The following is a 48,504-nucleotide window of genomic DNA, read 5'->3' as shown; positions in this document are numbered from 1 at the left end:
TGCTACACGCTTCTTTCAGGCTGGCCTCGCGGCTTCCCCCTTGCGTTTCACTACAGTTCTCGTCACTCATTCTGGTCACCACTTTTCAGGTGACTGGTTTTGGCCCATGCCGGGCACACTGGGAGCGAGCTTGCTCGCGATAGCGGATGGTCAGTCGACATCTGTGTTGAATGTTACGCCGCCATCGCGAGCAAGCTCGCTCCCACAGGGGATATTCAGTGTGGCTTATAACGTCAGCGCCATCTCATGCCACGCCATGCCGCCATGGTCGGACGCCGACGGTTTGACGTAGGTAAAACCGAACCCGGCGTACAACGGAATGTGCCGCTCCTTGCACATCAGGTTGATGCTGACCTTGCCCATCGCGCGCATGCGCTTGATGAACTCGCCCATCAGGCGTTTGGCCAGGCCCTGCCCCTGATAATCCGGGTGCACCACCACCGACATGATCACCACATGCGGCCCGGCCGGGTCGTGGCCGATCAGTTCCTTGAATGCTTCGTCCGACATTTCCACCTGGAATGCCGCACCGGAGTTGATGAAACCGGCGACTGCCCCGTCCACTTCAGCAACGATAAACCCCTCGGGCCAGGTGGCGATGCGGGTGGCGATCTTCTCGCGGGTTGCGGCTTCGTCACCTTCATAGGCAAGAGTTTCGATGGCAAAGCAGCGATCCAGATCGGTGGGGGTGACGTTGCGAATGACGGTGTTCATGGCAGCTCGGAATCAGCGTGGGAAAGGTTGGGGATCATAAATCAGCCGCCGTGGGACATCGAGAGACGAATCGGCTGATCCGCCTCTCGCTACAGGTGTCATGCCTTGATCGGCAGCCAGATTTCCAGCTTGCCGGTGTTGAGCCTGGGGTTGAAGTCTTCGCTGTAGCGCTCGAATTCCGGGGCAGCCAGCAACTCATGCCCGGACTGTGGCAACCACGTGCCATGGATGTACTGGAAGGTTTGCGGCAATGTGGCCAACGCTCCTTGATGTTCGAACACGACGTACTGCTGGGGCTGAATCTCGACCCAACGATAGGTGTCCGGCAAGTCGTCGAGTTTGCTGATCCGGACGCCAGCGATGTAATCGAAGCCGCCCTTGCCGTCGAAATTGCAGCAGACACCGTAGGTGACTTCGCCTATTTGGCCTGGAATCTTGCCCAGGTGCGGAGTGAGTCTCTCCCAGAGTTCGGGAATGCCTTGGGTGTTTTGTTGGGTAAATGTTCCACCAAACCCTGCAATCAGCAGGAAGTGCCCGTGTTCGAAGCGCGGTTGCGTCAGTTCGACGCGTGCTAACTCATCCATGACTCGACTCCTGACACATAAAATGGGTTCGGCTGGGAGTATAGAAGCCAAACCCGATTCGCCCAATTACAGCGCGTGCAACTGCTCGACGGCAGCGGCGCCAACGAACTCGTTGTAACCCGATAGGATCACGTAAACCGCGAAATAGCAGAAGATCGCTGCCGATGCCATGTAGGAGTACCGCAGCAGCTTGTCCCCCAGCAACTTGCCGCCATGGCTTGCGGCAAAGCACAAGCCTGCCGACCAGAGCAGCCCGGCACACAGGAAACCACCGAGAAACAGCGCCGAACTGAGCGGGCCACCGCCACCGGAACGGGCGATCAGCGTGCCGCCGACTGCTGCGAACCAGAGGATGGCGCTGGGCGACGACATGGCCAGGAAAATCCCGCGAAAGAATTCCTTGCGGTGGGAGTTGTTCCCCACCTCCGCCCTCTCGGCCAGCAGCGCCTCGTGGTGAATCGCCGAATAGACCATCTTCGCCGCGAAGTACACCAGCAGCGCCGAGCCACCGATCCACAGCACCCAGCGCACGGTTTCGTATTGCAGCAACACGGTCATGCCGGCCAGCGCCAGCACCGCGTAGATCAAGTCGCCGACGCAGGTCCCAAGGCCCAGGGCAAAGCCCTGGAAATAGCCGCGCTGCATGGCCAGGGTGATCATCGCGATGTTGGCCACGCCGATATCCAGGCACAGCGAGAGGCTCAGCAAGAAGCCGCTGGTAAATTCCATCGAACCCTATCCTTCGGAAAAAATTGTTTACATGGAGGCTGGACAGTCTGCCACAGCTGCCCGTACATTCCGCCACAGGCCACCGCAGTGGCCAGCGTCGCTCGGACGGTTCCGGGCGCTTACGTTATCCGAGGCAACAATGGCCGAACAAGGTTCGCCGCGCCGCTTTGCGCGCATCGATCGACTCCCCCCTTACGTTTTCAACATCACCGCCGAGCTGAAGATGGCCGCCCGTCGTCGTGGCGAAGACATCATCGACTTGAGCATGGGCAACCCCGACGGCGCCACGCCGCCGCACATCGTCGAGAAACTCGTGACGGTGGCCCAGCGCGAAGACACCCACGGTTACTCCACGTCCAAGGGCATTCCGCGCCTGCGCCGGGCGATTTCCAACTGGTACAAGGACCGCTACGAGGTCGACATCGACCCGGAAAGCGAAGCCATCGTCACCATTGGTTCCAAGGAAGGTCTGGCGCACCTGATGCTGGCGACCCTGGATCAGGGCGACACCGTACTGGTGCCGAACCCGAGCTACCCGATTCACATCTACGGCGCGGTGATTGCCGGCGCCCAGGTGCGCTCGGTGCCGCTGGTGCCGGGGGTGGATTTCTTCGCTGAACTGGAGCGGGCGATTCGCGGCTCGATCCCCAAGCCGAAGATGATGATTCTCGGTTTCCCGTCCAACCCCACCGCGCAGTGCGTGGAGCTGGATTTCTTCGAGCGCGTCATTGCTCTCGCCAAACAGTACGACGTGCTGGTGGTGCACGACCTGGCCTACGCCGACATCGTCTACGACGGCTGGAAAGCCCCGTCGATCATGCAGGTGCCGGGGGCCAAGGACATTGCGGTGGAGTTTTTCACCCTGTCCAAGAGCTACAACATGGCCGGCTGGCGCATTGGCTTCATGGTTGGCAACCCGGAACTGGTCAACGCCCTGGCGCGGATCAAGAGCTACCACGACTATGGCACCTTCACCCCGCTGCAAGTGGCGGCCATCGCAGCACTGGAAGGCGATCAACAATGCGTGCGCGACATCGCCGAGCAGTATCGGCAGCGACGCAACGTGCTGGTCAAGGGCCTGCATGAGCTGGGCTGGATGGTGGAAAACCCGAAAGCTTCGATGTACGTCTGGGCGAAGATCCCCGAGGCTTATGCGCACCTGGGCTCGCTGGAGTTTGCCAAGAAACTGCTGTCCGAGGCCAAGGTGTGTGTCTCGCCGGGCGTCGGGTTTGGTGAGTACGGCGATGATCACGTGCGCTTTGCCCTGATCGAAAACCAGGACCGGATTCGCCAGGCCGTACGCGGGATTCGCGGGATGTTTCGGGCGGATGGGTTGGCACCGAAAACCAGCGCCTGACCAATATCCCCTGTGGGAGCGAGCTTGCTCGCGATAGCGGTGTTTCAGTCGCCATTATTATTGACTGATACGACGCCATCGCGAGCAAGCTCGCTCCCACAGTGTTTTATGTACACCCTGGGAATCACCCACAAAAAAACCGCATCGCTGCGGTTTTTTTGTGACTGCAAAATCGCTTAGACGAACAGCGACAACAACAGGATAAAGCCCAGGCCCACCACCGACAGGATGGTTTCCATCGCGGTCCAGGTCTTGAAGGTTTCCGCCACGGTCATGTTGAAGTACTGCTTGACCAGCCAGAAACCGGCGTCGTTGACGTGGGACAGGATCAGGGAACCTGCACCGGTGGCCAGCACCAGCAGTTCGCGGTTCACGCCCGGAATCATCCCCACCACCGGCACCACGATACCGGCACCGGTAATGGTCGCCACGGTCGCCGAACCGGTCGCGATACGGATCACCGCCGCCACCAGCCAGGCCAGCAGGATCGGCGAGATCTGTGCCGCCACCGCCATGTGACCGATCACATCACCCACACCGCTGGTTACCAGCATCTGCTTGAAGCCGCCACCGGCACCGATGATCAGGATGATCGCAGCGGTCGGCGCAAGGCTCGCGTCCAGCCATTTGAGCATCTGTTGCGAACCGATGCCCTGCTTGTAGCCGAAGGTGTACAGCGACAGCAGCAACGCCAGCAGGAGAGCCGAGATCGGGTGACCGATCAGGTCCATGAAGGTGCGGAAGAAGTTGCCGTCCGGCAGCACCACATCGGCAAAGGTCTTGAGCAGCATCAGGAACACGGGCGACAGCACAGTGATCAGGGTAATGCCGAAGCTAGGCAGATCGCCTGCATTCTCATCGCGCACCAGTTGATCCACCAGTTCCTGATTCGGATGACCAGGAATGTGCTTGGCAATGAAGGTACCGAAGATCGGGCCGGCGATGATGGCGGTTGGCAGCGCAACGATCAGACCATAAAGAATGGTCTTGCCGATGTCGGCACCGAATACGCCGATCGCCAGCAACGGACCCGGGTGCGGCGGCACCAGACCGTGCACGGCGGACAGACCGGCCAGCAGCGGGATACCGATCTTGATGATCGACACGCCGGTGCGCCGGGCAACGATGAACACCAGCGGGATCAGCAGCACGAAGCCGATCTCGAAGAACAGCGGAATGCCGACCAGGAAGGCCGCGAACATCATCGCCCACTGCACCTTGTCCTTGCCGAAGGCGCGGATCAACGTCTGCGCAATCTGATCCGCACCGCCCGATTCGGCCATCATTTTGCCGAGCATGGTGCCCAGCGCCAGGATGATGCCGACAAAACCAAGCACGCCACCGAAGCCGTCCTGGAACGCCTTGATGATGGTGCCGATCGGCATGCCGGAGGTCAGCCCGAGGAAGGCTGCGGCGATGATCAGGGCGATGAAGGGGTGAAATTTGAACTTGGTGATCAGGACGATAAGGCCGATCACCGTGACCACTGCATCGAGCAGCAGGAACGTCTCGTGGGACATGCCAAACATTGGGGGTGTCTCCTGGTTGTTGTTGTTATTAAAGCGGGTTGATCAGAAGTCGTGAGGACAGCGCTGTCTTTGTAAACACAGTCATACCGCCTGTTTCAGGCCGTGCGCCTGCCACCAGGCATGAGCCTGCGCCGCCAGTTGCTCGACGCTATAGGTCGAAGCATCCAGCGCCAGGGTCAACGGCTCGCCGATGGGCGATTCGAGGGTGGCGAACTGGCTGTCGATCAGGGTCGATGGCATGAAGTGGCCTGGCCGATGGGAGACGCGGTCGGCGGCCACTTCGGGGGTCAGTTCAAGGAACACGAAGCCCAGGCCCGGCAAGGCACTGCGCAAACGTTCGCGATAGGCGTGCTTGAGCGCCGAACAGGTCAGCACCGGGCGCTGGCCCTTGGCATCGACACGGCGCAGTTCATCGCACAGGCTGTCGAGCCAGCCGGCGCGGTCTTCATCGTTCAGGGGGATCCCCGCGCTCATCTTTTCGATATTGGCGGCAGGGTGGAAAGAGTCGCCTTCAATGGCCGTGGCGCCGCTCAAATGGCACAGGGCCTCGCTGACGCACGTCTTGCCGCAACCGGCAACGCCCATGATGACCAGGGCGGTGATGGGATGATTCATGTAACACCTCAGCGCGCAGACAGCGCTACCTTTGCCAGTTATGACACCAGAGCAAAAGCAGAAGTTGCCGACGCCTTTCTTGTCATTTTATGGGTTGCAGCATGTTCGTTCCCGTTGCCAAAAAACGAGGATCAGGCGAACCCTCGCTCACGCATTTGCAGCTGCATCGAGACAGCGCTACCTTAGTACCTTGAATTTTGTTTGGCAAGCCGTCGATGAATCCAACTAAAAACGATAAAAATACTCGCACCACTGGCCGCCCTACCCTGAACGAAGTGGCCCGACTGGCCGGCGTCAGCCCGATCACCGCCTCCCGCGCCTTGCGGGGCGTCAGCACCGTGGCCACGGAACTGGTGGAAAAGGTGCAGAAAGCGGCGCTGGAACTCAACTATGTGGTCAACCCTGCCGCCCGCGCCCTGGCCTCGGCCCAGAGCCAATCGGTGGTGGTGTTGGTGCCGTCGCTGTCGAACCTTTTGTTCATCGACACCCTGGAAGCCATTCATCGGGTTTTACGCCCCAAGGGCTTCGAAGTGCTGATCGGCAACTTCCACTATTCGCGTGATGAAGAAGAAAACCTGCTGCGCAATTACATGGCCTATCAGCCGCGCGGCTTGTTGCTGACCGGTTTCGATCGCACTGAAAGTTCGCGGCGGATGATCGAAGCCAGCAACATTCCCTGCGTGTACATGATGGAACTGGACAGTGCGGCCGGGCTCAATTGCGTCGGTTTCTCGCAACTGGCCGCCGGTGAAACCGCTGCTGAACATTTGCTGTCTCGCGGTCGCAAACGCCTGGCCTACATCGGCGCGCAACTGGACCAGCGCACCTTGCTGCGTGGCGAAGGTTTCCGCAAAGCTCTGCAAAAGGCCGGCCGGTATGACCCGGACCTGGAAGTGCTGACGCCCCGCTCCTCCTCCGTCGGCCTCGGCGGCGAGCTGTTCCTGCAAATGCTGGCCAGTCATCCGGATGTCGACGCGATCTTCTTCGGCAACGACGACCTGGCCCAGGGCGCTTTGCTCGAAGCGATGCGACACGGAATCAAGATCCCCGAGCAAGTGGCGATCCTCGGCTTCAACGACCTGCCCATGTCCGAACACATGGTCCCGCGCCTGAGCAGCATCAACACCCCACGCGAAGCCATCGGCCGCCGCGCGGCGGAGCAGATGCTGACGCTGATGGCCGGCAACACCGTGGCCAAGCCGGTGCAGGACATGGGGTTTGAGTTGAAGGTGCGGGAGAGCACGTAGGCACGACACAAACCACTGTGAAGTGAGATTTTGTGGCGAGGGAGCTTGCTCCCGTTCGGCTGCGAAGCAGTCGTAATCCAGCTCACTTGGATTAACTGTATGACCGCAGTGTCTGTTTTGGGGTCGCTTCGCAACCCAACGGGGCGGTGCGGCGTTCCGACAAGCTCCCTCGCCACAGGTTCCGCGATTAATCCTGCGGATCGAGGTTATCCAGCACCCGGTTCACCGCCAGCTCGGCCAGCATGATGATCTGTGCGATCGCCAATGCCGTGTTGCGCTGGCTACCTTCCAGGAATGTCGCAAAATCATTGGTCATGACGCTCGCCGAGGCCAACGATTCGCAGGCGTGCGCCAACAGGGTTTCGTTATTGATGCCGGGTGAGATGGAGAACATTGGGCTGGGATTGCGTGGGGGGTTCGGCGTGGGTTTGAACATGGCGATGCTCCTAGAGTCATGGAGCTGCCACGATTCGCTGCTAGACGAAAACAAGGTGGCAGCCGTGCGCGGGCTAGCAGACCGGGACTCTAGAACCGGTAGACCCGAAGGTCTTCCCACGCACAGCCGCCATAACATGAACTGATCACGAATGGTCGACGTCATGCGTCTAAAGTATCCAGGCTGCTAGACCCGATCGCTGAAATTGCAGCGACGCGCAACGATAGAGTCCGGATACCAGGCGCACAAGTCGGCGGATTCTGGCGTAGTTGTAGGCAATGACGCAATCAATCGTAGGCAACGGAAACCTGTTGAAACGTCTTTCCTACAGACCGCTCCTACAATTACATACACGCCATTCGCGATGGAGTTGCTCAAATGGAACACACCCTGAAGATTCTCGGCAAAGCCTCGTCCATCAACGTCCGAAAAGTCCTGTGGACCTGCGAAGAGCTGGGCATACCCTACGAACGCGAGGACTGGGGCAGTGGCTTCGCGTCCACCCACAGCCCCGAGTTCCTGCGCTTCAACCCCAACGCACTGGTGCCGGTGATCATCGATGAAGCCGGCGTGCTGTGGGAATCCAATACCATCTGCCGCTACCTGGCCGCCAAACATCACCATCACCACAACGAACTGCTGCCCACCGAACCCGCAGCTCGCGCCCGAGTGGAACAGTGGATGGACTGGCAAGCCATCGAGCTCAATCCGTCCTGGACCTATGCGTTCATGGCACTGGTGCGCAAAGACCCGGAATTCCAGGACGCCCATCGCCTTGACGTCGGCATCCGCGGCTGGAACCAGAAGATGGGCATCCTCGAACATCAACTCACGACCACCAAGGCCTATGTCGCCGGACCGCGGTTTACCCTGGCCGACATCGTCATCGGCCTGTCCGTCAACCGCTGGCTGATGACGCCGATCGAGCGTCCGGACTACCCCGCCGTCGATGAATATTTCAAACGCCTGGCGCAACACCCCGGTTTCCTGAAGCATTGCTGCAACGGCTTGCCTTGAATGGCCGCAGGTTGCCGCCTGGATTGCCACACAGCAAAGCCACTAGTCGGCCATCCTCGAGGAAAAAACGGTTCAACGGCTTGTCGGGGGTGACCGTCCATCGAGCATGTCCAGCAGCGCCTGCACCGCCGCCGACGGCGGTTTGTTCGCCGCGACCACCAAGGCAAACTCGCGCTCGATCCGCGGCAGCACCGGCACCACACGCAAACCCTGCCGATTGCCTGGCAACGTCATCTCCGGCACCAGGCTCACGCCGATGTTTTCCCGCACCAAGGTGAACGCACTGCTCCATTCGCGGACCTCGACGCGCACATCCTGCAGTTGCAGCCCCACATCGGCAGCCAGGCTTCGCGCATTGGTCGAACAACCGCCCGTGGCCAGTACAAAAGGTTGCGTCACCAACTCTTCGAGGCCGACGCCCTCCTCATGAGTGCGCCGCGCCAGCGGATGGCCCCCGGGCAATACCGCCATCCAGGCATCGCGTCCCAAAGCACTGGCCTTGCGCTCGGGAGACGGATTGAGCACCACGCCGACATCCACCAGTCCCGCGCCAAGCAGGGTCTCCACTTCGTCATCGCTGACTTCCAGGGCGACTACCTCGATGCCGGGGTAAAGCCGGTTGAACCGACGCAGCAACGGCGGCAGAAAGGTCGCCAGTACCATGGGAAAACTGGCCAGGCGAATCGTCCCGCGCTCAACACCTTTTGCGGCCTCGACGGTGCTGCGAATGGCCTGCAGCGCGCCGAGCATGGTCCGCGCCTGCTCGATGACCGGCAGGCCGATGGCTGTCGGCAACGTCTGGCGATTTTCCCGGGTGAACAATTGAACGCCCAGGGTTTCCTCGATCAAGGCCAGGGCCTGGCTGGCCCCTGACTGGGTCATGCCGACCCGTTCGGCGGCGCGGGTGATGTTGCCGGTATCCGCCACGGCCACCACCATTCGCCAATGCATCAGGTTCATCATGGCAGTAGTTTTCCTTATGGCAGACTTCTGAAAGATTAATTTTACCGAGGGCGCCGCGCACTATGACACTGGCGTAAATCCACAACCAGAGCCCGCCCCATGAAGCTGTATTACGCCCCCCAAGCCTGCTCGCTGGCGCCGCATATCGTGCTGCACGAACTGGAACTGCCCTTCGAATTGATCCGCGTCGATAACGCCACCAAAAAAACCGCTGCTGGCGATGACTTCCTGGCCATCAACCCCAAGGGCTACGTGGCCGCCTTGCAACTGGATAACGGCGAAGTGCTGACCGAAGGCCCGGCGATCCTGCAATACCTGGCTGATCTGCATCCACATACGAAACTGGCCGCAGCCCAAGGTACATTCGAGCGGGTGCGGTTGCAGGAATGCCTGAACTTCATCTCGACGGAGATTCATGGCGGGCTCGGCTGGCTGTTCAACGCTCGATTTCCCGAAGAGGTGAAAGCGCTGATCAAGGAAAAACTGTTCAAGCGTTTGGCCGTGTTGAACCAGACACTGGAGCGGCAGGATTACTTGATGGCAGGCGGGTTCAGCGTTGCTGATGCGTATTTGTTTACGGTGTTGCGTTGGGCTCGGTGGTTCGACATTCAATTGAATAAGTGGCCGGCGTTGGCAAGGTTTCAAGCGAGGATGGATCAACGCTCGGCGGTGAAAGCGGCGTTGGCCGCCGAGTTGGCGTAAGGCTTCAAATCGCATCGCGAGCAAGCTCGCTCCCACAGGATCCTGGGGTTCCCAAATACTGCGTCCGCAGCAGTTCCTATGTGGGAGCGATCAAGCAGCACGGGATCAGTGACCGAACACGCCGACTTTCTTGGCCTTCTTGTCGGCGCGTTTTTCAATGGCGGTTTTCACTGGTTTCTTTTTCGCCGCTTTCTTTGAATCCATACCTTTGGACATGATGCGTACTCCACTCATGGGGATGTGAGATCAGGCATACACCTATCCTGGCGTGTGCGTTCTTTTATAATAGTCTGCTTTGCAAACTGACAGCCCTGGACCATGCCCGATACCCAATTCACCCTGCTCGACGACCCGTTATGGCCGTTGATGAACAAGTTCTATCGCACTCACCAATCGTCGATGAAGGCCGTGCGCGACGCGCAACTGTGGGTGGCCCGGCGTGAGCAGATCGTTGCCGTGCTGTGTTTGCGCCCGGTGTCCGGCGGGCATTGGCTGACCGGCTTGCTGGTCGATCCGGCCTGCCGCGAGCAAGGGCTTGCCGCCGGGTTGATCGCGGCCGCGGTGAAGGATTGCGAACAGCCGGTGTGGTTGTTCTGTCATCCGGATTTACGGGGGTTTTATGAGCGGCGCGGGTTTACTTTCGATCCGCCGATGCCTTACGCGATGGTTGAGCGATTGAGCCGATATGCGCGCAGCAAGCCGATGATTGCGATGGGGCTGGCGCCCTAAACCTGTAGGAGCGAGCTTGCTCGCGAAGGAGTGTCAGTCGACACCACTTATGCTGACACACCTTCGCGAGCAAGCTCGCTCCTACAAGGGTTTGCGGTGCTTTTAGTCGTCCGCGTTGGGATCCAGGTCCGGGAACATCACCTCGGTGAAGCCAAACTTGCTGAAGTCGGTAATGCGCGACGGGTACAGGCGGCCGATCAGGTGATCACACTCATGCTGCACCACCCGCGCGTGGAACCCTGAGGCAAAACGCACAATGGGCTGGCCCTTGGGGTCGACGCCTTCGTAGCGAATCTGCTGGTAACGCTGCACCGCGCCGCGCAGCCCCGGTACCGACAAACAGCCTTCGAAGCCCTCTTCCAGAATAGGGCTCAGCGGCGTGATCAACGGGTTGATCAGGATCGTCTGCGGCACGGCCTCGGCATCCGGATAACGCTCGCTGTGCTCGAAACCGAAGATCACCAGTTGCAGGTCGACGCCGATCTGCGGAGCAGCCAGGCCAACGCCCCCCACACTTTCCATGGTCTGGAACATGTCATCGATCAGTTGCCACAGCTCGGGGCTGTCGAACATCTCCGCCGGCACTGGCGGGGCAATGCGCAGCAGGCGCTCGTCGCCCATTTTCAGAATTTCACGAATCATGATCAGGTTTCATCGATGGTCGGTTTGTGTGAGTGATCGCGGCCCAGCCCCGACACGTGGTGCTTTTCCTCATGGACGGGACCATGCTCGCCAGCCACTTTTTCGCCAGGGTCCTTGCCCTCTCGCGACATGTGCTCGATCACCGCGTTCATCTCCGCGCCCAGCAGCAACACCGCCGCGGAAATGTAGAAGTACAGCAACAGCACGATGATCGCACCGATACTGCCATACATGGCGTTGTAGTTGGCGAACTCCTTGACGTACAAACCGAAGCCCAGGGAAGCGATGATCCACACCACCACCGCCAGCACCGAGCCTGGGGTAATGAAGCGGAATTCCTGTTTGACGTCGGGCATGACGTAGTAGATCAACGCCACCGCGACCATCATCAGAATCACGATCACCGGCCAGCGCGCGATGGTCCAGAGCGTGACGATGAAGTACTCAAGACCGACTTGGGCCGCGATCCACTCCATCACCTGCGGCCCGAGCACCATCAGCGCTGCGGCGATCAGCAACATGCCGGCAATGCCGACGGTGTAGATGATCGACAACGGAAAGCGCTTCCACAGCGGACGCCCTTCAACCACGTCGTAGGCAGCGTTCATCGCACTCATCATCAGCCGCACACCCGCGGAGGCGGTATACAGCGCAATCACGATACCCACCGACAGCAACCCACCCTTGGACTGCTGAAGCTGGTCGATCACCGGGTTGACCTGCTCCAGCGCCTGGGGCGGCAGCACCAGTTCCGACTGCAGGCGCAGCCATGAGAAGAAATCCGGCAAGTGCAGGAAGCCGATCAGGGCAATCAGGAACAGGATGAACGGAAACAGCGAAAACAGCATTTGATAGGCCAGCGCCGAGGCATAGGTCGACATCTCGTCGGCCATGAACTCGGTGACCGTGCGCATCATCACACGGTGCAGGGGCAAGCCTCTCATGTCCGGGAAAATCATTCGCGTCTCCATTCGCCGCATACGGATTTGGGTGGAAGTCGTGGCGACTCAGGGGCCGTTTTCTTTCATCAAGGTAGCCCAGTTGGCGACTTTGAAACAAATTCAGCGTGCAAGTTCAGGCTGACACAAAAACGGCCATCTGCAGATGGCCGCGGCTTCTTTTCATTAAAGGAAAGGCATTTCAATGCAGAAAAGTCGTTACACAAGGTTGACCGGGGGCTTTGGCAGGGAGTTTCATTTATTTTCACCACGACATTTCATCGTTCAGTGCAGGTTGCGCTTTATGTTTGCGGGCCAACCCCTGAGAATGCGCAACACATTCAGGCCATGGCGCTGAAGATCCAATCCCGTAGGAACGTTATGAAACTCGATAAAAAGCAGGCCATTGCCCGCAGAAACCAGGAACTCGGCGGTGCTGTGCTTGGCGTCAACAACTGCCACTTCGCCGAATTGAACCGTAACCGCAACATCTGGTGGTTCGACCTCCCGGTGACACGCCTTGCCATCGGTCAGTACGAGTGGATTCACCTGCTGATGCACACTCCCGACACCGACGAACTGCTGCACCTGAAAGTGCCGACGGTGTTCCTGCGCGAGAAACTCGAAGGCCTGGTGGTGCGCAATGAAGGCAAGCGCAAGGCGGCATTGAGCCTGGAACTGAGCGCCGACAAGGACTCCTTCCTGCAGGACATGCGCCCGGCGGGCACCAACGTCAACTTCGCGCCGTTTCGGCAGTAACCCTCAGAAACACAGAAATCCTGTGGCGAGGGAGCTTGCTCCCGCTGGGCTGCGAAGCGGCCCTCAATTTCATCAGGTGCACCTCGCCATCAGGTTTTGCGACTGCTGCGCAGCCGAACGGGAGCAAGCTCCCTCGCCACAAAAGCACTCTGACCACAAAGTCTGCACCAACAAAAAGCCCCGCATCTGCGGGGCTTCTTGTTTTACGCGGTGGCTTTCTTCGCGTTGATCTTCTTCAGCTCTTCATCGCGCAGTTCACGACGCAGGATCTTGCCGACGTTGGTGGTCGGCAGTGCATCGCGGAACTCCACGGAGCGCGGGACCTTGTAGCCGGTGACGTTGGCGCGCATGTGCTCCATCACCTGTTCCTTGGTCAGGGTCACGCCCGGCTTGGCGACGATGAAAATCTTGATCGCCTCGCCCGACTTCTCGTCCGGCACACCGATGGCTGCGCATTGCAACACACCCGGCAGGGTAGCCAGCACATCTTCGAGCTCGTTCGGGTACACGTTGAAACCGGACACCAGGATCATGTCTTTCTTGCGATCGACAATGCGCATGTAGCCATCGGGCTGGATCAGCGCGATGTCACCGGTTTTCAACCAGCCTTCGCTGTCGAGGATTTCATCGGTGGCTTCCTGGCGCTGCCAGTAGCCCTTCATGACTTGCGGGCCTTTCACGCACAGCTCGCCGATTTCACCCAGCGGTTGTTCGACACCGGCATCATTGATCACTTTGCACAGGGTCGACGGCACCGGAATGCCGATGGTGCCGATCTGGATGTTCTGGATCGGGTTGACCGTGGCCACCGGGCTGGTTTCGGTCATGCCGTAGCCTTCGCAGATGGCGCAACCGGTCACCGCTTTCCAGCGTTCGGCCGCGGCCAGTTGCAGGGCCATGCCGCCCGACAAGGTGACTTTCAGCGCGGAGAAATCCAGTTTGCGGAAGCCTTCGTTGTTGCACAGGGCCACGAACAGGGTGTTAAGGCCGACGAAGCCGCTGAACTTCCACTTCGACAGTTCCTTGACCATCGCCGGCAGGTCACGCGGGTTGCTGATCAGGATGTTGTGGTTGCCGATCAGCATCATCGCCATGCAATGAAAGGTGAACGCATAGATGTGGTACAGCGGCAGCGGCGTGATCAGGATCTCGCAACCTTCATTGAGGTTGGAACCCATCAGTGCCTTGCACTGCAGCATGTTCGCCACCAGGTTGCGGTGGGTCAGCATCGCGCCCTTGGCCACGCCGGTGGTGCCGCCGGTGTACTGCAGCACCGCGACATCACCGCTGGCCGGGTTGGCTTCCGTCACTGGCTGGCCCAGGCCTTTGCTCAGCACGTCGTTGAACTTGACGGCCTTGGGCAAGTGATAGGCCGGCACCATCTTCTTCACGTACTTGATGACGCTGTTGATCAGCAGACGCTTGAGCGGCGGCAGCAGGTCGGCGACTTCGGTGACGATCACGTGCTTGACGCCGGTTTTCGGCACCACGATTTGGGCCAGGTGCGCCATGTTGGCGAGGCAGACCAGGGCCTTGGCACCGGAGTCGTTGAATTGGTGTTCCATTTCCCGCGCGGTGTAGAGCGGGTTGGTGTTGACCACAATCAGCCCGGCGCGGATAGCACCGAAGACGGCAACCGGGTACTGCAACAGGTTGGGCAGCTGCACGGCGATTCGATCGCCAGGCTGCAAGTCGGTATGCTGTTGCAGGTAAGCGGCAAACGCACCGGACAATTCGTACAGCTCACCGTAGGTGAGTGTCTTGCCCAGGTTGCTGAATGCCGGCTTGTTGGCGAAGCGTTGGCAGGATTGCTTCAACACTGCCTGAATATTCGGATACTCGTCGGGATTGATGTCTGTAGCAATCCCGGCTGGGTACTTATCCTTCCAAAAGTCTTCGATCATGGAAGCCCACTCCTCAGCAACGCGAATTCAGCACCGCATTTGATGCGATTATTATTGGTGTTTGGTCATTGGTGAATCTGGCTGATAGAAGGCCGAGAAGTCACAAAGCGCGCCGAGAGTAGCAGCTTTGCCGAGGGTCGACCAGAGCCAAAAGAGGCCTCTACGGTCACATTCGTGACTCAAGACTTGCAAGCGGTCATTTTAGAGCAAAAATTCTATACATCCCCAAAAGCCCCGAAAAACGGGGGCTTTCGCGCTAAAACTACTGTAGGAGCGAGCTTGCTCGCGAAAAACGTCCGGACAACGCGATCATTCAAACAGGGCGCGTTATCGTTGACGTCCATCGCGAGCAAGCTCGCTCCTACAGGGGATCGGTCATTCACCGGTCAGGCGATATCCCGCAACTCCCGCCGCAAAATCTTGCCCACCGGCGTCATTGGTAGCGACTCACGCAGCACGATGTGCTTCGGTACTTTGTACGCCGTGAAGTTTTCCTTGCAGTAAGCCTTCAACTCTTCAAGGCTGATCCCTGTTTCACGGGCCACCACGAACAGCTTCACCGCCTCCCCCGACCGCTCGTCGGGCACACCGATGACCGCGCAGTTGGCGACTTTCGGGTGTGCCATCACCACGTCTTCGATCTCGTTCGGGTACACGTTGAAACCCGAGACAATGATCATGTCCTTCTTGCGATCGACGATACGCACGAAACCGTCCGGGTCGATCACCGCGATGTCACCGGACTTGAACCAGCCCTCGGCATCCAGCACTTCAGCCGTGGCATCGGGTTTTTGCCAGTAGCCCTTCATGATCTGCGGGCCTTTGATGCACAACTCGCCGCGTTCGCCCAAAGGTTGTTCGACGCCGTCATCGCTGATGACTTTCAGCGCGGTGCCCGGCACCGGCAGGCCCACCGTGCCGATCCGAGACTGCTCGCCATAGGGGTTGGTGCAGGCCACCGGCGAAGTTTCGGTCAGGCCGTAACCTTCGGTGATGCGGCAACCGGTCAGTTGCTCCCAACGCTCGGCGGTAGCCTTGACCAACGCAGTACCGCCGGAGTTGGTGAGTTTGAGGCTGGAGAAGTCCAGGGTCTTGAAGTCCGGATGATCCATCAGCGCGACGAACAGTGTGTTCAGACCCAACAGCGCCGAGAACCGCCAGTTCTTCAACTCCTTGATGAAGCCGGCGATGTCCCGCGGGTTGGTGATCAGCACGTTGTGGTTGCCCGTGACCATCATGCACATGCAGTTCGCCGTGAAGGCATAGATGTGGTACAGCGGCAGCGGCGCGATCATCACTTCCTGGCCTTCGCGCAACAGCGGCTGGCCGTCGCTGGCCGACTGGCTGAGACAGGCCCGTGCCTGTTGCATGTTCGCCACCAGGTTGCCGTGGGTCAGCATCGCGCCCTTGGCAAGGCCCGTGGTGCCGCCGGTGTATTGCAGCACGGCGATGTCATCGAGGCCGACCTTCAGCGGCTTGATGCCCAGGCCACGGCCCATGCGCAGCGCACTCTTGAAGGAAACGGCCTGGGGCAAGGCATAGTCCGGGACCATCTTCTTGACCTTGCTCACCACCGCGTTGACCAGCCATCCCTTGGCGGTGGGCATCAGGTCGCCCATCTTCGCTTCGATCAGGTACTGGATATCGGTGTCGGGGAGCACTTCCTGGACTTTCTGGCCGAACATGTTCAGGTACACCAGCGCCCGGGCGCCGGAATCCTTGAACTGATGACGCATTTCCCGCGCGGTGTACAGCGGGTTGGTGTTGACCACGATCAACCCGGCGCGCAAGGCACCGAACACGGCGATCGGGTAATGCAGGACGTTGGGCATCTGCACCGCGATGCGGTCACCCGGCACCAGGTCGGTGTGGGCTTGCAGATAGCCGGCGAAGGCAGCGCTCTGGCGCTCCAGTTCGGCGTAGGTCAGGGTGATGCCCATGTTGCTGAACGCCGGGCGATCCGCAAATTTCTTGCAGGAACGCTCGAACACCTCGATCACCGACTTGTAGGCTCCCGGATCGATATCCAGGGGTACGCCGGCCGGGCGTTTGTCATTCCAGAAATCAGGTTGCATTGTTCTTGTCCTCTTTACCTGAGTCTATCCGGGGCCGCTTTTCTGTCATTTTTCAAAAAAATGCAAAAAACGGGGCTTCACGGACACTAGCAGTTATGACGTAGCAGGCAAATGTGCCCACGACCGTCATTGACCGTATGAATCTTCTTGCCGTGGCGTAGGCTGATCAGACGCCCAGCCAAGGATGCGCTATAAACTGCAACGAGCTGTTTGCGACCAGGCAGCCTCATGCAAAGGAACCGCCATGATCCACGACACTTTCTGGCTGACCACGAGCGACCACAGCCGCCTCTTCGTCAACCAGTGGCTACCCGACGGCAGCCTCAAGGCAATGATTCTGCTGGCCCACGGCATGGCCGAGCACAGTGGTCGCTATGGCCCCCTGGCGCAAAAACTCTGTGAACAGGGCTATGGCGTGTGTGCGCCGGACCTGCGTGGACATGGCAAAACTGCCGAAAACGGGACACTCGGGCATTTCGCCGATGACGATGGCTGGTGCAAGGTCGTGAGCGACCTGGCCTGCCTCAACCAGCACATCGGCCAGCAGCACCCCAGCGTACCGATCGTGCTGCTCGGCCACAGCATGGGCAGTTACATCGCCCAGGCCTACCTGCTGCACCACAGTGCCAGCCTGCACGGGGCAATCCTCAGCGGCTCGAACTTCCAGCCTGTGGCGCTTTATCGCGCGGCACGGCAAATCGCCCGTCTCGAACGCCTGCGCCAGGGACCCAAAGGACGCAGTGCATTGATCGAGTGGCTGTCGTTCGGCTCGTTCAACAAAAAATTCAAACCGGCACGCACGCCGTTCGACTGGCTCAGCCGAGATCCGGCGCAGGTCGATCTGTACGTCAACGACCCGCTCTGCGGCTTTCGCTGCACCAATCAGCTGTGGATCGATTTGCTCGGCGGCTTGCAGCAAATCAGCAAAGCGTCCAATCTCGCCCAGATCGACCCGGGCCTGCCGCTGCTGGTGATTGGCGGTGAATGTGATCCGGTGAGCGAAGGCAAACGTCTCAAGGATCTGGCCGACGCACTGCGGGCGGCCGGCAGCCGGCACCTGCAACTGACCGTTTACCCCCAGGCGCGGCACGAACTGTTCAACGAAAGCAATCGCGATGAAATCATCGCCGACGTGCTGAACTGGATCGCACAGGCCTTGAGCGCTCCTCGGCCGCACCGCTCCGAATAGTTTTTTTTGTGAATTTTTTAATTCGTCACAGGAATCGAGATAGATGACCCAGGTTACCAACACCCCTTACCAAGCCCTCGAAGTCGGCCAGACCGCCAGTTTCAGCAAGACCGTCGAAGAGCGCGACATTCAGTTGTTCGCCGCAATGTCCGGCGATCACAACCCGGTGCACCTGGATGCCGACTACGCCGCCAGCACCATGTTCAAGGAGCGCATCGCCCACGGCATGTTCAGCGGCGCGTTGATCAGCGCGGCGGTCGCCTGCGAACTGCCTGGACCGGGGACCATCTACCTCGGCCAGCAAATGAGCTTTCAGAAACCGGTGAAGATCGGCGACACCCTGACCGTGCGCCTGGAAATCCTCGAAAAACTGCCGAAGTTTCGCGTACGCATTGCCACCCGCGTGTTCAACCAGCGCGATGAACTGGTGGTGGATGGCGAGGCGGAAATCCTCGCGCCACGCAAGCAACAGAGCGTGACCTTGACCACGCTGCCGGAGATCAGCATCGGCTGACTCTCTGTGGCGAGGGGGCTTGTCGCAATGCCTGTATTTTCCAGACTGACTGAATCAAGACGATCGATCGATGAATCCTGAAAAGCTCGAACTGCTGATCACCCGCGAAATGCCCTTCGGCAAGTACAAGGGTCGAATCATTGCCGATCTGCCCGGCCCTTACCTGAACTGGTTCGCCCGGGAGGGTTTCCCCCATGGCGAGTTGGGTGGCCTGCTGGCCCTGATGCAGGAAATCGATCACAACGGTTTGTCGGACTTGCTCGAGCCGCTGCGCGCCAAACACGGCAAACCGGCCCCCCGCCACTGAATTCCCTACCGAGTGCCCCATGCCCGACAACACCCGCCGCGCCCGTGATGAAGCCTTCTGGCAAACCTTTGCCGATCGCTACGATGTCGAACCCGGCCCGCTCAACCTGGAGAACGGTTACTTCGGGCGCATGTCGCGCACGGTGGTCGAGGAATACCAGCGCAACATCGAGCTGATCAACCGCAGCAATTCGGTCTATGTGCGCCAGCGCTTCGAACAGGGCGACAGCCTGAAGATCCGCGCGCAACTGGCCAGGTTGATAGGCGTACCCGCCGACAGCATCGCCCTGACCCGCAACGCGTCGGAAGGTTTGCAGTCGCTGATCCGCAACTACAACCGGCTCCAGCCCGGCGATCAGGTGCTGGTGTGCGATCTGGAATACGACACGGTCAAAGGCGCCATGCGCTGGCTGGCGCGTAATCGCGGTGTGGAAGTGATCGAGATCGAACACACTCACCCGGCAACCTTCGACAGCCTGCTCAATACCTACCGAGAAAGCTTCGCACGACACCCACGGCTGAAGCTGATGGCCCTGACCCACGTCACCCATCGCACGGGCCTGGTGATGCCGGTGCAGGCGATTGCAGCCGCGGCGAAGGAACACGGCATCGACGTCATCCTCGACGGTGCCCATGCCCTCGGTCAGTTCGAATTCGACCTGCCTGATCTGGGCATCGTTTTCGCCGGCTACAACCTGCACAAGTGGATCGGTGCACCGCTGACGCTCGGCTTTATCTACATCGCCCCCGAACACCTGGCCGATATCGATCCGGACATGGGCGAGATGCATTTCCCGGTCACTGACATCCGTGCCCGTATGCCGTACAGCACACCGAACATTCCGGCGTTGCTGACCCTGCCGCTGGTGCTCGAGGAGCATTGGGCGATGGGGGGCGCGGCGGCCAAGGGTCCTCGGCTCAACTACCTGCGCAACCTGTGGGTCCGCCCCGTGCGCGAACTACCGGGCATCGAAGTCCTGACCCCGGATGACCCGCGACTGTACTGCGGCATCACGTCCATGCGTTTCATCGCACAGACCGATCAGCAGGCGATGGTCGAGCGGCTGCTCAAGGACTACAGCCTGTTCACCGTGGTACGCACTGGCGCGGCGTGCGGCCCGTGCATCCGGATCACTCCGGGGCTGACCACCACCGCCGAGCACATGACGCGGCTGACCACGGCGCTGACGCAATTGTGCTGACCTGTAGGAGCGAGCTCGCTCGCGATGGTCGTGAACGATAACGCGGGAACCCGATAGCCAGCGGTGCCTGGAAGTTTTTCGCGAGCGAGCTCGCTCCTACAGGTATTAATTGCCGTGACTTTTCGCGGGCAAAAAAAAACGGTGCACCGACCAAGCGCACCGTAAAGCCGTAGAACACACAACGAGTGTCAGGTGAAGCGATCAGTCCAGCAGCGCCAAAGCCTCGGCAGTGCATTCCTGAATGCGGGCCCAGTCGCCGTTCTTGATCCACTCCGGATCGAGCATCCAGCTACCGCCCACGCACATGACGTTTTTCAACGCCATGTAGCTCTTGATATTGGCCGGGCCCACGCCGCCGGTCGGGCAGAATTTCACTTCGCCGAACGGGCCGCCCAAAGCCTTGATGGCCGCGACGCCGCCACTGACTTCGGCCGGGAACAGCTTGAAGCGGCGATACCCCAGGCCGTAGCCTTCCATGATGCCCGAGGCATTGCTGATGCCTGGCAACAGTGGAATCGGGCTGGCGACGCTGGCTTCCAGCAGGTCACGGGTGATGCCCGGCGTGACGATGAATTGCGAGCCGGCCGCTTCGGCCGCCGCCAGCATGTGGCGATCGAGCACGGTGCCGGCACCGGTCACCAGTTCCGGACGCTGCTCACGCAGGATCTGGATGGCCTTGAGGCCGAATTGCGAACGCAGGGTCACTTCCAGGGCCGTGAGGCCACCGGCCGCGAGGGCGTCGGCCAACGGCAGAACGTCCTGCTCGCGGGCGATGGTGATCACCGGCAGGATCCGCGCTTTCGCGCAGATGCTGTCGATCAGGGCAACTTTGTCCGCCATGGAAACGGTCGGGGATGGGTTTGTCATAGCGGCTGTTCCTTGGCTCATGGGCACCAGTAAATCTCTAACGTGGGTTGCAGAAATGCGCGCACCGGCATTTCGGTGACATCGTCACCGGCCAGCGCGAAACTCAGGGTGGACAGCTTGGACGAACCGGAAATCGACAGGATTTTATGTTTGGCCGAGGCCAGTAGCGCCCGGCTCATGGTCAGGCGCTGACGCGGCACGGTCGGCGCCAGCATCGGCCAGCAACGACGAGTGCCGTCGACTTTCAAAGCCTCGTCAAGATTCGGGCTGTTGGGGAACAGCGACGCGGTGTGGCCGTCATCGCCCATGCCGAGGATCAGCACGTCGATCGCCGGCAACTCCGACAGCAAACGGTCGGCCTGCTCGGCCGCCTGTTCCAGGTTGGCACTGGCGCTGTACAGGCTCAAAAATTGCGCCTTGGCCGCCGGGCCTTGCAGCAAGTAACGCTTGATCAGGCCGGCATTACTGTCAGCGTGCTCCACCGGCACCCAGCGCTCGTCGGCCAGGCTGATCACCACGTTCGACCAGTCCAGCGCCTGCTTGGCCAGGTGCTGGAAAAATGCCACCGGGCTGCGACCACCGGACACCACCAGGGTCGCAGAGCCCTGGGCTTCGATCGCGTCGCTCAGTTTTTTCGCCACGTTCAGCGCCAGGCCTTCAGCCAGCAGCACCGGGCTCTTGAACGCATGGGCGCTGACACCCTGCGGCAGTTTCAAATCAGATATCGCCATACCACGACCTCCCGTCCCGCGTGATCAGAGCAATGGAGCTCATCGGCCCCCAGGACCCGGCCGCGTACGGCTTGGGCGCATCACCGGATTTTTTCCACCCGGCGATCAACTGGTCACACCAATTCCACGCGGCTTCGATTTCATCTTTACGGACAAACAGGTTCTGATTGCCGCGCATCACTTCCAGCAACAACCGCTCGTAGGCATCGGGAATCCGTGCGCTGCTCCAGGTGTCGGAAAAATTCAGCTGCAATGGACCGCTGCGCAGCTGCATGCCTTTGTCCAGGCCTTGATCTTTGGTCATCACGCGCAAGGAAATGCCTTCGTCCGGCTGCAGGCGGATAATCAGCTTGTTGCTGATTTGCAGGCGCTGCTCGGGAGCGAAAATGTAGTGCGACGGTTCCTTGAAGTGGATGACGATCTGCGACAGCTTCTGCGGCATGCGCTTGCCGGTACGCAGGTAAAACGGCACGCCGGCCCAGCGCCAGTTGCGGATGTCGGCGCGCAGGGCGACAAAGGTTTCGGTATTGCTCTGGGTGTTGGAGTTAGGTTCTTCCAGGTACCCCGGCACTGCTTTGCCTTCGCTGTAGCCGGCGATGTACTGGCCACGCACCACCTGGGTGGTCAGGCCTTCCGGGCTGATCGGCGCCAGGGCCTTGAGCACCTTGACCTTCTCGTCACGGATGCTGTCGGCGGACAGGTCGGCCGGCGGGTCCATGGCGATCAGGCAGAGCAGTTGCAGCAGGTGGTTCTGGATCATGTCGCGCAGCTGACCGGCCTTGTCGAAGTAACCCCAGCGGCCCTCGATGCCGACCTGCTCGGCCACGGTGATTTCCACATGGGAAATGTAATTCTGGTTCCACTGGGTTTCGAACAGGCTGTTGGCGAAACGCAGGGCGATCAGGTTCTGGACGGTTTCCTTGCCCAGATAGTGGTCGATGCGGTAGGTACGGTTCTCCGGGAAGAACTGCGCCACGGCGTCATTGACCTTGCGCGAGGACTCCAGGTCCGAACCGATGGGTTTTTCCAGCACCACGCGGGTGTTTTCCGCCAGGCCAACCTTGGCCAGGTTCTCGCAAATCGCGCCATACACGGCGGCCGGGGTCGCAAAGTAGGCGATGACTCGCTGTGCGGTGCCGGCGACTTCGGCCAGGGTCACATAATCCTCGGAGTTGAGGAAGTCGACGTGCAGGTAGCTCAGGCGCGCCAGGAAACGCTCGAGCACGGCTTCGTCCAGCTCTTTGGCACCGACATAACGGCGCAGCTCGGAGGTGATGAATGCCAGGTGTTCCTGCTCGCTGCCAGCCTCACGGGCCAGCGCGATGATGCGCGTGTCCTCGTGCAACAGGCCTGCACCGTCGAGTTGATAAAGGGCAGGAAACAGCTTGCGTAAGGCCAGGTCGCCAAGGGCGCCGAACAAGGCAAAGGTGCACGGTTCAACCGTAATCGAGAGCATGATGTTTGTTCTTTTATCAAGTTAAGCTACAAATACCTTTTTTTAAGGCATCACTCAAGGGAAAATGTAGTAATAACCACAACATTTTCGCAAAATACAGATTGCGAGTGGTGGTCGGTCGGAGCCATCAGTAGGATAGGCCACCGTTACGGGCCTCACCAAAGGCCCTTTTTGCATTAGCCGCGCGCCTATCGGCGCAGGTGTAAAGGATACTTATATGGACCGCGTGCGAAATTTACTGGAGCAAATCCAGAATCGCCTTGAAGAGCTGAACAAGGCCGAACGCAAAGTCGCCGAGGTGATCCTGCTCAACCCGCAGCAGGCCACCCGCTTCAGCATCGCCGCCCTCGCCCAGGCTGCCTCGGTCAGCGAACCGACGGTCAACCGCTTCTGCCGTTCGTTCGGCGTCAGCGGCTACCCCGAGCTCAAGCTGCAATTGGCCCAGAGCCTGGCCAGTGGTGCCGCGTACGTCAGCCGTGCAGTGGAAGCCGACGACAATCCGGAGGCCTACACCCAGAAGATCTTCGGCAGCGCCATTGCCTCGCTGGACAGCGCCTGCCAGGCACTGGACCCGAACCTGATCAGCCGCGCCGTCGACCTGCTGATCCAGGCCCGGCAGATCCACTTCTTTGGCCTCGGCGCCTCAGCCCCGGTGGCACTGGATGCGCAGCACAAGTTCTTCCGTTTCAACCTGGCCGTCACGGCCCACGCGGATGTGCTGATGCAGCGCATGATTGCCTCGGTGGCCCATACCGGTGAATTGTTCGTGATCATTTCCTACACCGGCCGCACCCGCGAACTGGTGGAAGTGGCGCGCATCGCCCGGGAAAACGGCGCCTCGGTGCTTGGCCTGACCGCCGAGAACTCGCCACTGGCCAAGGCCAGCACCCTGAGCCTGAACATTCCGCTGCCGGAAGACACCGACATCTACATGCCGATGACGTCGCGGATCATCCAGCTGACCGTGCTGGACGTGCTCGCCACCGGCATGACCTTGCGCCGAGGCGTGGATTTCCAGCCGCATCTGCGCAAGATCAAGGAGAGCCTGAATGCCAGCCGGTATCCGGTGGGGGATGAGTTCAATTGAAACCGGCCTGAATCTGCATTGAAAGAACCGGCCTCTTCGCTGGCAAGCCAGCTCCTACAGTGTTTGTGTCGAGTACAAAAAAGGCGACCGACCGCGAACCTGTAGGAGCTGGCTTGCCAGCGAAAGCGTCACCCGCAACACCTCGCCTTTTCGCTAAGCCCCCACCCGCGCCTGCAAACTCAAATGCGCCCGCTCCCCAGGCTTCAGGCACAAGCTGTCGGTGCCGCCGGTCGCCGCTTCGACACAGACAAATTCGGATATCTCGTTCCAGGTCACGCCGAGCAATGGCCGCGAGCCGGGATGCCACACCACCGTGTCGGCCGTATCCCCCGTATCGATGCACAATGCCCGCTGCCAGGCGTGGTCATTGAGCTGCAATTCACCGTCATGCTGGAACACCCGCTGACATCCGCCGTCCACGCGCAACTCGCCTTCCTGCTGACAGGCCTGCCGGCTCAACTGGTCGTAACCCTGCGCGCCTTCGAGCCCAGACAGCGCTACCTCACTGACGTCGCCGATACGCCAGTAGGCATGCAAAGCCTGGCTCAACTGGCACGGCATGTCGTCCTGATGCTCGGTGCTCAGGCGCAGCTCCATGCGTTCCCCCAGGTGCGCGTGCAGGTCCACCTGCCAGTCACACAACTTCAGCTGCCAGTGCAATCGCACGCCATCGTCGTCACTGTCGCTGTCGAGCAGCTTCCAGTCGAGCAAGCGCGCCCAGCCATGGGACGGCCAGGCGTTTTCGCTCGGATGCCGGCCATACCACGGCCAACACACCGGCACGCCGCCGCGAATGGCGCCGACCTGCGGCCATTTGGCCGCGCACCACAGCCAGGGTTTCTGGCCCTTGGGCTGGAAGTGCAGCAACTGCGCCCCCTGACGGCTGAACACCGCCTGACACAGCGGATGATCGATCACCAGCACGTCGCGCACCTGATAGCGCTCCCACGCGAACACCGGACGCTCGCGCAAGGATTTGAAGAAACGTTGTAGCGGATGCTCAAGCATGTGCCACGGTCCTGAAAAACATGGGTGTACTCATCTCTCCAAACAGCCTGTGCTTATTTTTGTGGCGAGGGAGCTTGCTCCCGCTGGGGTGCGAAGCGCCCCCAAAAAAGGGACTGCTGCGCAGTCCAGCGGGAGCAAGCTCCCTCGCCACAGTTGCGCTCGACACAACAAGTCTTGTTAGCCCTCGCAAAAAAAAGCGGACAGCCATGGCTGTCCGCAAATATGCGCACATGGAGAGAAGCTTATCGCAGACGCGTCAGAACACCGACTGAATTTTCAGGCCGGCCACCAGCGCGTTGTCGACTTCATCCACGCCGCCTGGGTGTGTGACGTATTGCAGGTTGGGACGCACGGTCAGCCAGTTGGTCACGTGGAAGCCGTAGTTGATCTCGTAGTTGTATTCGGTTTCACGAATGGGCGAGAACAGCGGATTTTCGTATTCCGAAACACCATTGGCCGCGTTGGTCAGCTCGGCGTTTTTCTTCACGTCATCGTTGACATGGATACGGGCGAAACCGATGCCCACGTCATCCTTCGGACGCGCATCGAACGGGCCCTTGTACACGAACATCAGCGACTGGTAGTTGTCGACGACGTTAGTGTCCTTGTCGTGGAAGGTGGCGTTGGCCGCAATGTTCAGACCGCGAGAAGCGTCGCCGTTGTGACTGGTGAGTTGCTGCTGCGCGACGAACCAGTAGCCATGCTTGCTATCGTGAACGCGAAAAGGCTGGCCCGTGGTCGCTGCGTCCTGGCCGTTGTCGTCCTTGAGAACGTCATCGGCAGGGGCAGTGCTTTTGTAGTAACCGACACGGTATTCGCCCGGCAGGCTGTTGACCTTCGGCGACCAGACCAGTTCGACCGGCAACACGGTGCCCGCGGTACCGCTGCCGCTGAGCTTGAAGCCGTTGCCGTGTTCCAGTTGCGACGGGTTCTGGTTGTACGCGCCAATCTGAGCGTAGAGCTCGTCATTGATGTTGTACTTCACGCGGATCGCGGCCTGGCTGACCGGCCAGTTGAACCAGACGTTGGTGGCCCAGTTACCCACCTGGGATCCGCAGAACGCCAGGTTCTGGAATTCGCACGGGAAGGTGTTGAAGTCTTCACCTTCACCGAAGTAACCGGCTTTGACGTCCAGTTTGTTGTCGAAGAACTGATGCTGAATCCACAACTGGGTCAGACGGACCATATGGCCACGACCGAAGACTTCCTGGGAGGAGCTCAAGGTGCCGGCACGCGGATCGCCGATACGGTCGTTGGAGATGTTCTCACCGTTACGGTTGGTGAGCTGGATCTTGGCCTGGGTGTTATCCCAGCCGAACAGCTTTTCCAGGTCCAGCGCCGCACCCAGGCCGAACTGGTCGGCGTAGCGCGCGGTCTTGTCATCGTTGAAACCGCCATGCAGGTTGCCGCCGACTTCACCGACATAATCCATCTTGATGTCGATGCCCTGCTCGATCAGCTTGGTACGCTCGCCACCCCAATCGCCCGTCATCCACTTGGAATCGGAGCTGAACGCTTCTGCGGCCATCGCATTGCCGGCCAAAACCAGTGCTGCCGCTGCTGACACCTGGCAGATCAACCGGGCCTTGTTCTTCATCTTCATCCCTACTTCCTCGTTTTATTGTTATTAACTTTTCTTTTTTAACGCGGTTACATCAGTTGCGGTGCACGACAGGTCGCGCATCACGAATCCCCCTTGTAGGAGCGAGCTTGCTCGCGATGGCGGTGTATCAGGTGACAACGATGTTGAATGTCAGTCCGCTATCGCGAGCAAGCTCGCTCCCACATTGATCTCTATCTGCCTTTGAACTGTGCGACGTTGTCAGCATGCGCCTCGGCTTTCGGCACGCCGGCCACCCCCAGCCGCTCCCCGCTCTTGGCATCGAACAACAGCACTTTCGCCGGATCGAATTGCAACGTCAGGGTCTCGCCCACCGCCGGCGCCACGTCCGGTGCCAGGCGGCAGCAGACCTTGGTGTCGTTGAGGTTGACGAAGACCAGGGTGTCGGGACCGGTCGGTTCGGTGACCTGGACTTCGGCACGAATGGTCGGCAAACCGTTCGCATCGCCGTTGGCCAGGACGATCTGCTCAGGGCGCATGCCGAGGATCACTTCGCGGTCTTCGAGACCGGCGTCCTGCATGCCCAGAGGCAACTCGCAACGGGCCTGGCCGCTGTCGAGCAGCGCGACCAGACGACCGTCCTTGCGCTGCAGGCGCAGCGGGATGAAGTTCATCGGCGGCGAACCGATGAAGCTCGCCACGAACAGGTTGGCCGGGTTGTTGTAGATGTCCTTCGGCGTACCGAACTGCTGAATGATCCCGTCCTTCATCACCGCCACTTTGTCGCCCAGGGTCATGGCTTCGATCTGGTCGTGGGTCACATAGACCGTGGTGGTTTTGAGGCGCTGGTGCATCAGTTTCATTTCGGTGCGCATCTCGACCCGCAGCTTGGCGTCGAGGTTGGACAGCGGCTCGTCGAACAGATAAATCTTGGGCCGCCGTGCCAGTGCACGCCCCATCGCCACACGCTGTTGCTGGCCACCGGAGAGTTGGCCGGGTTTGCGGCTGAGCAGGTGTTCGATCTGCAACAGCTTGGAAACCCGAGCGACTTCTTCGTCGATTTCGGCGGTGGGCATTTTGCGGATCTTCAGGCCGAAGGCGATGTTGTCGCGCACGCTCATGGTCGGGTACAGCGCGTACGACTGGAACACCATGGCGATGTCGCGATCCTTGGGGCTCATGCCGCTGATGTCGGCGTCGTCCACCAGAATTGCGCCGCCGCTGATGGTTTCCAGGCCGGCGATGCAGTTCATCAGCGTGGATTTGCCGCAGCCCGACGGGCCGACCAGGATCAGGAATTCCCCGTCATCGATTTTCAGTTCGATGTTTTTCAGGGTGTCCGGCAAACCGGCGCCGTAGGTCTTGTTGACGTTGCGTAATTCGAGAGTTGCCATGTTCTACCCCTTGACCGCGCCGGACGTCAGCCCACGCAGGAAATACTTGCCAGCGAATATGTAGACCAGCAGTGTCGGCAGCCCGGCGATCATCGCGGCGGCCATATCAACGTTGTATTCCTTGGCCCCGGTGCTGGTGTTGACCAGGTTGTTCAGGGCCACGGTAATTGGCTGGGCATCGCCACTGGCGAAGACCACGCCGAACAGGAAGTCATTCCAGATCTGGGTGAACTGCCAGATCAGGCAGACCATCACGATCGGGATCGACATCGGCAGCAGGATTTTCAGAAAGATCGTGAAGAAGCCCGCGCCATCGAGCCGCGCCGCTTTGACCAGCGCGTCCGGAATGCTCACGTAGTAGTTGCGAAAGAACAGCGTGGTGAACGCCAGGCCGTAGACCACATGCACCAGCACCAGGCCAGTGGTGGTGTTGGCCAGGCCGAACTTGCCGAGGGTGAACGAGGCTGGCAACAGCACGGTCTGGAACGGCAGGAAGCAGCCGAACAGCAGCAGGCCGAAGAACAGTTGCGAACCACGGAAACGCCACATCGACAGCACGTAGCCGTTCATCGCACCAATAAACGTGGAAATCAGCACCGCCGGCACGGTGATCTTCACCGAGTTCCAGAAGTAGCCGCCGACCACGTCCCAGGCCTTGATCCAGCCGATGCCGTCGATCACGGTCGGCCAGCTCAACAGGTTGCCGGTGCGGATGTCTTCCGGGGATTTGAAGCTGGTCAGCAGCATCACCACCAGCGGGATCAGGTACACCGCCGCCGCCAGCAACAGGGTGGCGTAGATCGCGATACGGCTGAAGCTGAGCGATGGTTTGCCGAGTTGATTAGTCATGGCGTTTGCCTCGCAGCTCGGAGTACAGGTACGGCACGAGGATGGTCAGCACGGCGCCGAGCATCAGCATGGCGCTGGCCGAACCGATGCCCATCTGGCCACGGCTGAACGTGAAGGAATACATGAACATCGCCGGCAGGTCGGAGGAGTAGCCCGGACCGCCCGCGGTCATCGCCGCGACCAGGTCGAAGCTCTTGATCGCGATGTGCGCCAGGATCATGAAGGCACTGAAGAACACCGGGCGCAGGCTCGGCAGGACGATCTTCAGGTAGATGGTCGGCAGGCTCGCCCCGTCGACTTGCGCGGCACGGATGATCGATTGATCGACACCGCGCAGGCCGGCCAGGAACATCGCCATGACAAACCCGGAGGCTTGCCATACGGCGGCGATCACCAGGCAGTACACCACGCGATCCTGATCCACCAGCCAGTCGAGACGAAAGCCTTCCCAGCCCCAGTCCCGCAGCATCTTGTCCAGGCCCAGGCCCGGATTGAGCAACCATTTCCACGCGGTACCGGTGACGATCATCGACAGCGCCATCGGGTACAGGTAGACGGTGCGGATGAAGCCTTCCTTGCGAATGCGCTGGTCCAGCAGCACCGCGAGGAACACCCCCAGCACCAGGCTGATGCCGATGAACATGCCACCGAACACCGCGAGGTTCTTGCTCGCGACCCACCAGCGGTCGTTGTCCATCAGGCGCATGTATTGCTGCAGGCCGACCCATTTGTAGCTCGGCATGAAGCTGGAGTTGGTGAAGGACAGAATGAACGTCCAGATGATGTAACCGTAGAAGCCAACCAACACGATCAGCATGCTCGGCGCGAGTACCAACTTGGGTAGCCAGCGTTGCAGCGCATCGAACGGTGAGGCTTTGCTGAAAACCGCCACAGAGCTCATCGGGATAATCCAGTGTGAGAAATGAAGAGCAACCTGTAGGAGCTGGCTTGCCAGCGAACCAGACAACTCGGTTCGTCAGGCACATCGCCTTCGCCGGCAAGCCGGCTCCTACAGAAGAGCGCGTCGAATGAAACCGCAGGGTTACCTGCGGCTTCCGGGATTACTGGGCCGCTTTGACAGCCGAGGCCAGTTGGGCGCTGGCCTTGGCCGGGTCAGCATCCTTGTCGTTCATGAAGTTGGTGACCACATCGAAGATCGCACCTTGCACGGCCAGGGAGGTGGCCATGTTGTGCGCCATGCTCGGTTGCAGGCCGCCGGTCTTGTCGTCGGCGATGAAGTCCTTCGCCGACTTCTGGGCGCACTCGTCGAAGCCGAGCTTGTCCATCTCGTTCAGCATGTCGTTACGCACCGGGATCGAACCCTTGTTCATGCTGAAGACTTTCTGGAAATCGGTACCCAATGCGACCTTGGCCAGGTCTTGCTGGGCAGCGATGTCGCCCTTGCGATCGGCCTTGAGCTTGAACACCGCCAGGGAGTCGATGTTGTAGGTGAAGGCTTTTTCAGTGCCCGGGAACGCCACGCACAGGTAGTCCTTGCCGGCGACTTTGTTCGCGGCAGTCCACTCGCTTTTCGCCCAGTCGCCCATCATCTGCATGCCGGCCTTGCCGTTGATCACGTCGGCGGCGGCAATGTTCCAGTCACGACCGGCGCGGTTCGGGTCCATGTAGCCGGTGATCTTTTTCAGCTCGGCGAACGACTGGGTCATCTGCGGGCCGGACAGGGTTTTCTGATCCAGGTCGACCAGGGCTTTCTTGTAACCGTCGGCGCCCATGACCGAGAGCACCACGTCTTCGAACACGGTGCTGTCCTGCCAAGGCTGGCCGCCGTGGGCGAGCGCGATGAAGCCGGCGGCTTTGAGCTTGTCGCCGGCGGCATAGAATTCTTCGAGGGTGGTCGGGGCCTTTTCGATCCCGGCTTTCTTGAACACCTGCGGGTTGATCCACAGCCAGTTGACGCGGTGGATGTTCACCGGCACGGCGACGTAGTCACCTTCGTACTTCACGGTGTCGGAGACTTTCTTCGACAGCAGGCCATCCCAGTTTTCCGACTTGGCGACTTCTTTCAGCGCGTCGGTGCTGAGCAGGCCAGTGCTGCCCCACTCCTGGATATCCGGACCTTTGATCTGCGCGACGCCTGGCGGGTTGCCGGCTACGGCGCGACTTTTGAGTACGGTCATGGCCGTGGAACCGCCGCCACCGGCGACTGCGCCGTCCTTCCAGGTGAAGCCGTCTTTTTCGACTTGAGCCTTCAGGACATCGACCGCTGCTTTTTCACCACCGGAGGTCCACCAGTGAACGACTTCAACGGAACCTTTGGATTCGGCGGCAAGCACACTGAGGGGGAGCGCAGACAGGGAAGCGAGAGAAATGACAGTAGCGAGGCGAGAAATCGCATTCATCCAGGAGCACCTTTCTTGTTGTTATGCATGCAAGTCTATTGCTTGCGCTGCATAGGAGTTTAAACAGGGGATATCCCCTCGCAGGTAACGAAGGGATGCGCGAATGTCACCGCATGGTTACATAGAACCGCTCTGGGACAGCTGCGCCAGCGCCGTGGCCATGCTCGGTGCAAGCGCCAGTCGCGGAATCAGCACGGCTTGCCAGGCGTGGTAAAGGTCAGGTCTGCCGGGCCAGATATCGGCACTCGGGCGGTTTTGCGGGTCGAGTTCGTGATGCCAGCTGCCGCCTTCGCGGTCGATGAAATGACTGTCACAAAATTCCCAGAATAGTCGGTACCAGCGTTCGTATTGCTCTTCACCGGTACGCTTGAGCAAAGCGCTGGCGGCAGCACTGGCTTCGCAATGGGTCCAGTGCAGGCGATGGCGGACCACCGCTTTGTTGTCCCAGTCCAGGGTGTAGACGATTCCCGGCGCGCCATCGATGTTCCAGCCGTGACGGCAATTGTGCTCGAAGAGTTTTTGCGCGTCGGTGACCAGCCAGCCCGGTGTGAGCATCCCCGCTCTCACCCGCGAAGCTTCGAGATGCAGCAACAGCCGCGCCCACTCGAATCCATGGCCCGGGGTGGTGCCGTAGGGGCGGAAACCGTCGGCCGGATTGTCGCGGTTGTAGTCTCGCAGCGGCTGCCAGTCGCGGTCGAAATGCTCGATCACCAGGTAATCGTTGGCGGCGGCGTGACCATGGATCACCCGCTCGACAATCCGTTGGGCGCGGCTCAGCCAGCGGTTGTCTTCAGTGACATCGGCCAGGGCGAGGAAGGCTTCAGTGGCGTGCATGTTGCTGTTGGCGCCCCGGTACGCCTCCTCTTCGCTCCAGTCGCGGTTGAAGGACTCGCGCAGCGTGCCCTCCTCCTCACTCCAGAAATATGTGTCGATGATGTCGATCGCATCATCGAGCAAGGCTTGTGCACCGGGACGTTGCGCGACCACCGCAGAACTTGCCGCCAGCGCCACGAAAGCATGCAGGTAGGCATTCTTGCCGGTGTTGCCATCGCGATGTTCGGCGGCCGCGAACCAGCCGCCATGCAGCGCATCACGCAATGGCCCGCGCAGCGCCGCAACGCCGTGATCGACCAGTTCGGCAAAACCCGGCAAGCCCTGAATATGAGCCATGGCGAAGCTGTGGGTCATGCGCGCGGTGTTCATGGTGTGGGCTTGCGCATCAGCCGCGAGGCGGCCTTTTTCATCGAGGTTGCCGAAGCCTTCAGGCAGCTTCGAAGCCTTGGCGAAGGCTAGCAGGCGCAAGCCTTCGGCAGCGAGCCATTGTTGATGGGCAGGTGCGTTCAGCCAACTGCTGAACGCCGATTGGAAGGTGTCCATGGCGTACCTTTTTTGTTGTTATGACTGTGGGGGCAGCATAAACAACGGACGAAGGTCGGCTTGTAACGAAGGGGGTGGGTTATGTCACCGATCTGTGACAATTGCCCTTGGATATGTGTTGAATGATTTGACGCCATCGCGAGCAAGCTCGCTCCCACAGTGGATTTGTGTACGACGCAGAACCACTGTGGGAGCGAGCTTGCTCGCGATGAACGATAACGCGGTCTGACTAGTCAACGCTGCGAGGCAACTGCAGGGTCACCCGCAACCCGCCTTCACGCAGATTCTGCAAGCTGACCTCACCACCATGGCTATGGGCAATGTTGCGGGCAATCCCCAGCCCCAACCCATAACCCTGCTGCTGCCCGGCCAGGCGAAAGTGCGGTTCGAACACCTGCTCCAGCCGCTGCTCAGGCACGCCCGGCCCTTCATCATCGACGTGCAGGACGAACGCGCTTTCGTCGTCATCGATGTGCAGGTGCGCGTTCTGCCCGTACTTCAACGCGTTATCGATCAGGTTGCCAATGCAGCGCTTGAGCGCCAGCGGTTTCCCCGGATAGGCCGCCAGCGCCCGCCCCTGCTGGGTCACGCGGCCGTTGCCGTTCGGCGCGAGATAAGGCTCCACCAGGCAGTCGAGCACATGGTTGAGGTCCACCGGCTCGATGTTCTCGTGGATATCGGTGTCTTTCACGCATTGCAGCGCGCCCTTGACCAACAATTCGAGCTCGTCCAGGTCACGCCCGAACTTGGTTTGCAGTGCTTCGTCTTCGAGCAATTCGACCCTCAGGCGCAAACGGGTGATCGGCGTGCGCAAGTCGTGGGAAATGGCGCTGAACAACTGGCTGCGCTCGGTCAGGTAACGACTGATGCGCTCGCGCATGGTGTTGAAGGCGCGCCCGACCTCGACCACTTCACTGCCACCGCCTTCGGCCACCGGTTCCACGTCGCCCCCCAACGACAGATCCCGCGCCGCCCGTGCCAGGCGCTTGAGCGGGCGACTCTGCCAGTGCACCAGCAGGCCGATGAACAACAGCAGAAAGCTGCTGGTCAGGACGATGAACCACACCTGCTGCGCTGGCAGGCCCTGCTCTTCAAGACTGGTGTAGGGCTCGGGCAGCAGCGAGGCGATGTACAGCCACTCGCCCGGCGCCATCTGGATCTGCGTGACCAGTACCGGCGGATTCACCGGCTCCAGGGTCAACGCGTAGTGCGCCCAGGAGCGTGGCAACTCATCGAGCTTCAGGCCGCCATTGAAGATGCGCAGGTCTTGCGGGCTGACGAAGGTCACCGAGATGTCCGTGTCCTGACCGAGGGACTGGCGCAGCACCTCGTCCACCGCTTTGAGCACCGCCTCTTTGCGCGGAGTGATGGGCAGCACTTCCATGCCCAGGGGTTTGTCGTTGAGTGTCACCACGAACCGGGTGCCGCCCATACTGCGCAGCTGATCGAGCACCAAGGGCCGGAACGCCACCGGCAACGAACGAAAATAACTGACGCTGGCGGTCATCGAATGGGCCAGGCTGCGGGCGCTGGTGACCAGGCCCTCGAGCTGCGTGACACGCAATTGCGAGACCCAGATCACGCTCGACAACGCTTGGGCGAACAACACCGCCAGCAGGGTCAACAGCAACATCCGCCCGAGCAGCGAACGCGGCATCGGCACCTTGGTGGCAAGCTTGCGCAATAGCTTAGTGGCCATTGCTGGCAACCACATTGGCTGCCAATTGGTAGCCACTGCCACGCACGGTGCGAATCAGCCGTGGCGGTTTTTCCGTGTCGCGCAGGCGCTGGCGCAACCGGCTGACGGCCATGTCGACGATGCGATCCAGGGGCATCAGTTCACGGCCACGGGTGGCGTTGCCGATGGTGTCGCGGTCGAGGATTTCCTGCGGGTGATCGAGGAATAGTTTCAGCAGCGCGAAGTCGGCGCCCGAGAGAATCACCTCTTCGCCATCGATGTGAAACAGCCGATGACTGACCATGTCCAGCCGCCAGTCATCGAAGGCCAGCACCTCACCGCCACTACGCTCCTGACCGAACTGCGCGCGGCGCAGCAATGCCTTGATCCGCGCCTGCAACTCCCGTGGGCTGAACGGCTTGCCGAGGTAATCGTCGGCGCCCAGTTCCAGGCCGATGACACGGTCGGCTTCGTCGGAACTGGCGGTGAGCATGATGATCGGCACCTGCGCCTGGCGCGGATGCTGGCGAATCCAGCGGCACAGGCTGAAGCCGTCTTCGTCGGGCAGCATCACATCAAGGATCACCAGATCGGCCGGAGCGTCGTTCAGCGCCTGGCGAAAACCGGCGCCATCGGCGGTGGCCCGCACCTGAAAACCGGCGCGGGTCAGGTAGGTGTCCAGCAACTCGCGTATCTCTTGATCGTCATCGACCAACAAAATCGACTTGTTCACTGAGCTCACGGGCGGCGTCCTTGTTGTTTGAATTGGGCGGATTATGCCTGATCAAGCAGAAGTCTTTGTTGTGTGTGAATACGCCTTCGCTGGCAAGCCAGCTCCTACAGAAATTGCGCGTACCTGTAGGAGCTGGCTTGCCAGCGAAGGGAGCGCCCGGTTTTCAAGCTTGTTCGAGCGCTACTCCCGCCCCGACAAGGCCCGAATACGGCGCCGTCACCAGCCACACCGGAATCCCCTTGAAGTAATCGCTCATGCACCCCTTGTCGGCGAAGCAGCGGGCGAAACCGCTTTCGAGGAAGAAGTCGGCAAACCGCGGAATCACCCCACCCACGATGTACACGCCACCACGCCCGCCGGTGGTCAGCACGTTGTTGCCGGCCACGCGCCCCAGCCAGCAGCAGAACTGCTCGAGCACTTCCACGGCAATCGGATCGCCCGCCAGCCCGGCAGCGGTGATGGCTTCCGGCGTATCGAGCACCGGCGTGTGCCCGTCCACCGCGCAGATCGCCCGGTAGACCCGGGGCAAGCCACCGCCACTCAAGGCTGTTTCGGCGCTGACATGGCCGATTTCGTTGAAGATGTGCTGCCAGAGTTGGGTTTCCCGAGGACTGCTCAGCGGCAAATCGACGTGACCGCCTTCGCCAGGCAACGCAGCAAAACGCCCTTCGCCGAGATCGAGCAAGGTGCCGACCCCCAGGCCGGTACCCGGGCCAATCACCACCGCCGGGCGCAGTGGCTCCGGCGTGCCTTCGCAGACCACGCGGAATTCGCCGGGCTGCAAACGGGTCATGCCCAGGGCCATGGCCGAGAAGTCGTTGACCAGCAACAACTGCTCCACCTGCAAGGTCTGGCAGAAACCCTTGCGGCTCAGGCGCCAGTGATTGTTGGTGAACTTGAATTCATCGCCGCTGACGGGACCGGCCACCGACAGGCACACGGAACCGATCGAACCCGGCGCCAGACCGAGCCCGCTCAGGTAGAGGCTGATCGCCTCCTCTGGGCTGGCATGGTCCGCCGTTGCCAGCACCTGGACGCTTTCTAGTTGCTGGTTTTTCCACAACGCGAAACGTGCGTTGGTCCCACCGATGTCACCGACCAAAGCCAGTTTCAATTAAGCGTCTCCAGGGCAGAAGTGAAGGCGCTGGCGCCCTGCTCCGCCGAGCTGAAGGCCATGCGCATGAAACCGAACAGCTCGCGACCGGTGCCGATGTTGTTACCCAACAGACCTTTGGCCGGCGTGCGCGCTGCGAATTCTTCGGCGTCCACCTTGAGTTCCAGGGTGCCTTTGACGCCATCGACGCGGATGATATCGCCCTCTTGCACCCGCGCCAAAGCGCCGCCGACATAAGCTTCGGGGCTGACATGAATGGCCGCCGGAATTTTCCCCGACGCGCCGGACATGCGCCCGTCGGTCACCAGCGCAACTTTGAAACCGCGATCCTGCAACACGCCGAGGTACGGCGTCATCTTGTGCAGCTCCGGCATGCCGTTGGAGCGCGGGCCCTGGAAGCGCATCACTGCGACAAAATCCTTCTCCAGCAAACCGGCCTTGAAGGCATCGGCCAGGTCCTGCTGATCCTGGAACACCATGGCTGGCGCTTCGACAACCTGGTTTTCCACGGCCACGGCGGAGACTTTCATCACACCGCGACCGAGGTTGCCTTCCATCACCCGCAGGCCACCTTCGGCCGAGAACGCACGAGCGACCGGACGCAGGATGCTTTCATCGAGGCTGTCGGTCACGCCTTCGCGCCACACCAGCTGGCCGTTGTCGAGGAACGGTTCCTGGGTGTAGCGGCTCAGGCCGTGGCCCATCACGGTGTTGACATTTTCGTGGAGCAACCCGGCTTCCAGCAGTTCGCGGATCAGGAACGACATGCCGCCCGCGGCCTGGAAGTGGTTGATGTCGGCTTTGCCGTTCGGGTAGACGTGGCTCAGGGTCGGCACGACTTCGGAGAGGTCGGCCATGTCCTGCCAGGTCAGTTGAATGCCCGCCGCCATGGCGATGGCCGGCATGTGCAGGGTATGGTTGGTCGAGCCGCCCGTGGCATGCAGCGCCACGATGGAGTTGACCAGCGAACGCTCGTCGACGATTTCGCCGATCGGCATGAAGTCGCCGTTCTGCTTGGTCAAACGCGTGACCTGGTGCGCGGCTTCGCGGGTCAAGGCATCGCGCAACGGCGTGTTCGGGTTGACGAAGGACGCGCCCGGCAGATGCAGGCCCATGACTTCCATCAGCAACTGGTTGGTGTTGGCGGTGCCGTAGAAGGTGCAGGTGCCAGGGCTGTGGTAGGACTTCATTTCCGATTCCAGCAGCTCTTCGCGGGTCGCCTTGCCTTCGGCGTACTTCTGGCGCACGTCGGCTTTCTGCTTGTTGGAAATGCCCGAGACCATCGGCCCACCCGGCACGAAGATCATCGGCAGATGGCCGAAGCGCAACGCGCCCATCATCAGGCCCGGCACGATCTTGTCGCAGATGCCGAGCAGCAGCGCGCCGTCGAACATGTTGTGGGACAGCGCCACGGCCGTGGACAACGCGATCACTTCGCGGCTCGGCAGGCTCAGTTCCATGCCCGGTTCGCCCTGGGTCACGCCATCGCACATCGCCGGGGTACCTCCGGCGAACTGGCCGACGGAGCCGATCTCGCGCAGGGCCTTTTTGATCAACTCAGGAAAGACTTCGTACGGCTGGTGCGCCGAGAGCATGTCGTTATATGACGAAACTATCGCGATGTTGGCGGAGTTCATCATCCGCAGGCTGTGCTTGTCATCGCTGCCGCAACCGGCCACGCCGTGGGCAAAGTTGGCGCATTGCAGCTTGCCGCGCATCGGACCGTCGCTGGCCGCACCGCGGATCAATGCAAGGTAGGCCTCACGCGTGGCGCGGCTGCGGGCGATAAGCCGTTCAGTGACCTCAAGGACGCGGGGATGCATGTGTAGAACTCCAGGCTAACGGATGTGGCGACCTGATTGTCTATGCTGATCAAAGGCCGGTGTCGATGGGATGACAGACGGTTTGTTTGACCATTCGGACCAGTTGATTCAGGTCACTCGTTGTAGATCGAACAAAATATTGCCATCAAAAAGGCTTGTTTTCTATTTTTTTACGAATAATCTTGTAATTCCAACAACAAAACGACGGTAGCGCCGCAATATGACTCTTCGAATCGCAATCAATGGTTTTGGCCGCATCGGCCGTAATATCCTTCGCGCACTCTATACCCAAGGCTACCGTCAGGATCTGCAGATCGTCGCCATCAACGATTTGGGCGACAGCGCGATCAACGCTCATCTACTCAAGTACGACACCGTTCACGGCACGTTCGATGCCGATGTCCAGCACGACCAGGAGAGCCTGACGGTCAACGGCGACCGCATTTCGGTCAGCGCCATCCGCAACCCGGCCGACCTGCCCTGGGCCGCGGAAAAAATTGATGTCGTGTTCGAATGCACCGGTCTGTTCACCGACCGGGCCAAAGCCGCCGCGCATATTACGGCCGGCGCACGCAAAGTGATCATCTCGGCCCCGGCCAAAGGCGCCGACGCTACCGTGGTTTACGGGGTGAACCACGACATTCTGCGCCAATCGCACCAGATCATTTCCAACGCGTCGTGCACCACCAACTGCCTGGCCCCGGTGGCCCAGGTGCTGCACCGCGAACTGGGCATCGAGAGCGGTCTGATGACCACCATTCATGCCTATACCAACGACCAGCACTTGACCGACGTCTATCACGTCGACCCGTACCGCGCCCGTTCGGCCACCCAGAACATGATCCCGAGCAAGACCGGTGCCGCTGAAGCGGTGGGCCTGGTGCTGCCGGAACTGGCGGGCAAACTGACCGGCATGTCGGTGCGCGTACCGGTGATCAATGTATCCCTGGTGGACCTGACCGTGCAGCTCAAGCGTGAAGCGTCGGCCGATGAGGTCAATGCGCTGCTGAAAGAAGCCAGCCAGCACTCGAAGATTCTTGGGTACAACACCCTGCCGCTGGTCTCCAGCGACTTCAACCACAACCCGCTGTCGTCGATCTTCGACGCCAACCACACCAAGGCCAGCGGCAAGCTGCTCAAGGTATTGGCCTGGTACGACAACGAGTGGGGCTTCTCCAACCGCATGCTCGATAACTGCCTGGCGCTGTGCAACGCTGAATAAGCCAATGCCATACCCGATTCTGTAGGAGCCGGCTTGCCGGCGAAGGCGGTCTTGAGGACGTCTTCGCTGGCAAGCCAGCTCCTACAAGTCGGGGGGGTGTCCTCGAGATCGTCTTCTGTCTATGGAGCAACCCATGATCGGCATCAGCTTTACGCAAAAGACCCTGGCGGCGCGCAAGCGTATCGCCCTGGTTGCCCATGACCACTGCAAGGTGTTCTTGCTCGATTGGGCCGAACGGCAAAAAGACAAGCTGGCCCAGCATGATCTGGTCGCCACCGGCACCACGGGGCTGTTGCTGCAACAACGCCTCGACCTGCCGGTGCAAAGCATGATCAGCGGGCCACTGGGTGGTGATCAACAACTCGGTGCGCAAATCGCTGAGCAGCGGGTCGACATGCTGGTGTTTTTCTGGGACCCGTTCGAACCCCAGCCCCACGACCCGGATATCAAGGCATTGCTGCGGGTCGCGGCGGTGTGGAACATCCCGGTGGCGTGCAACGAATGCAGCGCCGACTACCTGATCAGCAGCCCGTTGATGGATCAGGCGCACCTCCATCGGATTCCCGATTACGCCACCTATTTGCAGGGGCGCGCGTAAAGCTTCACAAATCAGTGCTTGACCACCCGAGTAGATGATAAGCATTATCATCTACTCGAAATGGATCAGGTTCTCCCGTGAGTCAGTCACGCTTCAACCACGTTTTCCTCACCCAGCGCACCTCCCTGCTGCGCACGCTGGAACGTATGGTCAACAATCACAGCACCGCTGAAGACCTCTTGCAGGAAACCTATCTGCGGGTGACCCGTGCGCTGAGCGAACGGGCCATCGATCATCTTGAGCCCTTTGTCTTCCAGACGGCGCGCAACCTGGCGCTGGACCATTTGCGTGCGCGGCGTATCCACTCGCGCACCATGGTCGACGACGTGCCCCAGGAGGTGGTGCACAGCATCGCCGCCCCCACCAGCAGCGCCGAAGACGCCGCCCACGCCGAACAATTGCTGGAGCACCTGAACGTGAGCCTCAGTGAACTCAGCGCCCGCCAACAGCAGATTTTCATCCTCAGCCGCCTGCACGGGCACAGCTACCAGGAAATCGCCGACGAGTTGAACGTGTCCCTCAGTACCGTGCAGAAAGAGCTCAAGTTGATCATGTCGATCTGCATCGGGGTTGCCGATCGCTTGAACGCCAACTGAACGCCAGGCCCCTGCGCTTGCCTGGACTGACTGCGCTGATCCTCGGGCTTTGCTAACCTTGGCCCACGTTTTACGTACCGCTTCACTAAAAAAACAGCCGTGCACAGACACTGCCGAGGAAATACCGTGACGGACAACCACCGCTCCCCCGAGCCTTCATCGGCGCAGGACCCCGCAAGCGCGATGGACCAGGCCCTGGACTGGCTGATCGTGCTCGGCAGTCCCGACGAGGAGCAGAGCCGCCAGTTCCATGCATGGCTCGACGCCGATCCGTTGAATGCCCTGGCGTTCGCCAAGGCCCAGGCGATCTGGGACGGCCCGCAAGTGGCGCAGTGCGCGCAATACCTGGCCGCCCGTCCGGCGAAAGTCACTGTGCTCACCCGTCTGCGTCCGCACTGGAAACCCTTGGCCACCGCCGCCGTGCTACTGCTCGGCCTGTTCAATTTCAGCAATTTGCCGATGCGCCTGCAGGCCGATCACCTGACCGTGGTCGGCGAGCGCCAGCGCCTGCAATTGGAGGATGGCTCCAGGGTCCTGCTCAATACCAACTCGGCGTTCTCAAGCACCATCAACGACCGGCAACGTGTTGCCCGCCTGTATCAGGGCGAGGCGTTTTTCGAAGTCCAGGCCAATCGCGGCCAGCCACTGGAAATCGACGCCGGCCCGGTCACGGCCAGCGTTCGCGATACCGCATTTGCCGTACGCTACCTCGACGGCGTGGCGCAGGTGCGGGTACAGCGCGGGGATGTCGATTTGCGCGCCACCCGGGATGACGCGCGGGTGCGCTTGTCCGCAGGGGAAAGCATTCGCATCGGCCCCAACGGCTTCGACAAACCGGCCAAACTCGACGCTGCCACTGACCTGGCGTGGGTCCAGGGGCGACTGGTGTTTGAAAACTGCCCGTTGAACCAGGTGCTGGCAGAACTTCGTCGCTACTACCCGGGCTGGATCATCAACAACAACGAACAACTGGCCGATGTCACCGTAACAGGCAACTACCGCCTTGATCAGCCGTTGGACGTGGTTCGCTCCCTGGCCCAGATCACCTCGGCCCGGCTCCAGGAATTCCCGGCGCTGGTCATCCTGAACTGAATGAGAATAATTTTTACTCGATAGCCAAACTCCGTACGTCTCGTTATAGCCAATGCAATTGATTCGCATCTCACCCTGCCAATCAGCACCTATAAAGATTCGTGCGACACGGAGCGTTATCGATGTCCCCTCGCCTTACCCGCCAAACCCCTACACCTTCCCGCGTGCTGTCGCTGCTGACCGCCGCCATCCTGATGGCCGCTACCGCACCGCTCATGGCCGCCACCGCCACCGAGCAGTCGACCCGCAAAACAGGCGACTACTCGTTCGCCATTGCCCAGCAATCACTGGTGTCGGCACTCAATGCCTTTACCGCCGTGACGGGCTGGCAGGTCGGCGTGTCGTCGGAGCTGGCGCAAGGTGTGGCTTCGCCGGGAGTACGCGGCTCGCTGTCACCGGAGAAAGCACTGGATCGTCTGTTGGTGGGGACCAACCTGGACTATCGCAAACTGGGGCACAACAGCATCGTTCTGGAGAAGCGCAGTGGTAGCAGTGCCCTCAGTCTGGATCAGGTCACCATCAGCGCCACCCGTAACGAGCAGGATGTGAACAGCGTGCCGAGCACGGTCTCTGTCTACACGCGCGAAGATCTGGACCGCAACAACGTCAATACCATCAAGGAACTGGTGCGCTACGAACCCGGTGTTTCGGTGGGCGGTTCGGGCCAACGCGCCGGCATCACGGGCTACAACATTCGCGGCATCGATGGCGACCGCGTACTGACCCAGGTCGATGGCGTGCAGGTACCCGACGGTTTCTTCAACGGCCCCTATGCCCAGACCAACCGCAACTATGTCGACCCGGAAATCGTCAAGCGTGTGGAAATCCTCCGGGGCCCGGCGTCGGTACTGTATGGCAGCAGCGCCATTGGTGGTGCGGTCAGCTACTACACGCTGGACGCGGACGACATCATCAAACCGGGCAAGGATGTCGGCGCACGTCTGAAAACCGGCTACAGCTCTGCCGACGACAGCTGGCTGACTTCCGGCACGGTCGCCGGACGCACCGGCGAGTTCGATGGCCTGTTGCATCTCAATCAACGCAACGGTCATGAAACAGAGTCCTTTGGCGAAACCGGCGGCACCGGCCTGAACCGCACTGAAGCCAATCCCCAGGACGTGCGCACCACCAGCGTGTTGGCCAAACTGGGCTGGAATTACGCCGACGACGCGCGTTTCGGCCTGGCCTACGAGCATTACAAGGACGACCGCGACACCAATCAATTGAGCGCGGTGGGCGGCCCGTTCAATGCCGGGCGCGGTTTCGGCTTCTACAAGTCCCGTACCGGTAACGACACGATCACCCGCGAACGCTTTGGCCTGGAGCACAACTTCGGCCTGGACAGCGCACTGGCTGACAACATCAAGTGGACGCTGAACTACCAGATCGCCAAGACCGACCAGAGCACCGAGGAAATCTACGCGCCGTCGCGGACCGTGTTGCGTAACCGCGATACCAACTTCAAGGATCGCCAATGGGTATTCGACGCCCAGGCTGACAAGTCGTTTGTCATCGCCGATACCGATCACTTCGTCACCTATGGCACCACCCTCAAGCAGGACAAAGTCACCGGCCTGCGTACCGGTACCGGCACCTGCCTGACCGTGGCCGGTGCCTGCCGTGTCATTGGCGCACCGAGCGCCCCCGACACGCTCAAACCCGCCAGTGACTTCCCGGACCCGACCATCAACAGCTACGCCCTGTTCGCCCAGGATCAGATCAGTTGGGGCAACTGGACCTTCCTGCCCGGTGCTCGTTACGACTACACCCAGCTCAAGCCGCACATCACCGAAGAGTTCCTGGCCACCGCCGACCAGAGCGGCGACGGTGCGGTGAGCGACGAGACCAAGACCTGGCATCGCCTGTCGCCTAAGTTCGGCACCACCTACAGCTTCAATGACCACTACACCTGGTTCGGCCAATACGCCGAAGGCTTCCGCACCCCGACCGCCAAGGCGTTGTATGGTCGTTTCGAAAACATCGCCGGTGGCTATCGGGTAGCGCCTAATCCGGACCTTGAACCGGAAAAAAGCAAAAGCTACGAGACGGGTTTGCGCGGCCACTTCGAGCAGGGCTCCTTTGATGTGGCGGTGTTCTACAACAAATACCGCGACTTCATTAACGAGAACGCCATCACTCCTGGCTACACCGAGACCACGTTCCAGAGCAATAACATCAAGCACGCCACCATCAAGGGTGCCGAGGTCAAGGGCCGCCTGAACCTCGACGCCTTCGGCGCGCCGCAAGGCCTCTACACCCGGGGCTCGGTGGCCTATGCCTACGGTCGTAATGACGACAACGGCGAGCCGCTCAACAGCGTCAACCCACTGACCGGCGTATTCGGCCTCGGCTACGACCAGGACACCTACGGCGGTGTGCTCAACTGGACGCTGGTGAAGAAGAAGGACCGCGTCGACAGCACCAGTTTCAAAACCCCGGATGGCACCAGCACCCAGTTCAAGACCCCCGGTTTCGGCATTCTGGACCTGAGCGCGTTCTACAGGGTGACCGACGACGTAACCGTCAGCGGCGGCGTCTACAACCTCACCGACAAGAAGTACTGGCTGTGGGATGACGTGCGCGGCTACGACAGCGTCGGCGAAGCGTCGGTGACCCAGCCGGCCAACCTCGACCGCCTGACCCAGCCGGGTCGCAATTTTGCGGTCAACCTGATCTGGGATATCTGATCCGGTCATCCCGCCGGGCGGTCACATCAAGCCGCCTGGTGGGGATTTTTTACTGTCAGGCGCCTTCCTGTTCGTCTCGTTACCAAGCGCCTCTGAACTCTCCAAGGAATTTCCATGACTACCCAGGCCATCGAACAACGCCCCAACCTGCGTTCGCAACGTTTGAACCAGATCACCCACGAGCCGCACAGCAAGCTCGATGCCTTGGTCAAGGCCCATGCTCCGTTTGAAACCCCGGCCAATTTCGCCCGCTTCGTAGTGGCGCAGTACCTGTTCCAGTCGGAACTGGTGTCGCTGTACAACGATGCCGAACTGACCGCCATCGTCCCGGACCTTCCGACCCGCTGCCGTGCCGATGCAGCCAGGGGCGACCTGGAGGACCTGGACACCGAGGTGCCAGCACCCGTGGCCGGTGCACTGAAGAACCCCACCAAGGCTGAAGCCCTGGGCTGGATCTTTGTTTCGGAAGGCTCGAAGCTCGGCGCGGCGTTCCTGATCAAGCGTGCCGTGGGCCTTGGCCTGAGCGAAACCTTCGGTGCCCGCCACCTCGGCGAACCAGCCGGTGGCCGCGCTGAAGGCTGGAAGCGCTTCGTCCAGACCCTGGACGGCCTGGTATTCAGCACCCAGGAAGAAGCCGAAGTGGAAAAAGGCGCCATTGACGCGTTCAACCGGTTTACCGTGTTGCTGGAGCAGGCTTACGCTACCGAAGCTGCCTGAGAACACCACTACCCCTGTGGGAGCGAGCTTGCTCGCGATGGCGGAGTATCAGTCGACAGTTTTTTTGAATGTCAGTCTGCTATCGCGAGCAAGCTCGCTCCCACAGGTGACTTCGTAAGCCTGCAAGATTTCGATTCGTCTCACGTGTTGCCTTGAGCCCATGCCCACCTCTTCAAAACTCTCCCGCCTCCTCTTCGGCCTGCTGGCCTATGTCAGCCTGGGTATCGGCCTGATCGCCATCGTCATACCCGGCCTGCCAACCACCGAGTTCATCCTGCTGGCCGCCTGGGCAGCGACCCGCAGTTCGCCGCGCCTGAGTGCCTGGCTGGAAAACCACCGACTGTTCGGCCCCATCCTCCATAACTGGCACAACGGCAAGATCATCGCGCGCCGGGCAAAAATCAGCGCCACGGTCAGCATGTTGTTGTGTGCCGGTCTGATGCTGGTGATGCTCGATCACGGTTGGCCAATTTACCTGGCGATAGCCGGCATGGGGCTGGGCAATCTGTGGATCTGGTCACGGCCGGAATCACTGCCGGAACTCTCCTGAACAACTCCGCGACTTTTCTTCGTTTTAAAGCGCTTTTTCGGCACATTTTTCTGCGCAAACGTTCAACCATTACCACTCGTCGGGTTACCCCTCATGTAACCTCAACGCCACGCCGATGTGCATTGATCGGCGCTAAATGGATTTAGCCAGTGAGCCGCAACGGCCACAGCCAACACTTTATCCATTCGCGAGTTCGCCCTATGTTCGACTCACTGTCCATCCGCCTGAAAATCGTCCTGCTGTCCGGTCTGTGCCTGCTCGGCGTCGTCGCCTTGATAGTGGGCATGAACATTTACCAGACCAATCAGAACGATGACCTGGTCAACGACTCCAGCAGCGCAATGCTCACCGCCAGTGTGCAGGACCTGCTCCAGGCCAAGGCCGCCGAGCAAGCGGTGCGGGTGCAGAAGACATTCGGTGAAACCCTGACGGTGGTGACCGCCCTGGCCGACCAGATCAAGGACATGCGCACCCTGGCCGCCAAACGCTCGCTTGAGCCCGGCGCTTTGCGTGAGGAATTGAACCAGAGCCTGAAAACCGCCTTCGAGCGCAACGGCAAGGTACTGGGTATCTGGCTGGCGTTCGAACCCAACGGCCTGGATGGCAAGGACAGCGAGTTCGTTAATGACGCCGCCCGTCAATCCAACGAGATCGGTCGTTTTGCCGCGTACTGGAGCCGCGCCGGGGGTGAGTCGCTGAACACGATCATGGTCGAAGAGGACATGACCAAAACCACCCTGAACCTCAGCGGCACGCCGTACAACGTCTGGTACACCTGCCCTCGGGACAGCAAGCGCACCTGCCTGCTCGACCCCTACGCCGACACGGTCGGCGGCAAGGAAGTGTTGATGACCACCATTTCCGTACCGCTGCTGGTGGATGGCAAGTCCATCGGTGTGGTCGGTATCGACATCGCCCTCGACGCCCTGCAAGCGGCGGCGGTCAACTCCCAGCGCGACCTGTTCAACAGTGCCGGGCACATGCTGATCGTCTCCGGCACTGGCGTGCTGGCCGCCTATAGTGTCGATGCCGGTAAAGTCGGCAAGAACATCGGCGACACCCTGGGTACCGATGGCAAGGACATTCTGCAATTGCTCGGTAGCGGTGCGCCGAAGATTCTCCAGCAAGGCGACCTGATCCGTGCGGTGTACCCGGTCAGCCCGATTGCCGATGCCAAAGCCTGGGCCGTGGTGATCGACCTGCCCAGACAAGTGCTGCTGGCCGATTCGATGAAGCTGCAAGCGGTACTCGACGATGCCCAGCAAAGCGGCACGCTCAAGGCACTGTCGGTGGCGGTGATTGCCGGCCTGCTCGGGCTGTTGCTGATGTGGCTCACTGCGTCCGGCGTGACCCGCCCGATCAACAGCGTGGCCGACATGCTCAAGGCGATTGCCAGTGGCGACGGCGACCTGACCCAGCGCCTGCACTACAGCAAGCACGACGAACTGGGCGATCTGGTGAGCTGGTTCAACCGCTTCCTCGACAAGCTGCAACCGACCATCGCGCAGATCAAGCAAAGCATCACCGACGCCCGCGGTACCGCCGACCAATCTTCAGAAATCGCCCGCCAGACCAGTGAAGGTATGCAGGTGCAGTTCCGCGAAATCGACCAGGTCGCCACCGCGTCCAACGAAATGAGCGCCACCGCCCACGATGTCGCCAACAGCGCCTCGAACGCGGCCAACGCCGCCAAGGGTGCCGACCAATCGGCCCGCGATGGCCTGTCGATCATCGAGCGCAGCACCCGCGATATCAATCAACTGGCCAGCGAGGTCAGCAAGGCCGTGACCGAAGTCGAAGCCCTGGCGCTCAACAGCGAGCAGATCGGTTCGGTGCTGGAAGTGATTCGCAGCATCGCCGAACAGACCAACCTGCTGGCGCTCAACGCGGCGATTGAAGCCGCCCGTGCCGGCGAGAGCGGTCGCGGCTTTGCGGTGGTGGCCGATGAAGTGCGCAACCTGGCCAAGCGTACCCAGGATTCGGTGGAAGAAATTCGCCTGGTGATCGAACGCATCCAGAACGGCACCCGCGGCGTGGTCGCCACCATGCATTCAAGCCAGACCCAGGCCCACAGCAATGCCGGGCAGATCCAGCAGGCGGTCCAGGCCTTGAGCAAGATCAGTGACGCAGTCACTGTGATCAGCGATATGAACCTGCAAATCGCCAGCGCCGCCGAGCAGCAAAGCGCCGTCGCCGAAGAGGTCAACCGCAACGTCTCGGCGATCCGCACCGTCACCGAAACCCTGACCGGCCAGGCCACCGAATCGGCGCAGATCAGCAGCCAACTCAACGCCCTGACCACTCAGCAGATGAAGTTGATGGATCAGTTCCGCGTTTAAAGAACCTACCGAAGATCCCCTGTGGGAGCGAGCTTGCTCGCGATGACGGAACTACATTCAACATCAATGTTGATTGAAAGACCGCTATCGCGAGCAAGCTCGCTCCCACAGAGGGATTTCATCTGGCCTCAGCTTTTTTGGACTAAGATCGGGCTCTCGTTCCGGAGGGCCCTTCGATGACTGACCTGCTCACGTCCATTCAAGCCGCACTCGGTTTGCCTCACACCCCGATTCCATTCACGTCCGGCGGCGCCCTGCCCTCGGCGTTTGCCGTCACGGATCTGGCCTGCGCCAGCATCGCCGTCGCCGGCCAGGCCGCCAGCGAACTGCTGCACCAGCAAACCGGACGCCTGCCCGACCTTGAAGTTGACCGACGCCTGGCGTCCTTCTGGTTCGCGACCTCGATTCGCCCGATCGGCTGGAGCGTTCCGCCGCTGTGGGATCCGGTGGCCGGTGACTACGCCGCCCGCGATGGCTGGATTCGCCTGCACACCAACGCGCCCCATCACCGCGC

At 60.5% G+C, this 48,504-nt stretch carries 45 protein-coding genes and 1 pseudogene (1 of these 46 cut by a window edge); 21 read left to right on the top strand and 25 right to left on the bottom strand.

All coding sequences use genetic code 11. The features are described from left to right. Positions 1-225: 225 nt before the first annotated feature. The 3 genes from KGA81_RS23200 to KGA81_RS23190 all read right to left on the bottom strand — a co-directional run bounded on the left by KGA81_RS23200 (position 226) and on the right by KGA81_RS23190 (position 2,027). Positions 226-714 carry a GNAT family N-acetyltransferase gene (locus tag KGA81_RS23200; protein ID WP_223548826.1) on the bottom strand — a complete coding sequence of 163 codons (489 nt, stop codon included), beginning with the start codon at positions 712-714 and terminating at the stop codon, positions 226-228. A 98-nt stretch (positions 715-812) separates the two neighbouring features. Further along, positions 813-1,298 carry a GyrI-like domain-containing protein gene (locus KGA81_RS23195; protein ID WP_223548824.1) on the bottom strand — a complete coding sequence of 162 codons (486 nt, stop codon included), beginning with the start codon at positions 1,296-1,298 and terminating at the stop codon, positions 813-815. Positions 1,299-1,364: 66 nt separating this feature from the next. Further along, a complete protein-coding gene (locus KGA81_RS23190; protein WP_223548822.1) occupies positions 1,365-2,027 on the bottom strand; it encodes a LysE family translocator in 663 nt (220 codons plus the stop codon). 139 nt (positions 2,028-2,166) lie between these two features. On the opposite strand from KGA81_RS23190, the gene alaC reads away from it, so the two are divergent. Beyond that, positions 2,167-3,384: an alanine transaminase gene (gene alaC, locus KGA81_RS23185; protein WP_223548819.1), complete on the top strand. Its 1,218-nt coding sequence runs from the start codon at positions 2,167-2,169 to the stop codon at positions 3,382-3,384. Between the two features lie 176 nt (positions 3,385-3,560). Here alaC and KGA81_RS23180 read toward each other — a convergent pair whose 3' ends face one another. Continuing rightward, positions 3,561-4,913, bottom strand: coding sequence for a GntP family permease (locus KGA81_RS23180; protein ID WP_095944529.1), 1,353 nt, complete (start codon positions 4,911-4,913; stop codon positions 3,561-3,563). Between the two features lie 81 nt (positions 4,914-4,994). Continuing rightward, complete coding sequence (locus KGA81_RS23175; RefSeq protein ID WP_223548817.1) at positions 4,995-5,528, bottom strand: gluconokinase; 534 nt, start codon at positions 5,526-5,528, stop codon at positions 4,995-4,997. Positions 5,529-5,743: 215 nt separating this feature from the next. Here KGA81_RS23175 and KGA81_RS23170 point away from each other — a divergent pair, with 215 nt between their 5' ends. Next, on the top strand, positions 5,744-6,775 hold the full coding sequence (locus KGA81_RS23170) for a LacI family DNA-binding transcriptional regulator (RefSeq protein ID WP_223548815.1): 1,032 nt from the start codon (positions 5,744-5,746) through the stop codon (positions 6,773-6,775). 187 nt (positions 6,776-6,962) lie between these two features. On the opposite strand, the gene KGA81_RS23165 is transcribed toward KGA81_RS23170, so the two are convergent. Further along, entirely contained in the window at positions 6,963-7,211 is a 249-nt protein-coding gene (locus KGA81_RS23165) for a DUF6124 family protein (protein ID WP_007974480.1), read from the bottom strand. A 378-nt stretch (positions 7,212-7,589) separates the two neighbouring features. On the opposite strand from KGA81_RS23165, the gene KGA81_RS23160 reads away from it, so the two are divergent. Next, positions 7,590-8,228 (top strand): glutathione S-transferase family protein, encoded by a 639-nt coding sequence (locus KGA81_RS23160; protein WP_223548813.1) that lies wholly within the window; start codon positions 7,590-7,592, stop codon positions 8,226-8,228. Between the two features lie 72 nt (positions 8,229-8,300). Here KGA81_RS23160 and KGA81_RS23155 read toward each other — a convergent pair whose 3' ends face one another. Further along, positions 8,301-9,191 carry a LysR family transcriptional regulator gene (locus KGA81_RS23155; protein WP_223548809.1) on the bottom strand — a complete coding sequence of 297 codons (891 nt, stop codon included), beginning with the start codon at positions 9,189-9,191 and terminating at the stop codon, positions 8,301-8,303. Positions 9,192-9,290: 99 nt separating this feature from the next. Here KGA81_RS23155 and gstA point away from each other — a divergent pair, with 99 nt between their 5' ends. Next, positions 9,291-9,893: a glutathione transferase GstA gene (gene gstA, locus KGA81_RS23150; protein ID WP_223548806.1), complete on the top strand. Its 603-nt coding sequence runs from the start codon at positions 9,291-9,293 to the stop codon at positions 9,891-9,893. Positions 9,894-10,211: 318 nt separating this feature from the next. Further along, entirely contained in the window at positions 10,212-10,622 is a 411-nt protein-coding gene (locus KGA81_RS23145) for a GNAT family N-acetyltransferase (protein WP_223548804.1), read from the top strand. 102 nt (positions 10,623-10,724) lie between these two features. On the opposite strand, the gene def is transcribed toward KGA81_RS23145, so the two are convergent. Next, positions 10,725-11,264, bottom strand: coding sequence for a peptide deformylase (def, locus tag KGA81_RS23140; RefSeq protein WP_223548802.1), 540 nt, complete (start codon positions 11,262-11,264; stop codon positions 10,725-10,727). Positions 11,265-11,266: 2 nt separating this feature from the next. Further along, entirely contained in the window at positions 11,267-12,223 is a 957-nt protein-coding gene (locus KGA81_RS23135; protein ID WP_223548800.1) for a YihY/virulence factor BrkB family protein, read from the bottom strand. A 360-nt stretch (positions 12,224-12,583) separates the two neighbouring features. Here KGA81_RS23135 and KGA81_RS23130 point away from each other — a divergent pair, with 360 nt between their 5' ends. Then, positions 12,584-12,961: a hypothetical protein gene (locus tag KGA81_RS23130; RefSeq protein ID WP_150757893.1), complete on the top strand. Its 378-nt coding sequence runs from the start codon at positions 12,584-12,586 to the stop codon at positions 12,959-12,961. 203 nt (positions 12,962-13,164) lie between these two features. Here the strand turns inward: KGA81_RS23130 and fadD1 are convergent, their stop codons facing one another. Together fadD1 and fadD2 are read right to left on the bottom strand one after the other, a co-directional pair. Then, positions 13,165-14,865 (bottom strand): long-chain-fatty-acid--CoA ligase FadD1, encoded by a 1,701-nt coding sequence (fadD1, locus tag KGA81_RS23125; protein WP_223548798.1) that lies wholly within the window; start codon positions 14,863-14,865, stop codon positions 13,165-13,167. A 386-nt stretch (positions 14,866-15,251) separates the two neighbouring features. After that, positions 15,252-16,940, bottom strand: a complete 1,689-nt coding sequence (fadD2, locus tag KGA81_RS23120) for a long-chain-fatty-acid--CoA ligase FadD2 (protein ID WP_223548795.1) — start codon at positions 16,938-16,940, stop codon at positions 15,252-15,254. A gap of 244 nt (positions 16,941-17,184) precedes the next feature. On the opposite strand from fadD2, the gene KGA81_RS23115 reads away from it, so the two are divergent. The 4 genes from KGA81_RS23115 (at position 17,185) to KGA81_RS23100 (ending at position 20,151) form a co-directional block, all read left to right on the top strand. Next, positions 17,185-18,129 (top strand): alpha/beta hydrolase, encoded by a 945-nt coding sequence (locus KGA81_RS23115; protein ID WP_223548793.1) that lies wholly within the window; start codon positions 17,185-17,187, stop codon positions 18,127-18,129. 43 nt (positions 18,130-18,172) lie between these two features. Then, complete coding sequence (locus KGA81_RS23110; protein ID WP_223548791.1) at positions 18,173-18,643, top strand: MaoC family dehydratase; 471 nt, start codon at positions 18,173-18,175, stop codon at positions 18,641-18,643. A 70-nt stretch (positions 18,644-18,713) separates the two neighbouring features. After that, positions 18,714-18,950 (top strand): DUF3820 family protein, encoded by a 237-nt coding sequence (locus KGA81_RS23105; protein ID WP_003227425.1) that lies wholly within the window; start codon positions 18,714-18,716, stop codon positions 18,948-18,950. Between the two features lie 19 nt (positions 18,951-18,969). After that, the gene (locus KGA81_RS23100; protein ID WP_223548788.1) at positions 18,970-20,151 is read left to right on the top strand and encodes an aminotransferase class V-fold PLP-dependent enzyme; all 1,182 of its coding nucleotides are present in this window, start codon (positions 18,970-18,972) and stop codon (positions 20,149-20,151) included. Between the two features lie 201 nt (positions 20,152-20,352). Here KGA81_RS23100 and KGA81_RS23095 read toward each other — a convergent pair whose 3' ends face one another. The 3 genes from KGA81_RS23095 to zwf are packed head-to-tail and all read right to left on the bottom strand — an operon-like array spanning position 20,353 to position 23,205. After that, a complete protein-coding gene (locus KGA81_RS23095) occupies positions 20,353-21,018 on the bottom strand; it encodes a bifunctional 4-hydroxy-2-oxoglutarate aldolase/2-dehydro-3-deoxy-phosphogluconate aldolase (protein WP_008050561.1) in 666 nt (221 codons plus the stop codon). A gap of 17 nt (positions 21,019-21,035) precedes the next feature. Further along, on the bottom strand, positions 21,036-21,749 hold the full coding sequence (pgl, locus tag KGA81_RS23090; RefSeq protein ID WP_223548785.1) for a 6-phosphogluconolactonase: 714 nt from the start codon (positions 21,747-21,749) through the stop codon (positions 21,036-21,038). Beyond that, a complete protein-coding gene (gene zwf / locus KGA81_RS23085) occupies positions 21,736-23,205 on the bottom strand; it encodes a glucose-6-phosphate dehydrogenase (protein ID WP_223548783.1) in 1,470 nt (489 codons plus the stop codon). The genes pgl and zwf overlap by 14 nt, the downstream gene beginning before the upstream one ends. Positions 23,206-23,431: 226 nt before the next feature. On the opposite strand from zwf, the gene KGA81_RS23080 reads away from it, so the two are divergent. Continuing rightward, positions 23,432-24,292, top strand: coding sequence for a MurR/RpiR family transcriptional regulator (locus KGA81_RS23080; RefSeq protein WP_170948639.1), 861 nt, complete (start codon positions 23,432-23,434; stop codon positions 24,290-24,292). Positions 24,293-24,445: 153 nt separating this feature from the next. Here KGA81_RS23080 and KGA81_RS23075 read toward each other — a convergent pair whose 3' ends face one another. From KGA81_RS23075 to edd, 11 genes are all read right to left on the bottom strand, one after another. After that, positions 24,446-25,300: a D-hexose-6-phosphate mutarotase gene (locus tag KGA81_RS23075; RefSeq protein WP_223548781.1), complete on the bottom strand. Its 855-nt coding sequence runs from the start codon at positions 25,298-25,300 to the stop codon at positions 24,446-24,448. Positions 25,301-25,556: 256 nt separating this feature from the next. After that, positions 25,557-26,903, bottom strand: coding sequence for a carbohydrate porin (locus tag KGA81_RS23070; RefSeq protein WP_223548779.1), 1,347 nt, complete (start codon positions 26,901-26,903; stop codon positions 25,557-25,559). A gap of 191 nt (positions 26,904-27,094) precedes the next feature. Next, positions 27,095-28,255, bottom strand: a complete 1,161-nt coding sequence (locus KGA81_RS23065; RefSeq protein WP_223548777.1) for an ABC transporter ATP-binding protein — start codon at positions 28,253-28,255, stop codon at positions 27,095-27,097. A gap of 3 nt (positions 28,256-28,258) precedes the next feature. After that, entirely contained in the window at positions 28,259-29,104 is an 846-nt protein-coding gene (locus KGA81_RS23060) for a carbohydrate ABC transporter permease (RefSeq protein WP_108215132.1), read from the bottom strand. Then, the gene (locus KGA81_RS23055; RefSeq protein ID WP_007974433.1) at positions 29,097-30,005 is read right to left on the bottom strand and encodes a carbohydrate ABC transporter permease; all 909 of its coding nucleotides are present in this window, start codon (positions 30,003-30,005) and stop codon (positions 29,097-29,099) included. The genes KGA81_RS23060 and KGA81_RS23055 overlap by 8 nt, the downstream gene beginning before the upstream one ends. 160 nt (positions 30,006-30,165) lie before the next feature. Further along, complete coding sequence (locus KGA81_RS23050) at positions 30,166-31,464, bottom strand: ABC transporter substrate-binding protein (RefSeq protein WP_223548775.1); 1,299 nt, start codon at positions 31,462-31,464, stop codon at positions 30,166-30,168. Positions 31,465-31,581: 117 nt separating this feature from the next. Continuing rightward, positions 31,582-32,841, bottom strand: a complete 1,260-nt coding sequence (locus KGA81_RS23045; RefSeq protein WP_223548773.1) for an AGE family epimerase/isomerase — start codon at positions 32,839-32,841, stop codon at positions 31,582-31,584. Positions 32,842-33,070: 229 nt separating this feature from the next. Beyond that, positions 33,071-34,498: an ATP-binding protein gene (locus KGA81_RS23040; RefSeq protein ID WP_223548831.1), complete on the bottom strand. Its 1,428-nt coding sequence runs from the start codon at positions 34,496-34,498 to the stop codon at positions 33,071-33,073. Between the two features lie 31 nt (positions 34,499-34,529). Next, on the bottom strand, positions 34,530-35,261 hold the full coding sequence (locus KGA81_RS23035; protein WP_223548771.1) for a response regulator: 732 nt from the start codon (positions 35,259-35,261) through the stop codon (positions 34,530-34,532). A gap of 154 nt (positions 35,262-35,415) precedes the next feature. Then, positions 35,416-36,366, bottom strand: coding sequence for a glucokinase (locus KGA81_RS23030; RefSeq protein WP_223548769.1), 951 nt, complete (start codon positions 36,364-36,366; stop codon positions 35,416-35,418). Then, the gene (gene edd, locus KGA81_RS23025; RefSeq protein WP_223548766.1) at positions 36,363-38,189 is read right to left on the bottom strand and encodes a phosphogluconate dehydratase; all 1,827 of its coding nucleotides are present in this window, start codon (positions 38,187-38,189) and stop codon (positions 36,363-36,365) included. Before edd ends, KGA81_RS23030 begins: the two co-directional genes overlap by 4 nt. Positions 38,190-38,409: 220 nt before the next feature. On the opposite strand from edd, the gene gap reads away from it, so the two are divergent. The 10 genes and pseudogenes from gap to KGA81_RS22980 all read left to right on the top strand — a co-directional run. After that, positions 38,410-39,411, top strand: coding sequence for a type I glyceraldehyde-3-phosphate dehydrogenase (gene gap / locus KGA81_RS23020; protein WP_223548764.1), 1,002 nt, complete (start codon positions 38,410-38,412; stop codon positions 39,409-39,411). A 133-nt stretch (positions 39,412-39,544) separates the two neighbouring features. Continuing rightward, positions 39,545-40,009: a methylglyoxal synthase gene (locus tag KGA81_RS23015; RefSeq protein ID WP_223459451.1), complete on the top strand. Its 465-nt coding sequence runs from the start codon at positions 39,545-39,547 to the stop codon at positions 40,007-40,009. 77 nt (positions 40,010-40,086) lie between these two features. After that, positions 40,087-40,605 carry an RNA polymerase sigma factor gene (locus KGA81_RS23010; protein ID WP_223548762.1) on the top strand — a complete coding sequence of 173 codons (519 nt, stop codon included), beginning with the start codon at positions 40,087-40,089 and terminating at the stop codon, positions 40,603-40,605. 126 nt (positions 40,606-40,731) lie between these two features. Next, on the top strand, positions 40,732-41,697 hold the full coding sequence (locus KGA81_RS23005) for a FecR family protein (protein ID WP_223548760.1): 966 nt from the start codon (positions 40,732-40,734) through the stop codon (positions 41,695-41,697). Positions 41,698-41,819: 122 nt separating this feature from the next. Next, positions 41,820-44,384: a TonB-dependent receptor gene (locus KGA81_RS23000; RefSeq protein WP_223548758.1), complete on the top strand. Its 2,565-nt coding sequence runs from the start codon at positions 41,820-41,822 to the stop codon at positions 44,382-44,384. Positions 44,385-44,498: 114 nt separating this feature from the next. Next, entirely contained in the window at positions 44,499-45,101 is a 603-nt protein-coding gene (locus KGA81_RS22995; protein WP_223548756.1) for a biliverdin-producing heme oxygenase, read from the top strand. A 160-nt stretch (positions 45,102-45,261) separates the two neighbouring features. Then, the gene (locus tag KGA81_RS22990; RefSeq protein WP_223548752.1) at positions 45,262-45,651 is read left to right on the top strand and encodes a YbaN family protein; all 390 of its coding nucleotides are present in this window, start codon (positions 45,262-45,264) and stop codon (positions 45,649-45,651) included. Between the two features lie 200 nt (positions 45,652-45,851). After that, positions 45,852-47,132 (top strand): annotated as a pseudogene (locus KGA81_RS30285) (HAMP domain-containing protein); the annotation flags it as partial. A gap of 102 nt (positions 47,133-47,234) precedes the next feature. Beyond that, positions 47,235-47,990, top strand: a complete 756-nt coding sequence (locus KGA81_RS30280; RefSeq protein WP_411736573.1) for a methyl-accepting chemotaxis protein — start codon at positions 47,235-47,237, stop codon at positions 47,988-47,990. A gap of 176 nt (positions 47,991-48,166) precedes the next feature. Beyond that, a protein-coding gene (locus KGA81_RS22980; RefSeq protein ID WP_223548748.1) for a CoA transferase crosses the window boundary here: on the top strand, positions 48,167-48,504 show its start. Its footprint extends 1,012 nt past the window's final position; the window shows 338 of its 1,350 coding nt (coding positions 1-338); it begins with the start codon at positions 48,167-48,169; its stop codon lies off the right edge, out of view.

The sequence above is a fragment of the Pseudomonas sp. A-B-19 genome (assembly GCF_019947515.1).
GTDB lineage: Bacteria > Pseudomonadota > Gammaproteobacteria > Pseudomonadales > Pseudomonadaceae > Aquipseudomonas.
Note: the sequence above shows the minus strand (reverse complement) of the source record. Positions and strands in the feature narration are given on the sequence as shown.

Excerpts from the sequence above, each read along its gene's own strand:
- KGA81_RS23045 (WP_223548773.1), bottom strand. The coding sequence starts at position 32,841 with ATGGACACCTTCCAATCGGCGTTCAGCAGTTGGCTGAACGCACCTGCC.
- KGA81_RS23175 (WP_223548817.1), bottom strand. The coding sequence starts at position 5,528 with ATGAATCATCCCATCACCGCCCTGGTCATCATGGGCGTTGCCGGTTGC.
- KGA81_RS23075 (WP_223548781.1), bottom strand. The coding sequence starts at position 25,300 with ATGCTTGAGCATCCGCTACAACGTTTCTTCAAATCCTTGCGCGAGCGT.
- KGA81_RS23200 (WP_223548826.1), bottom strand. The coding sequence starts at position 714 with ATGAACACCGTCATTCGCAACGTCACCCCCACCGATCTGGATCGCTGC.
- def (WP_223548802.1), bottom strand. The coding sequence starts at position 11,264 with ATGATTCGTGAAATTCTGAAAATGGGCGACGAGCGCCTGCTGCGCATT.
- pgl (WP_223548785.1), bottom strand. The coding sequence starts at position 21,749 with ATGGCGATATCTGATTTGAAACTGCCGCAGGGTGTCAGCGCCCATGCG.
- KGA81_RS23065 (WP_223548777.1), bottom strand. The coding sequence starts at position 28,255 with ATGGCAACTCTCGAATTACGCAACGTCAACAAGACCTACGGCGCCGGT.
- KGA81_RS23110 (WP_223548791.1), top strand. The coding sequence starts at position 18,173 with ATGACCCAGGTTACCAACACCCCTTACCAAGCCCTCGAAGTCGGCCAG.
- KGA81_RS23040 (WP_223548831.1), bottom strand. The coding sequence starts at position 34,498 with ATGCCGCGTTCGCTGCTCGGGCGGATGTTGCTGTTGACCCTGCTGGCG.
- KGA81_RS23155 (WP_223548809.1), bottom strand. The coding sequence starts at position 9,191 with ATGATGAACCTGATGCATTGGCGAATGGTGGTGGCCGTGGCGGATACC.
- edd (WP_223548766.1), bottom strand. The coding sequence starts at position 38,189 with ATGCATCCCCGCGTCCTTGAGGTCACTGAACGGCTTATCGCCCGCAGC.
- fadD2 (WP_223548795.1), bottom strand. The coding sequence starts at position 16,940 with ATGCAACCTGATTTCTGGAATGACAAACGCCCGGCCGGCGTACCCCTG.
- zwf (WP_223548783.1), bottom strand. The coding sequence starts at position 23,205 with ATGCTCTCGATTACGGTTGAACCGTGCACCTTTGCCTTGTTCGGCGCC.
- KGA81_RS23055 (WP_007974433.1), bottom strand. The coding sequence starts at position 30,005 with ATGAGCTCTGTGGCGGTTTTCAGCAAAGCCTCACCGTTCGATGCGCTG.
- KGA81_RS23130 (WP_150757893.1), top strand. The coding sequence starts at position 12,584 with ATGAAACTCGATAAAAAGCAGGCCATTGCCCGCAGAAACCAGGAACTC.
- KGA81_RS23115 (WP_223548793.1), top strand. The coding sequence starts at position 17,185 with ATGATCCACGACACTTTCTGGCTGACCACGAGCGACCACAGCCGCCTC.
- KGA81_RS23070 (WP_223548779.1), bottom strand. The coding sequence starts at position 26,903 with ATGAAGATGAAGAACAAGGCCCGGTTGATCTGCCAGGTGTCAGCAGCG.
- KGA81_RS23060 (WP_108215132.1), bottom strand. The coding sequence starts at position 29,104 with ATGACTAATCAACTCGGCAAACCATCGCTCAGCTTCAGCCGTATCGCG.
- KGA81_RS23190 (WP_223548822.1), bottom strand. The coding sequence starts at position 2,027 with ATGGAATTTACCAGCGGCTTCTTGCTGAGCCTCTCGCTGTGCCTGGAT.
- KGA81_RS23180 (WP_095944529.1), bottom strand. The coding sequence starts at position 4,913 with ATGTTTGGCATGTCCCACGAGACGTTCCTGCTGCTCGATGCAGTGGTC.
- KGA81_RS23015 (WP_223459451.1), top strand. The coding sequence starts at position 39,545 with ATGATCGGCATCAGCTTTACGCAAAAGACCCTGGCGGCGCGCAAGCGT.
- KGA81_RS23135 (WP_223548800.1), bottom strand. The coding sequence starts at position 12,223 with ATGATTTTCCCGGACATGAGAGGCTTGCCCCTGCACCGTGTGATGATG.
- gap (WP_223548764.1), top strand. The coding sequence starts at position 38,410 with ATGACTCTTCGAATCGCAATCAATGGTTTTGGCCGCATCGGCCGTAAT.
- alaC (WP_223548819.1), top strand. The coding sequence starts at position 2,167 with ATGGCCGAACAAGGTTCGCCGCGCCGCTTTGCGCGCATCGATCGACTC.
- KGA81_RS30280 (WP_411736573.1), top strand. The coding sequence starts at position 47,235 with ATGCAGGTGCAGTTCCGCGAAATCGACCAGGTCGCCACCGCGTCCAAC.
- fadD1 (WP_223548798.1), bottom strand. The coding sequence starts at position 14,865 with ATGATCGAAGACTTTTGGAAGGATAAGTACCCAGCCGGGATTGCTACA.
- KGA81_RS23165 (WP_007974480.1), bottom strand. The coding sequence starts at position 7,211 with ATGTTCAAACCCACGCCGAACCCCCCACGCAATCCCAGCCCAATGTTC.
- KGA81_RS23050 (WP_223548775.1), bottom strand. The coding sequence starts at position 31,464 with ATGAATGCGATTTCTCGCCTCGCTACTGTCATTTCTCTCGCTTCCCTG.
- KGA81_RS23000 (WP_223548758.1), top strand. The coding sequence starts at position 41,820 with ATGTCCCCTCGCCTTACCCGCCAAACCCCTACACCTTCCCGCGTGCTG.
- KGA81_RS23095 (WP_008050561.1), bottom strand. The coding sequence starts at position 21,018 with ATGACAAACCCATCCCCGACCGTTTCCATGGCGGACAAAGTTGCCCTG.
- KGA81_RS23160 (WP_223548813.1), top strand. The coding sequence starts at position 7,590 with ATGGAACACACCCTGAAGATTCTCGGCAAAGCCTCGTCCATCAACGTC.
- KGA81_RS22995 (WP_223548756.1), top strand. The coding sequence starts at position 44,499 with ATGACTACCCAGGCCATCGAACAACGCCCCAACCTGCGTTCGCAACGT.
- gstA (WP_223548806.1), top strand. The coding sequence starts at position 9,291 with ATGAAGCTGTATTACGCCCCCCAAGCCTGCTCGCTGGCGCCGCATATC.
- KGA81_RS23100 (WP_223548788.1), top strand. The coding sequence starts at position 18,970 with ATGCCCGACAACACCCGCCGCGCCCGTGATGAAGCCTTCTGGCAAACC.
- KGA81_RS22990 (WP_223548752.1), top strand. The coding sequence starts at position 45,262 with ATGCCCACCTCTTCAAAACTCTCCCGCCTCCTCTTCGGCCTGCTGGCC.
- KGA81_RS23145 (WP_223548804.1), top strand. The coding sequence starts at position 10,212 with ATGCCCGATACCCAATTCACCCTGCTCGACGACCCGTTATGGCCGTTG.
- KGA81_RS23170 (WP_223548815.1), top strand. The coding sequence starts at position 5,744 with ATGAATCCAACTAAAAACGATAAAAATACTCGCACCACTGGCCGCCCT.
- KGA81_RS23105 (WP_003227425.1), top strand. The coding sequence starts at position 18,714 with ATGAATCCTGAAAAGCTCGAACTGCTGATCACCCGCGAAATGCCCTTC.
- KGA81_RS23195 (WP_223548824.1), bottom strand. The coding sequence starts at position 1,298 with ATGGATGAGTTAGCACGCGTCGAACTGACGCAACCGCGCTTCGAACAC.